The following is a 43,292-nucleotide window of genomic DNA, read 5'->3' on the forward strand; positions in this document are numbered from 1 at the left end:
AATCCGGTGGTGATAGCTAAGGGGATCCACCTGTTCCCATGCCGAACACAGCAGTTAAGCCCTTATACGCCGAAAGTACTCGAGTGGAAACGCTCCGGGAGGATAGGGAGCTGCCGGTTAAGCCAGGAAGAGCATCGCATTTGCGGTGCTCTTCCTTTTTGCGTCTCTGGCCTTCCTTTTTTTGCTTCCTGCCGGTATACTGTAAGCGAATAAATATGGAATAGATATAGGAGGTACGATTGCATCATGTTACCAACAAATCAGAAAACCGTCATTGACGGCATCGTAAAAGAATTTGCCGGACTGGCGGCCCACCCCCGGAAATCCGGTCATGAAAGGGCGGTCAGCGATTATCTGGTGAAACGATTGCAGGAACTGGGTGCTGTGGTCTGCCAGGATGCAGTGAACAATGTGATTGCCGATGTGCCGGCTGCAGAGGGCTGTGAGAACGTGCCTCTGACTCTGCTCCAGGGCCATATGGATATGGTCTGTGTGGCCAGGCCTGGTGTGAAGTATGATCCCTTGAGAGATCCCATCAGGCTGGTACGGGAAGGGAATGTGCTCCATGCGGATGGCACCAGCCTGGGAGCTGACGATGGTATGGCGGCTGCCATTTTTTTCTATCTGCTGCAGCAGGATTTTTCCCATGGTCCTTTGCGTCTGATTTTTACAGTGGATGAGGAAGTGAATACTACTGGCGCTGCGAATCTGGATCCCAAATGGCTGCAAGATGCTGCGTATCTGATCAACTGCGACAGCGAAGCCCTGGATACCATCGTGGTGGCTTCTGCCGGCAGCCTCCACACGGATTTCAGCCGCAAAGTGACTGTTGAAGCCAATCCTTATGACGGTGCGCTCCAGATTTCTGCCAAAGGGTTCCTGGGAGGCCATTCCGGTGAGACCATCAACAGAGGCAAGAGCAATGCCCTGAAGGCCCTGACCCAGGCTCTGGAACGGCTGAACCGGGCAGGGATTCCCTATCGGCTGGTAGAAGCAGCCGGCGGGGCAGCTGCCAATGCCATCCCCAGCGAAGCCCATGCTCTGATTGTTCTGCCGAAGGCCCAGATCGCCAATGCTGAAAAACTGGTGGCTGAGGAAGAAAAAAGCCAGAAAGTCATTTACGGAATGGTGGAAACCACATTGCAGGTTATGGCTGAGGAAGCAGCTGCTCCGGCACAGGTCTGGTCCCGGGCTGATACGGAAGCTCTGATCAATCTGCTGCTGCTGCTCCATACGGGCGTCTTTGCCATGAACCAGAACCTTTCCACCCTGCCGGACCTGTCCGCCAACCTGGCTACCCTGCAGCTGGAAAAGGATACGGTGCGGGTGGAGTATTTCCCCCGTTCTTCCTCCAATGAACGAATGGAGGAGTTTGCCCGGAACCTTCCGGTGTTCGCCCGTGTGACTGGGTTCCAGCTGCATCTGGGAGCGCCGTTCTCTGCCTGGAAGGAAAATCCGGAAAGCCATCTGCTGCCGGTGATCCGTAGGATCGATGAACAGGTACTGGGTACTTCACCCAAAGTGGAAGCCATCCATGGAGGTCTGGAAACGGGCCTTTTTTACGCTGTGGCTCCGCATCTGGATATTGTCAGCGTGGGACCGGATACCCACAACATCCACAGTGCCGACGAAAGTGTGGAGCTGGACAGCTGCGCCCGGCTGGCTGCCATCATCGCCGGGACCCTGACGGAATTGACGAAGCTTTGATACATGAAAAATTGAATGAAAAATTTTTCAAAGGGAGTGCTGTCCAGGCAGTATTCCCTTTTTCTTATACCCGTTATCACAAAAAAGCAGTTTACATTTTTGAAAAATAGCGTATACTATTACGTGATAACAGGCCAAATTTTGAATTTTCATTCTTTGAGAGGGGATGTGGAACACATGACAGGTTTACCTTTGATTTTTGCTTTTATTATTGCTATCATTGTCATGATTGTCGCAATTTCGAAATTCCGTATCCATCCTTTCCTGGCTATCCTGGCGGTTTCCGTGATTTTTGGCCTGCTCGGCGGAATCCCTCTGGTGAAGCATGGAAAGGTCCTGGGTATTGCTGATGTGGTCAGCGCCGGATTTGCCGGCACCTTTACCAGCATCGGCATCGTCATCATCATGGGGGCTTTGATCGGCACCCTGCTGGAAAAGACCGGTGCGGCCCTGAAAATGGCCGACTGCGTGGTCCGGCTGGTGGGGAAGAACAATACCAGCCTGGCAGTACTCATCATGGGCTGGATCGTTTCCATCCCCGTGTTCTGTGACAGCGGGTTCGTTATCCTGAACCCCATCCGGAAAGCATTGGTACGGCGGACCCATTGCTCGGCAGTAGCCACTGCAGTAACGATGTCCATGGGCCTGTACATTGCCCACTGCTTCATTCCGCCGACCCCCGGCCCTATTGCAGCAGCCAACACCATTTATGAAGGGATGGGCCTGGAACCCAACCTGATCCTGGTCATCGGTCTGGGCGCCGCTTCTTCCATCCTGCCCATGATTGCCGCCTACTTCTATGCCAACTACATCGGCACCAAAGTGCAATCCAAGGAAGAAAAAGCAGAAGCCACGGAACCGGCTGGAACCCAGCAGACCTATGAAGATCTGATCAAGAGCTACGGTCAGCTGCCCAGTGCGTTCATGAGCTTCGCTCCCATTGTGGTCCCCATCATCCTCATGGGCCTGTCCAGTGCCATGGCCATGGCCGGGAACCAGAGTGACATCATCAAATTCCTGGGGACTCCTATCATCGCCATCAGCGTGGGCGTCATCCTGGGCATCCTGGTATTGATGCAGAGCAATGTGGAAGACAAGATGAAGGCGTTCTACCAGATTACCGATGATACCCTGAAAGTGGTTGGCCCCATCCTGTTCATCACTGCTGCTGGCGGCGTACTGGGCAAGGTCATCGCTTCCACCAGCATGGTAGCCTTCATCAAGGCCAATTCCAACACCCTGGCCAGCCTGGGCATCTTCTTCCCGTTCCTGCTGTCGGCCATCCTGAAGACTGCACAGGGGTCTTCCACGGTGGCCATTACCACCACAGCCGGGATCATGGCACCTTTGATGGGCACTCTGGGACTGGGTACCCCCATGCTGGCAGCCATTACCGTCATTGCCATCGGCGCCGGTGCCATGACGGTATCCCATGCCAACGACTCCTATTTCTGGGTTGTCACCAACTTCGGGGATATGGAAGTACAGGATGGGTACAAGGCACAGACCCTGGGGACTCTGGTCACCGGTATCGCTGCTATGATCAATGTGTACATCCTGTATCTGATCTTTGGCTGATTCCATCCAAAGGATCAAGGGGTTGTGAAAAGCATTTTTTCACAGCCCCTTTTTGTATGGTATGAAACAATAAAACCGAAAAAAATATCCCCCATCGGTGCTATGATATATTGCCGAATGGGGGAAAATCGTTTATAATAGGGAAAGACTGCAGGTGAATATTTTTTGGTTACAGTAGTCACCTGGAATGACACCCTATTTCTTATTTTCCCACGATCCGTTTTCCCTGCGCAGGGGACCGGATACGGAGCGGTAAGATACAAGAGCAATATGCTTAGATTAAATACACGGGCATTGAGGGGCCTGTGGGTAGGAGAGGTTACGATGAGTGAATTATTACGCGTGGAAGGATTAAAAGTTGCCGTCGAAGGTAAAGAAATCCTGAAAGGCCTGGATCTGGTCATCAACAAAGGGGAGACCCATGTGATCATGGGCTCCAATGGGGCCGGCAAATCCACCCTGTTCAATACCATTATGGGCAACCCCAAATATGTAGTGACCGAAGGCCATATTTATTTTGAGGGAAAAGACATCACCCATGCACCGGTGAACGAAAGGGCCAAAGCAGGAATCTTCATGGCCTTCCAGGCTCCTATCTCCGTCCAGGGTATCTCGGTAGAAAACTTCATCCGCAATGCCAAGGGCACCATTACCGGTGAAAAACAGCGGATCATGCCCTTCCGGAGAGCCCTGCACAAGGAAATGGATGCACTGTCCATGGACAGAAGCTATGCGGAACGGTATGTCAATGACGGGTTTTCCGGCGGCGAACGGAAAAAGAACGAAATCCTGCAAATGTGCATGCTGGAACCGAAACTGACCATGCTGGATGAAATCGACTCCGGCCTGGATGTGGATGCGGTACGGATCGTATCTGAAGCCGTGAACCAGTACCATGATGAAAACAACTCCCTGCTGATCATCACCCATCACAGTGAGATCCTGCAAAAGCTGCATCCGGATGTGGTCCATGTGCTGATCAACGGCCGGATCGTGAAGACCGGGGAAGCTTCCCTGATCCAGGAAATCGAAGCCAACGGCTACGACGCTTATAAGAAATAACAGGGCGGTGAGCGATATGACGGAAGAAAAGAAAGCAGAATTCGCCCGGGAAACCCAAGCGGACGAAAAAAAGCTGCAGAGTGAACGGCAGAAGATCGACGCCCTGACCGACTTCAACAATATGTACGACTTCAAGAAGGATTCCAACCACGAATTCAAGACGAATGCCGGGCTGACTCCGGACGTGGTACGGGAGATCTCTGCCAAGAAAAATGAACCGAAATGGATGCTGGATGCCCGTCTGAAGGCCCTGGACATCTATTATCAGATGCCGTACCCGGTATGGGGGCCGGACATCAGCGGCCTGGACATGGACAACATCGTTACGTACGTACGGCCCAATGCCCGCATGAGTGCCAGCTGGGACGATCTGCCGGACGACATCAAAGATACCTTTGACCGTCTGGGGATCCCTGAAGCAGAAAAGACTTCTCTGGCCGGTGTGGGTGCCCAGTATGACTCCGAAGTGGTGTATCACAGCATCCAGGACGAACTGACCAAACAGGGTGTCATCTATACGGATTTTGATACTGCTGTAAAGAAATATGAAGACATCGTGCGGGAGCATTTCATGAAACTGATCCCGCCCACAGACCACAAATTTGCGGCCCTGCACGGGGCTGTATGGTCCGGCGGTTCTTTCGTATACGTACCGGAAGGGGTGGATGTGTCCATTCCTCTGCAGAGCTATTTCCGGCTGAATGCTCCGGGTGCCGGGCAATTTGAACATACCATGATCATCGTGGAAAAAGGAGCCAAGGTGCACTTCATCGAAGGCTGTTCCGCTCCGAAATACAACGTGGCCAACCTGCACGCCGGTGCCGTGGAACTGTTTATCGGAGACGATGCAACCCTGACCTATTCCACCATTGAAAACTGGTCCAAGAACATGTACAACATGAACACCAAACGGGCCATCGTAGGCAAGAACGGCACCATCAACTGGGTGACCGGTTCCTTCGGGTCCCATACTTCCTGCCTGTATCCCATGAGCATCCTGAACGGGGAAGGGGCCCACTGCGAATTCACGGGTGTCACCTTCGCCGGTAAGGGTCAATACCTGGATACCGGGTCCAAAGTGGTGCACAATGCTCCCCATACCACCAGCAACATCAACTCCAAGTCCATTTCCAAGGACGGCGGTGTGTGCATTTACCGGGGCAGTGTGGTGATCAACGAATGTGCCGAAGGGTCTAAATCCAATGTAAGCTGTGAATCTCTGATGCTGGATGAACAGTCCCAGTCGGATACAATCCCGGCCATCGTGATCAAGAATGACAACGTGGACCTGGGCCATGAAGCCAAAATCGGCCGGATTTCCGATGAAGCCATCTTCTATCTGATGAGCCGCGGGCTCAGTGAGGACGAGGCACGGGCCATGCTGGTCCGCGGATTCGTGGATCCTGTTTCCAAGGCCCTGCCGCTGGAATATGCCGTAGAAATGAACAATCTGATCAATCTGGAACTGAAAGGTTCCATGTAAGAGGGAGGCGGAGAACATGAGCAAAGAACAATTCAACGAACTGCCGCGTCCCACCTTCCGCTGGATGAAAGTGAACCATCTGGAGCTGGACCAGGAACCGGTACAGGAATTGAAGCCGGTGGAACTGGTCATCCGCAAAGAAGGCCAGGTGGAAGCTGAACCGTATCAAGGAAATGCCCTGCCTGATCTGGGTGATTTTCAGGGAGCCAGCAAAGAATCCCTGGAACTGGCCCTGAAGGGCGGCAATGCAAGCTGCGCCGTAACGGTTCCGGAAGGGGCAGAAGCCTCTGTCTGGATTACCTATACGGTGAGTGAAACCGTTCCCAAGCTGGTGGGTCAATTGAAAGTGACCGCCGGCAAGGGCAGCAAAGTACAGGTGTACGAGTTGTTCGACGGGGATGCGGAAAACGGCCTGGTGGATCTGCTGCAGTACGTGGACGCCGGGGAAGGCGCTCAGGTGCAGATCAGCAAGGTGCAGGTCCATGGCGACCGGGTGCGGCACATCGATGCCCGGCTCGTCCGGGAAGGAAAAGAAGCCAGTGTGAAATTCGTCAGCGCTGAAGTGGGCGGCCGACAGAATGTGGTGAATGTGGTGGCCAAACTGGATCACGATGAAGCCGAATTCGACAGTGCTTCCATGTACCTGGGCGATAAGGACCAGCTGTTCGATTATTCCTACCTGGTTCCCACCAGGGGCTGCAAGACCGGGACTAATATTCTGACCACCGGGGCTCTGATGGGCACCAGCAAGAAGTACTTCCGGGGTACGATCGACTTTCTCCGGGGCGGCAAGAAGGCCGTGGGGGATGAATCCGATGTGTGCCTGCTGTTGAATAAAGGTGTACACTCCATTTCTGTTCCGCTGCTGTTGTGCAAGGAAGATGATGTGGTGGGGAACCATGCTTCCAGTTCCGGTCAGATCGACAAGGATATGCTGTTTTATCTGATGAGCCGTGGCTTCGATGAAGCGGGTGCACAGCTGATCATCGTGGAAAGCAACATCCGGCCGGTCATCGACCGGCTGGGTGACAGTGAATTAGAAGACAAGGCCCTCCAGGCTGTACGCAGCAAGATGCAGCAGGGAAGCCGGAAAGGAAACTGATGGCTATGTTGAAGGATATTCGCAGTGATTTTCCGATTTTGAAAAAAGTCCATAATGGGCATCCGCTGGTGTATTTCGACAACGCTGCCACTACCCAGAAGCCTTATCAGGTCATCGCTGCCATGGTGGACTTCCTGGAACATCATAACGGCAATCCCCATCGGGGGGCCCATGTGCTGTCCATCGAAGCCGGCCAGGTATACGATGAGGCACGGGAAGCTGTCCGGAAATTCATCAACGCCAAACACTTCGAAGAAGTGATCTTTGTACGGAACTCCACAGAAGGCCTGAACCTGATCGCCCGCAGCTATGGGGAGACCCATCTGCATAAGGGCGACAAAGTGGTGATCCCCATTTCGGAACACCATTCCAACCTGGTGCCCTGGCAGAGAGCCTGCCAGAAGACTGGGGCTGAACTGGTCTATATGTATCTGGACGCAACCGGTCACTTTACGGACGAAGATCTGGCCAAGATCGATGAGCGGACCAAAATTGTTTCTTTTGCTGCTGTCAGCAATGTACTGGGCATGAAACGGCCGGTACGGGAAATCGTGGACCGGGCTCACAAAGTGGGAGCCATTGCCATCGTGGATGGGGCTCAGTCCGTCCCTCATATGAAAACGGATGTGCAGGCACTGGACTGCGACTTTTTCGTATTCTCCGGACACAAGATGATGGGCTCCACCGGCACCGGTGTGGTGTACGGCAAAAAGGCACTGCTGGAGGAAATGGAACCGTTCCTGCTGGGCGGCGATATGATCGAATACGTCCAGGAACAGACCACCACCTTCAACGAACTGCCCTATAAGTTTGAAGCCGGTTCCCAGAATGTGGAAGGAGCTGTGGCCCTGCATGCAGCAATCGATTATCTGGAAGCCATCGGTATGGATCATGTGGAAAAGCATGAGGAAGAGCTGACGAAGCGCTGCCTGGAAGGCATGCTGAAACTGCCTCATATCCATATCCTGGGATCTACGGATGTAACGGAAAAGACTGGGGTCATCTCCTTTACCATCGACGGGGTCCATCCCCATGATGCAGCCACCATCCTGGACAGCTACGGCATCGCCATCCGCAGCGGCCATCACTGTGCCCAGCCTCTGGGAGCTCATCTCCAGGTGGAAGCTTCCAACCGGGCCAGCTTCTATATCTACAACACCTTGGAAGAAGTGGATTACTTCCTGTCCAAGCTGCCGGAAGTCCGGAAAGTCATGGGCTTCAAAGACTGATGCAAAAGGGGAGTTTTTGATGGAAGATATGAATCAGCTGTATTCGGATATTATCCTGGAGCACAACCAGGATCAGGCCAATAAGCACGAACTGGAACCCCACAATCTGCAGGAACATGGCCACAACCCCAGCTGCGGGGATGATATCACCCTGCAGGCGGATATCCAGGGCGGCATGATCAAGGATGCGGCCTATACAGGCCATGGCTGTGCCATCAGCCAGGCTTCCACGGATATCATGATCGACCTGATCAAGGGCAAGAGCGTGAAGGAAGCCCTGCGTCTGGTGAACCTGTTCCTGGCCATGATCAAGAGGGAAGAAACCGATGACAGCAAATTGGAAGAACTGGACGACGCCATCGCTTTGAAGAACATCTCCAATATGCCGGCCCGGGTAAAATGTGCGGTCCTGGCCTGGCATACCCTGAAAGATGCCCTGGAAGAACAGGAAAAAGAATAAATTGACTGCTGAAAAGCGACTGCTACCTGGAGTGGCAGCCGCTTTTTTCTAGCTTTTTCCCGCGTCGTGTAGTATAATCTACCCATAATGTCAAGAGAGAAATATAAGGAGGATGCAGAGGAATGCATAGTTTTAGTACGGAATTTGGAGGCCGGACCCTTACCATCGAGACCGGTAAGATTGCCAAACAGGCAAATGGTGCTGTTCTGGTCCGCTACGGTGAAACCGCTGTAGTGGTTGCGGTGACGGGTACCGATACCCCCAGAGAAGGAGTGGATTTCTTCCCGCTGACCGTGGATTTTGAAGAGAAGATGTATGCAGTGGGTAAGATCCCCGGAGGGTTCCTGCGCAGAGAAGGCAGACCGGCTGAAACGGCCATTTTGACTTCCCGTCTGATCGACCGTCCCATCCGCCCCATGTTCCCGGAAGGGTATCACAACGATGTGCAGATTGTGGCTACGGCCGTGTCTGTGGATCCTGACAACGCTCCGGATATTCCGGCTATGATCGGTGCTTCCTGCGCCCTGTCCATTTCCGATATCCCCTTCGAAGGGCCCATCGCCGGTGTGCGGGTAGGCCTGATCGACGGGCAGTTCATCGTGGAACCTAGGGTGGAACAGGCCAAGGTCAGCGAACTGAACCTGGTTGTGGCCGGTACCAAGGACGCCATCCTGATGGTGGAAGCCGGCGCCAAGGAAGTTTCTGAGGATGTGATGCTGGATGCCATCTGGTTCGCCCATGGGGAAATCAAGAAACTGGTAGAATTCCAGGAAAAGATCCAGGCGGAAGTGGGCAAACCCAAAATGGAAGTCCCTCTGTATACTCCGCCTGCGGAACTGGTGGCTGAAATCAAGGAATACGGCGAAGAAAAGCTGCGGGCTGCCCTGATGGATGCGGACAAACTGCATCGGGACAAGAACGTACAGCTGGTGAAGGAAGACATTGCCGCTCATTTTGCTGAAAAATATCCTGACAATGAAGTGGATGTAGCTTATATCACCCAAAAGCTGATCAAGGCTGTGGTACGGCATACCATTTCCGTGGATAAGATCCGTCCGGACGGCCGTGCCCTGGACGAAGTTCGGCCGATCAGCTGCGAAGTGGGCATGCTGGCCCGGCCCCATGGCTGCAGCCTGTTTACCCGTGGCCAGACTCAGGTGCTGAACTGCCTGGCCCTGGCTCCCCTGCGGGAAGCCCAGACTCTGGACGGTCTGGTGGAACAGACCAAACGCTACATCCATCATTATAACTTCCCGCCTTACTGCGTGGGCGAGACAAAGCCTCTGCGCAGCCCGGGCCGCCGGGAAATCGGCCATGGCGCCCTGGCTGAACGGGCTCTGCTGCCGGTGATCCCCAGCGAAGAAGAATTCCCGTATACCATCCGTCTGGTTTCCGAAGTCCTGGAATCCAATGGTTCTTCTTCCATGGCCAGCACCTGTGCCAGCACCCTGTCCCTGATGGATGCCGGTGTGCCCATCAAGGCTCCGGTTTCCGGCGTGGCCATGGGCCTGGTGAAAGAAGGGGAACACTATACTATCCTGACCGATATCCAGGGGCTGGAAGACGCACTGGGTGATATGGACTTCAAGGTAGCTGGTACTGCCAAGGGCATCACTGCCATGCAGATGGATATCAAAGTGGACGGGCTGACCAAGGACATCCTGCATGATGCCCTGCAGCAGGCTAAGAAGGGCCGTGCCTTCATCCTGGGCAAGATGCTGGAATGCATCCCTGAACCCCGGAAGCAGCTGAAGAAGTACGCTCCCAAGATCACCACCATCAAAGTGAACCCGGACAAGATCAAAGACATCATCGGACCTGGGGGCAAGGTGATCAAGAAAATCGTGGAAGATACCGGTGCCCAGATCGATATCAATGATGATGGCACTGTTTACATCGCTGCCGCCAACAGTGAATCTGCCGATGCAGCAATCAAGACCATCAAGGATATTACTGCGGAACCGGAAGTAGGCAAGATCTACACAGGCAAGGTGACCCGGATCATGAACTTCGGGGCTTTCGTAGAATTCATGCCTGGCCGGGAAGGCCTGGTCCATATTTCTCAACTGGCCAAGGAACGGGTGGCCAAAGTGGAAGACGTGGTCAATGTGGGCGATGAAATCGTGGTCAAACTGGTGGAAATCGACTCCAAAGGCCGTTTGAACCTGTCCCGGAAGGCATGCCTGAAATAACATATGTCAGTGGCTGGAGAAATCCGGCACTGCTGGTTCTCATGGAAAGGAGCTGTGAAAGATGTGTTTCACAGCTCCTTTTTCATGCTACAATAAAGACAATATCAGATAAAGTGAGGTACTTCCCGATGGGATTCTTTTTTAGAAAAACGAAAGTACAACTGATGGCACCGGTAACTGGAAGCCTGATTCCGCTGGAACAGGTAAAGGACCAAGCCTTTGCCCAGAAAATGCTGGGGGATGGAGTGGCCTTCCTGCCGGAAAAGGGGGAACTGGTGGCTCCCTGTGACGGGGTGGTCAGTTATGTGCCGGATACGGCCCATGCCATTGCGCTGACAGAAGGGCATGGACTGGAAATCCTGCTCCACATCGGCCTCAATACGGTGGAACAGCAGGGACGGGGTTTCCAGGCCCGGGTGAAGACCGGGGACAGGGTGAAAGCCGGGCAGGTGCTGCTGAATTTCGATCTGGAAGCCTTGAAAGCCAGGGGCTGTGACCTTTCTACGCCTTTGGTCATCACCAACGGAGACAAGGTAGCTAAGCTGGAAAAAGGTGCCCAGGGGCCGGTTGCTGCCGGCAAGGATATGGGTCTTACAGTGACTCTGAACTGACGTCAGGAGGGAAAATCATGCACGTGAATGGCAGTGGCGGCAGCTTCATCGAGAACAATTACAACCTGGCGCCGGCGGTGGCCTGGGAACTGGGACTGCAGGTGTGCCGGGAGATGAAAGTGGATGTGGAAAAGCAGGATGATGCCGGGATGCTGCTGAACGGGTCCCTGCTTACGGGAGAAAAAAGTTTCCTGTTCGGCAGGCCCAAGCGGAAGGAAATCGTCTTTGCGGTACAGCCTCTGAAGGATGGCTGCACGGTGATCGTGGACATCCACAAGAAACGGATCGAAGTGTATAGCCTGAAACCCCAGAATCGGGAAACGGATCAGTTCGTGGCTCTGTTCGAGGAAAAAGTCCAGGCGTACCTGGAGCAGCGGAATTGTCCCAAGTGCAGGGCCGTGCTGCCGAAAAATGCGGTATTCTGTCCATTCTGCGGGGCGAAGGTGTAAAAAAAAGCTGTAAAGGAATGGAAATCCATTTCTTCACAGCTTTTTCTATCCGTAACCTATAAGCTTAGATGGCGCGGGTTACCTTGCCGGAACGTAAGCAGCGAGTGCACACGTTGATGCTCTTCACTTCACCGTCTACCACCGCTTTAACCTTTTGAACGTTAGGTTTCCAAGAACGTTTTACATGTCTATTGGAATGGCTGACGTTGTTACCGGACAGCTCACCTTTGTTGCAGATTTCACAGATGCATGCCATGGTCCCACCTCCTTCAAGTTATAAGGCAATGCTAATTTTTTAAAACCAATATAGCTATTTTAACACAAAAGAGTTTATAATTGCAAGTGGAAAACTACGAGAAAAGGAGAAATTCAACATGTGGTGGCAGGAACCAGTTACCAAACTCAAGGGCATCGGGCCTAAAAAGGCCCTGGAATTCGAAAACATCAACGTTGTGACCATCGGCGATCTGCTGAACCATTTTCCCCGGCAGGGATGCTATCTGGATTATTCCCATGTGAAGACCATTGCAGAACTGGCTACAGATGGTTCCATGCAGCTGTTCAAGGGATCCATCGTACGGCTGAACAACCGGCGGAGCATGCGGAACATGAAGTATGCCACCATCACGGTGGGGGACGGCACCGGTTTTGCGGAAATCGTCCTGTTCGGGGCCCAGACCTACATGACCAGGGTGTACCATACCGGGGATGAGGTGTTCGTCATCGGCAAGGTGAATCTGGGACGCACGGCCAAAAGCGTGACAGCGGCCAGCCTGTCCCATGTGAAGGATGAAAAGGCGGAAGCGCCTGGCATACTGCCCACCTATGCCCTGTCCGGCAGCCTGACCCAGAACAATGTGCGAAGCGCCGTGCGGCAGGCCCTGGGGCTGGCCCGGAAGGAACTGCCGGAATGTCTGCCGGAACCTCTCCTGCGTGCCAGGCATTTCCTGCCGCGTCTGGAAGCTCTGGAGAACATCCACTTCCCCAAAAGTCCGGAGCTTTTGGAAAAAGCACGGCAGCGGTTCATTTTTGAGGAACTGTTTTTCCTGCAGTGTGGTCTGCTCCACCACCGGGTGGAGATCAAAAGGGACAGCCGGGGCATCAAGATGGCCCGCAGCGGGAAGCTGGTGGACAGGGTGCGGAAGCAGCTGGGCTTTGCACTGACGGACAGTCAGAAAAAGGCCTGGCAGGAGATCGACGACGATATGCAGAACCCGGAACCCATGAACCGGCTGGTGCAGGGGGACGTGGGAAGCGGCAAGACGGCCCTGGCCATGCTGGCTCTGGCCAAGGCCGTGGAAAACGGATACCAGGGTTGTTTGATGGCGCCTACAGAAATCCTGGCAGAGCAGCATTATCAGGAAATGCAGAAAGTACTGGAACCGGCAGGTATCCGCACGGCACTTCTCACCGGCGGGCTTACGGTTAAACGGCGGCGGGAGGTGCTGGAAGGCCTGGCAGATGGTTCCATCCAGGCGGTAGTGGGAACCTATGCCCTGATCCAGGACGCGGTGGTGTTCCACTCCCTGGCTCTCGCCATCACCGATGAGCAGCACCGGTTCGGGGTGGCACAGCGGGCGAAACTGCAGGCCAAGAGCCAGTATGCTCCTCATGTGCTCATCATGACGGCTACGCCCATTCCCCGGACTCTGGCCCTGACTGTGTACGGGGATCTGGATGTGTCGCTGATGAAAGGCATGCCCCCGGGACGGAAGCCGGTGCAGACCCTGTGTTATACGGAAGATAAGCGGCCTGCTGTGTACAAAGGACTGATCCATCAGGTCCAGGAGGGACACCAGGCTTATGTGGTATGTCCCCTCATCGAAGAAAGCGAGGGGATGGATGCCAGGGCGGCATCCGATCTGTACGACGAACTGACCCACGGCTATCTGAAAGACATTCCCTGCGGGCTGCTCCACGGCCGGATGAAACCGGAAGAAAAGGATGCGGTGATGGAAAGCTTTGCCAAAAACGAGACAAAGGTGCTGATTACTACTACGGTGGTAGAAGTGGGTGTGAATGTGCCCAACGCCACGCTGATGATCATCGAAGGAGCGGACCGGTTCGGCTTGGCCCAGATGCACCAGCTGCGGGGCCGTGTAGGCCGGGGCAGCGCTCAGTCCTACTGTGTGCTGCTTACTTCTTCTACCAATCCGGTGACACTGGAAAGGCTGCAGATCATGCGCAGCTGCAGCGACGGGTTCCTGCTGGCGGAAAAAGATCTAGAGCTGCGGGGCGCCGGCCAGTTTTTCGGGCTGCGGCAGCATGGGCTGTCGGATCTGTACATCGCAGATATCCTGCGGGATACGGATACCCTGGTGGAAGCCCGGAAGGCGGCCCAATGGGCCATGAGCGATCCGCAGACTGCCAGAGAGGTGGAGCAGGCGGCAGCTACTACGCAGTTTGACGGCCGGTTTGAAAGAATCTTTCATGCGTAATTTTACAAAGGAATGTGTATCTATCGTTACACATTCCTTTTTGCTTTGCGAGAAAAGAGAAAATTTTCTGGCAAAAGCAGGAAAACAGGAGCTCTTTCCCGAAAAAGAGTACCATCGGATAAGAAAGGGCCGCTCCCTTTGCGGGGCATGCCTGAACAAAGAATACAGATCAAAGGGGGCTGTACGGTGAAAGAGTATACAGGCGATAAAATCAGAAACGTGGCAATCGTAGGGCACGGCGGTGCAGGGACCACTTCTCTGACAGAGGCTCTGCTGTATCGCAGTGGCGCCATCAGCCGGATGTGCAAAGTGGAAGACGGACAGACTACGACGGACTTTGAACCGGAAGAAATCAAACGGGGTGTCTCTGTGAGCGCTACCCTGGCTCCTGTAGAATGGCGGGATGTCAAGATCAACTTTATCGATACCCCGGGCTTTGCTGATTTTGTGGCGGAAGTGAAGGGTGCATTCCGTGCTGTGGACAGCGTGCTGATCGTAGTCAGCGCCACCAGCGGTGTGCAGATCGGGACGGAACAGTGCTGGAAACTGGCTGAAGAAGCTGGTCTGCCCCGTTTGATCTTCGTGAACAAGATGGACCGGGAAAATGCCGATTACGACAATATCCTGGATAACCTCCGGGCCAAGATCGGCAAACGGATCCTGCCCCTGGAACTGCCCCTGGGCAAGGAAGAAAGTTTCTGCGGCGTCATCGATGTCTTCAACCAGAAGGCCTATAAGGGCAACGGCAATGGTGCGGACGAGATCGAAGTGCCCGATGAGCTGAAGGATTGGGTGCAGGATGCCCATGACAAGATGGTGGAAGCTGCGGTAGAAGCCGACGATGACATCATGGAAAAATACCTGGAGGGAGAAAACATTTCTGACGAAGAAGTGATGAGCTGCCTGGTCAAAGGCATCCGGCAGGGGATCATCTTCCCGGTGCTGTGCGGCAGCGCCTTTAAGAACATCGGCCTGGGCCGGACTTTGTCCGCCATTGTGGACTATACCTTCCCGGCCGTACTGAACGAATACCATGTCAAGGATCTGAAGACCGGCGAAGTGGTGCGGCATGACTCCAACGCTCCCATGGCGGCTCTGGTGTTCAAGACCACATCCGATCCTTTTGTGGGCCGGATGAGCTTTGTGCGGGTGTTCTCCGGCATCATCAAGGCGGACAGCACCGTGTACAACTCCAGCCGGGATGAAGTGGAAAAAGTGGGTACCATCTGTACCCTGCGGGGCAAGAAGCAGATTCCCATGAAGGCCATTGTGGCCGGGGATATCGGGGTGGTTTCCCGTCTGCAGTTCACCATGACCGGCGATACCCTGAGCGACAAGAATGCACCGGTGCAGTTCGCACCCATCGAATATCCGCTGCCCATGTACAGCCGGGCCATCTCTCCCAGGAAGAAGGGGGACGAAGACAAGATCGCTTCGGCTCTGGGCAAACTGATGGACGAAGATCCCACCTTCATCGTCAGCCGGAACCCGGTGACCAAGGAAACCCTGATCAGCGGCATGGGGGATCAGCATCTGGAAATCCTCATGGAACGGATGAAACGGAAATTCGGTGTGGAAGCGGTATTGAGACCGCCCATGGTGGAATACCGGGAAACCATCCGGGGCTCTGCGGAAGTGGAAGGCAAGTACAAGAAACAGACAGGCGGCCATGGCCAGTACGGTGATGTGGTCATCCGGATGGAACCGCTGCCTCCGGGTTCCGGGTTCGTATTCGAAGACAAGATCTTCGGCGGCGCTGTGCCCCGGCAGTACATCCCGGCGGTGGAAAAGGGCATGAAGGAATCCATGGAACATGGTATTCTGGCCGGGTATCCGGTGGTAGACCTGAAAATTACCCTGCTGGATGGCTCCTACCATACGGTGGATTCCTCGGAAATGGCCTTCAAAGTGGCTTCCCACATGGCTTTCCAGAAAGCCGCTGAACAATCCAAGCCGGTATTGATGGAACCGTATTACAACCTGGATGTGTACTGCGATGACCGGACTACTGGGGACATCATCTCCGATCTGAACAGCAAACGGGGCCGGATCCTGGGCATGCAGACGGAAGATGACGGCCGGGCCTGCGTAAAGGCCCAGATCCCTTATGCGGAAATCCTGGATTATGCTGTGGATCTGCGGGCCCTGACCCAGGGCACCGGGTCCTTTGAAATGAAGTTCGACCACTACGAAGATATACCGCCCAAACTGGCGGAAAAGATCATTGCCGAAGCCAACGCCAAAAAGGAAGAAGCGAAGAAATAGGAAAAAGGGAGCTGTGATTTTTCATAGCTCCCTTTTTGTCATCAGACACTAACCACTAATCATTTAGCCACCAGCCACTGATATGCTATAATAGAACCAATTTCTGCGTACTGGGAGGCTTCCATGGGATTATCGACTACCACCAAAGGCATCCTGGCTTCCATCCTGGCGGCCCTGTTCTTTACCACTATGGATGTGGGGGCCAAGGTGCTGATCCATATGGGCACCGGAGAAATTACGTTTTTCCGGGGCCTGCTGGGGCTTCTCTTCCTGCCTTTTATGGCCCGGCGGGAAGGGGTACCTGTGTTTTCAGGCAGGGACCGGCTGCTGCTCCACCTGCGGGGAATTTTCGGCTGCGCCTGTCTGCTGTTCTTTTTTTACTGCCTGCAGGGACTGAAACTGGGGGATGCGGAAATCCTGACCCAGCTGTCGGCTTTTTTCATGTGCCTGCTGTCGCCCCTGTTTCTGAAGGCGAAGCTGGGGCGGAATGTGGTCCCCTGGCTGGTAATGATTGCGGCCGGGGCGGCCATCGTGCTCCAGGTCTGGAATTTCAGTTCCTTCAATGGATTTGCTGTCTTCGGCATCCTGTCGGCCCTGTTTGCGGCCTGCGCCTATGTGTGCATCGGCCGTCTGACAGAGCGTGGCGGTCATTCCCAGACAGAACTGGTATACTACTTCCAGGTGTACAGCATGCTGGGCGGGCTGGTACTCATGGCCCAGGGGCAGGCAGTCTGGCCCCAGGGAGCGGAGTGGCTCTGGATCCTGGAACTGGCAGCTTCGGCCCTGCTGGGACAGGTCTCCCTGACCTGGAGCTGTACCCATATCCATCCCGCCATCATGAACTTCGTAATGTACACGGGCATCCTGTTCCACATCCTGTCAGGATACCTGCTGTGGGGCGAACGGCTGAGCCTGTATTCCTGGATCGGCGGAGCATTGATCGTACTGGGCAGTGTATTGCTGATCGCGCGGAAATAAGGCTGGTTCGAATGGAGAAACAAGAGAGGACGGTTTCCTGCCAATCCAAATGGGGTACTGCGTGGACAGTGCCCCATTTTTCCTTGCTTTACCCAATCAAATGGCCTATAATCAAAATGAATGATTGTGCACACTATTTTTCGAGCGTTATGGAGGGAAATTTTTTCATGAAAAATATTGATACGGAAAGCATCAACACCCTGCGTTTTTTATCCATCGATGAGGTGCAGGCGGCCAACTCCGGGCACCCTGGCCTGCCGCTGGGTACGGCACCTCTGATGTATACCCTGTGGGACCGGTTCATGAAATACAATCCCGAAAATCCCAGCTGGTTCAACCGGGACCGGTTCATCTTGTCTCCGGGCCATGGCAGTGCCCTGCTGTATGCCATGCTCCACGTGGCCAGATACGACCTGAGCCTGGACGACCTGAAAAACTTCCGGCAATGGGGCAGCAAGACCCCGGGCCATCCGGAATATGGCGTGACCCCCGGTGTGGATGTTTCCACCGGTCCTCTGGGCCATGGTTTTGCCATGGCAGTGGGCATGGCCATGGCCGAACGGATGCTGGCCGCCCGCTATAACAAGGAAGGGTATGACATCGTCGATCACTATACCTACGGCATCACGTCCGACGGAGACCAGATGGAAGGCGTCGCTTCCGAAGCCGCTTCTCTGGCCGGGACCCTGGGCCTGGGCAAATTGATTTTCCTGTACGATGACAACAAGATTACCATCGAAGGCAGCACGGACATTGCCTTCCGGGAAGATGTAGGTGCACGGTTCAAAGCGTATGGCTGGCAGGTGTTGCGGGTAGGTTCCTCCGAAGATGTGGAAGCTCTGACGGAAGCTGTAAAAGCTGCCAGGAAGGAAACGAAAAAACCGTCCCTGATCATCGTGAAGACCCATATCGGATTTGGCAGCCCCCGTCAGGATATGGCCAGCGCCCACGGCGAACCGCTGGGCGTGGAAAATGTGGCCAGGACAAAGGAAGCAGCCGGCTGGGATGGCGGCAAGTCCTTTGTGGTGCCGGATGAAGTGAAGAAACATTTTGCTGACAAACTGCCTCAGTGCCAGAAGGACGAAGATGACTGGAACAACCTGGTGGAAGACTATGGCAAGGCCTATCCGGAACTGGCCCGGGAATTCACCGACCGTCTGGAAGGCAAACTGGATCTGGATCTGCAGGAATTGCTGAAGGCTTTCCAGGATACGGATGCCGTGGCCACCCGTGCCGCTTCCGGTACCCTGCTGCAGTTGCTGGCGGACAAGGTACCTGCCCTGATCGGCGGCAGTGCCGACCTGGGTCCCTCCAACAAAACGGAAATGAAAGGCAAAGGTTTCTTCTCTGCGGAAGACCATGCTGGCCGGAACATCCATTTCGGGATCCGGGAACATGCCATGGGCTGCATTGTGAACGGCCTGTGCCTCCATGGCGGCATCATCCCCTTCGGAGCTACGTTCCTGGTGTTCGCCGACTTCATGCGTCCGGCTGTGCGGATGGCTGCCTTGATGGGCATCGGCAGTGTCTTCGTCTATACCCACGACAGTATCTTCGTTGGAGAAGACGGCCCGACCCACGAACCCATCGAGCAGGCCATGAGCCTGCGGCTGATTCCCAACGTTTCCGTATTCCGTCCGGCGGATGCCCTGGAAACGGCTGTGGCCTGGAAGGCTGCCTGCGAAAATCGCAAACAGCCCACCTGTCTGCTGCTGACCCGGCAGGGCATGCCCGTGCTGCATGACTACGAAAAAACCATCGCTGAGGGCGCTGTGAAGGGTGCCTATGTGCTGAGCCCGTCTCCCAGAGACGAGGTGAAGGCCACCATCATCGCCACCGGCAGCGAAGTGCATCTGGCTCTGGCTGCCCAGAAAGCATTGGACGAAAAAGGAATCGGTGTCCAGGTGGTTTCCATGCCCAGCTGGGATGTGTTCGAAAAACAGAGCGAGTCTTACAAGACGGAAGTCCTGCCGAAGGATGTACCGGCCATCGCCCTGGAAGCCGGCGTGACTACGGGATGGGCTCGCTATACCGGCAGCGAGGACAGAGTGCTGGGCATCAACCGGTTCGGGGCCTCTGCTCCTGGTAAGATCGTTTATGAAAAATTCGGGTTTACCGTGGATCATGTAGTGGAAATGGTGGAAAACTTGAAATAAGTTGCGTGGCTGGTGGTTCGTGATTGGTGGCTGACCGCCAGTGACCAGTGAATGCAGGAAAGGAGCTGTGGAAATTTTGCACAGCTCCTTTTCCAAAAAGAAAGGAATAGATATGCTCCATTTATTGACCATTGCCGGCTCGGATTCTTCTGGTGGGGCGGGAGTCCAGGCTGACTTGAAGACGTTTGCGGCTCATGGATGCTATGGTATGAGCGTGATTACGGCCGTGACGGCCCAGAATACCACTGGTGTTACGGCCATCCAGAATATCAATCCGGAAGTAGTGGAAGCACAGATCGATGCGGTATTTTCCGACATCCGGGTGGATGCTGTAAAAGTGGGGATGGTTTCCACTTCGCCGGTAATCCGGGCCATTGCCCGGAAAATGCGCCAGTACAAACCCAAAGTGCTGGTGGTGGATCCGGTAATGGTGGCCACCTCCGGGGCCTATCTGCTGGAAAAGGATGCCCGGAAGGATCTGCAGGAACAGTTGCTGCCCCTGGCCACGCTAATCACTCCCAATATGCAGGAGGGGGAAGTGCTGTCCGGACTGTCCATCCAGAGCCAGAAGGATATGGAACAGGCGGCGGCCGTCATCTGCCAGCAGGGGGCCCGGGCGGTGCTCCTGAAGGGCGGGCATCTGACCAAAACGGCAGATGATTATCTGCTGTACCCGGGAGAAGGCAGCTGGCTCCATGGCAAATGGTTCACCGGAGAACGGAGCAGCAATCCCAATACCCATGGTACGGGCTGCAGCCTGTCTTCAGCTCTGGCCTGTGAACTGGCAGCGGGACTTTCCCTGCCGGAAGCGGTGGAAAAGGCCAAAGCCTACGTGGCTCTGGGTATCCAGAACGGTTTGGCGGTAGGTCATGGACATGGTCCCATCCACCATTTCGTGGAACTGTATCGGAAAGCTAACTGGGAGTGAAGCTATGAAAGATTTTGACTTGAGTGTGTATCTGGTGACGGACCGGCACTGCCTCCGGGGGCGGGATTTCTATGCCGCTGTAGAGGAGGCACTGAAGGCTGGCGTGACCCTGCTGCAGCTGCGGGAAAAGAAGGCATCCTTTTCAGAGCTCCTGGAGGAGGGACGAAAGGTGAAGGCCCTGTGCCGGAAGTATCAGGTACCGTTCCTGATCGATGACAATGTGGATGTGACCAAAGCCCTGGATGCTGATGGGGTCCATCTGGGCCAGGAGGATGAAGCCATCGAGAAGGCCCAGGCAGTCCTGGGCCGGGACAAGATCATCGGGATTTCCGCCCACAATGTGGAAGAAGCTGTAGAAGCCCAGCGCAAGGGAGCTGATTATCTGGGCGTGGGGGCGCTGTATCCTACCGGCAGCAAGAAGGATGCTTCCGTACTGGCGCCCGGCGTGTTCCGCCAGGTGGTGGAAGCTGTCCGGATTCCCGTGGTGGGGATCGGCGGCATCCATGAAGCCCAGTACAGTGAAGTGCTGGACCAGGGCGCAGCAGGCTGTGCCATGATCAGCGGCATCCTGGGAGCGGACGACATTACTGCTGCCGTAAGGCGGCTGAAGGCCCTGGCGGCTGAACACAAGCAGAAAGGGTGAGGAGCGTGGCCAGCGATTTGAAAGCCGAGCAGCTGGGAAAGAAGGTGCTGACCCGATTCACCCGGCGGATTGTGGATCAGGTATTCCTGTTCATCCAGAACGATCCGGAACTGTTCCAGGAATACCAGGATGCGGTTCGGGAAAGCACTTCCAACGGAGTCAACTCCGTGCTGGGCCGGATGATCACCGAAGCCTACGATCTAATCAACCTGAACAAGGAAAAGCGTCCGGAATCCCGGCTGCTGAAAAAGTATACCCGGCACGCTGTGCGCTGGGAAAAAGAGGATTTGCAGCTCCAGAAGAAGGTCATGTATGGAGACCAGGATCTGTTTTCCCTGAAACCGGTACCGGACAAGCCGGAGAAGAAGGGAAAAAAGGAAAAGAAACTCCGGAAACGGGGCCCGGAGCAAGAAAGCCTGTTCCAGGAATAAAAAATTACCCTGTCAAGGAAAAATCCTTGACAGGGTTTCGCGTTTATAGTACAATAACACCCGGTGATATTCATGCAGGATGATGGATTTGAAAAACGGATCCGGTTCGGCCAGCTCTTTGCCATCTACGGCGGGCTGCTGACGGAGAAACAGCAGAACATCATGGAACAGTATTTCTACGATGACCTTTCACTGGGGGAAATCGCAGAGAACAACCAGACCAGCCGTCAAGCGGTGTACGATCTGCTGCGCAGGGTGGAACAGACCCTGGAAAAATACGAAGACAAACTCCACCTGCTGCACCAGGACCAGGAAAGGCAGTTCAAACTGCGGGGAGCCATCAAGCTCCTGGAAGTCTGCCGTACCAGTGACAGCACCGATCCCCGGCTGGGAAAGGTGGAAGAGATCCTGAGAAGCATCATTGACGAAAGCAGGTAATTATGGCTTTTGAAATCCTAACTGATAAACTGACGGCCGCCATCCAGAAACTGCGGGGCCAGAAGACCGTATCCGAGCAGGACTTGAAAGAGACCTTGCGGGAAGTCCGGCTGGCATTGCTGGAAGCGGATGTGAACTTTAAGGTCGTCAAGGAATTTACCGCAAAGATCAAGGAGCGGGCCATGGGCCAGCAAGTGGACCCCAACCTGACTCCTGGCCAATATATCGTGAAAATCGTCCACGAAGAACTGATCGAACTTCTGGGCGGGACCCAAAGCAAACTGAACACGGCAGCCAATCCGCCCACGGTGATCATGCTGGTGGGTCTGCAGGGGGCAGGTAAGACGACTACGGTGGGCAAGCTGGCCAACTACCTGCGGAAGAACAGCAAAAAGCCGCTGATGGTGGCAGGGGATGTGTACCGGCCCGCCGCTATCACCCAGCTGGAAGTCCTTGGCAAGCAGCTGGATATGCCGGTGTTCACCATGGGAGATCAGGTTTCTCCTGTGGAAATCGCCAGGGAGTCTCTGAAACGGGCCAACGCCCTGCTGTGTGACACGGTGCTCATCGATACTGCCGGCCGCCTGCATGTGGATGAGACGCTGATGAATGAACTGAAAGACATGAAAGCAGCGGTTCATCCGGACGAAATCCTGCTGGTGGTGGATGCCATGACTGGTCAGGATGCCGTTACGGTAGCCGATTCCTTTAACAAAGCCCTGGGCATTACGGGGCTGGTGGTCACCAAACTGGATGGCGACGCCCGTGGCGGTGCCGTCCTCAGCGTAAAGGCTGTCACCAGCTGCCCGGTGAAGTTCGTGGGGATGGGTGAAAAATTGGATGCCCTGCAGCCTTTCTACCCGGATCGAATGGCTTCCCGGATCCTGGGTATGGGGGATGTGCTCTCCCTGATCGAAAAAGCACAGGAAGCCATCGATATGGATTCTGCCAGGAAAATGGCCGAGTCCATGAAAAAGAATGAATTCACCCTGGATATGTTCCTGGATCAGATGAAACAGGTCAAGAAGCTGGGGTCACTGGAATCCATTCTCAGCATGATTCCCGGCATGGGAAAATTTGCCAAACAGCTGGAAGGTGTGGATCTGGACGGCAAGGAAGTCCGCCGGCTGGAAGCCATCATCTACTCTATGACACCGCAGGAGCGTCAGAATCCCCGGATCATCAACGGATCCCGGCGGAAACGGATCGCGGCCGGCTGTGGCCAGCGGGTACAGGATGTAAACCGGTTGCTGAAGCAGTTCGAAGAGAGCAAAAAGCTCATGAAGACCATGCAGGGTATGAACAAGTATGCACGGAAGGGCAGATTCAAACTGCCTTTCATGCAATAAATCATTCCATTTGAAGGAGGTGAATGTTGTGGCAGTTAAAATCCGTCTGAAACGTATGGGTGCTAAAAAGAGCCCTTTCTATCGTATCGTTGTTGCTGACGAACGCTCTCCGCGTGACGGCCGTTTCATCGAAACCGTAGGGACTTACGATTCTACCGTTGACCCCGCTGTGGTTACCATCGATGAAGAAAAAGCTCTGTCCTGGATGAAGAAGGGGGCACAACCGACTGATACGGTTCGCTCCATGTTCAGCAAGCAGGGCCTGATGGCTAAACTGGCTGGCGATAAGGCAGCAAAATAAGGAGGACGACTATGAAAGAGATAGTTGAAGTGATTGCTAAGGCTATCGTGAATAATCCCTCCGAGGTGCAGGTGGAGGAGGAGAAGAACGGTTCTTCCGTGATTCTCAGACTCCACGTGGCGCCTGAAGATATGGGTAAAGTGATCGGCAAACAAGGCCGCATTGCCAAGGCCATCCGTCTGGTGATGAAAGCAGCTGCTACCCGCGAAAACGTAAAAGTCATCGTAGATATCGATTAAAGGTGGTTACCATGGATAAAATGATCGTTCGGGTGCCTGTAGTCATCAAGGCCAAGGTCACTGATGACCTGAAAGCCAAGATCATTGCAGATATGAAACGTCAAGTCCAGGCTGCTGAATTGGATTTCGAACAATTTCAATTCAATGCCAAACGGGCTCTGAATGAACAGGCCGCCGCAGGTCCTGACGCAACTCGGGCTCTCCAGGAGCAGATCGAGTACGAAAAAGCGCAGCGCGGCCGTGCTCTCCAGGAGTTGAAAGACAAACTGGAACGGGCTGAGAACCTGGAAATTGGCAGTGAAGTCGGTCATGGTACACTGGAACGTTCCGTAGAGATTACTGTCGGCAGCGACCTGGAATCTCTCATGGGTGCCGAAATCGTCGTAGAGGACGGCAAAGTGATTGGTTTCAGAGCGTAAGCCTATGGAACAGAATATCGTGATTGGCAAAATTGTCGCCCCGCATGGCGTGCGGGGCGAATTTCGCATTATGCCGCAAACAGACCATCCGGAGCGGTACGCCAAATTGAAAAAAATCACCCTGGACAACGGCCGGGAATTCACGGTGGTGAGCCTGCGCCAGCATAAGAATGTGTACCTGATGAAGGTGGAGGGCATCAATACCATGAACGATGCGGAAACCCTCCGGGGGCGGACCATCGTCCTGCGTCCCGAAGAGCTTCCCCCTTTGCCTGAAGGCCAGTTCTATGTCCGGGATATCCTGGGTTTTGCTGCTGTAACGCCGGAAGGAGAACCTGTGGGAATCCTGAAGGACGTGTACAGTCCCGGTCCTACAGATGTATTCGTCATTGCCTCGCCCCAGGGAGAAGAGATCCTGGTGGCGGCCATCGCTGACAACATCCGGAAGATTGACTGGGAAAAGAAAGAAATCGTCGTTGTGCTGCCGGAGTGGATCTGAGTCATGGAATTCGTATTTATTACTCTGTTTCCGGAAATGATCCAGAACGCCTGCAGCGTCAGTATCCTGGGCCGGGCGGCTCAGGAAGGGCTCATCAGCGTCCGGTGCGTCAATCCCCGGGATTACGCCACGGACCGGCACCGCAGTGTGGACGATACTACCTGCGGCGGCGGGGCCGGTATGGTGCTGAAACCCCAGACTTATCTGGCGGCCCTGGACCGGGCACGGGAGCTGGTTCCCGGTGCTCTGGTGGCTGCCATGACCCCGGTGGGGGAACAGCTGCAGCAGGAGCGGGTCTGTGGACTGGCCAAAAGCGGCCGGGACCTGATCTTCCTGTGCGGGCATTATGAAGGTTTCGATGAACGGATCCTGATGGAGGCTGATCTCCGGCTTTCCATCGGAGATTTCGTGCTCACAGGAGGGGAATTGCCGGCTCTGTGCGTCATGGACGCAGTTGCCCGGTTCATCCCCGGTGTGTTGGGCAAACAGGTCAGTGCAGAGGAAGATTCGTTCCATTACAGCCTGCTGGAGTACCCCCAATATACTCGTCCTGTAGAGTATCACGGCAAGACCGTGCCGGAGGTCCTGCTCTCCGGAGACCACGCAAAGATTGGCCAGTGGCGGCGGAAGGAAGCCCTGCGGGCAACCCTCCGCCATCGCCCGGAGCTGCTGCGGCAGATGCAGTGGCAGAAAGGGGATGGCAGGCTGTTCCTGGCCCTGAAAGAAGAAAAAAAAGAGAACTCTCAGGCAGAAAAAGATTGAGGGAAAATCCCTGGCTTTTTGGTTGCACTGAGAACCGGCTGTATGGTATAATACAGCGTATGCATTAACGGGCGGTCCGCTGTTAGCACGTGGCTAGACATGAACGTCTTGGATTCTGAGGAGGAAATTATAAATGAACGTAATTGAAGCAATTGAAAAGGAACAGCTGCGTTCCGACATTCCTGAATTCCGTCCTGGCGATACCCTGAAGGTTTATGTAAAGGTTGTCGAAGGTTCTCGTGAACGTGTTCAGCTGTTTGAAGGCGTCTGCATTGCACGGAGTGGTGCTGGTGCACGGGAAATGTTCACCGTTCGCCGTGTTGCTTCCGGCGTTGGCGTAGAACGGATGTTCCCTGTACATTCCCCGCGTCTGGAAAAAATCGTTGTATCTCACAGAGGTGTGGTGCGCAGAGCCAAACTGTACTATCTGCGTAAACTGACCGGTAAAGCTGCTCGTATCAAAGAACGCCGCTAATCCGGATGAATCAGGCAGTTGCTCCGGCAACTGCCTTTTTTATGCGAAGGAGAAAACTATGAGTGAAAACAAGAAGTCGGATTCCTGGCAGGATACCGTCAGCGACTGGCTGATTTCCATCATCGTGGCTGTTGTCCTGGCCTTCGGAATCCGGACTTTCCTGGTGGAACCTTATATGGTGTCCGGACCTTCCATGATGAATACCCTGCAGGACCAGGAACGTCTGCTGGTCAACAAACTGGTGTACTATACCCGCCAGCCCAAACGGGGCGAGATCATCGTCTTCAAATATCCCAGCGACACCCGGCGTGATTTCATCAAGCGGGTCATTGCCGTGGGCGGAGATACCATCGAAATCAAAAATGGCAAGACCATCGTGAACGGGGAACCTGTCGATGAAAGCTACATCCGGGAACCTTTCCACACGAACATGCCCAAGGTGACAGTACCCCAGGGACATATCTTCGTCATGGGCGACAACCGGAACAATTCGGAAGACAGCCGCTTCCAGGATGTGGGTTTCGTGGATTTGAGCCTGGTCAAGGGCAAAGCCAGTGTCATCTTCTGGCCTTTGGGTCAGATGCGCTCGCTGCCGTAATTTTACATCTGGGCTGTCGCTGCCGCGGCAGCCTTCTTTTTTATGCCAACAAGGGTGGAAAGTCTCTTTTATTGCGCTGAATTGCAGATAATGGACGGGATTTTGCACCATTCGCATCCCATTTGTTTTCATGATATAATGAGGCCTATGCGAATCGGGCGGCATGGCCGCTGTCTATAGAGAAAGGACAATCAACAATGGAAAATACTTTTGGAGGGAAAAAACTGCACATCCAGTGGTTCCCGGGCCATATGACCAAGGCCAAGCGGATGATGGAAGCCAATCTGAAGCTGGTGGATGTGGTGGTGGAGCTGCTGGATGCTCGGATTCCCAGGTCCAGTGCCAATCCCATGCTGCAGCAGCTGATCGGCAGCAAGCAGAAGATCGTGGTGCTGAACAAGACCGATATGGCGGATCCGGATCAGACCCGGTCCTGGCTGGCCTGTCTGAAGAAAAAGAACTTTACAGCCCTGGAAGTGGACTGCCAGAAAGGCAGGGGCGTCAAGGCTCTGGTAGCAGCTATCCAGAAGGCAGGGGCACCCACCCTGGAAAAATGGCGGAAAAAAGGTGTACGCAACCGTTCTATCAGGGTCATGATCGTGGGCATCCCCAATGTGGGCAAATCTACCCTGATCAACCGGCTGCTGGGCAGGAACAAGACTGTGACCCAGAATAAACCCGGCGTGACCCGGGGACCCCAGTGGGTGATCCTGGGCAAGGGACTGGAACTGCTGGATACTCCGGGGGTTTTGTGGCCCAAGTTCGACAATCCGGAAACCGGATTCTGCCTGGCTGTGACTGGAGCCATCCGGGAAGAAGTGTTCGACCAGGAAATTGCCGTGCACATCCTGATACAGCGGTTGCTGAAGCTGTATCCCCAGGAACTGTGTGCCAGCTACAGAATCGAACTGACGCCGGAGGATACGGTAGAGACTGTGGAGAGGAAAATTGCTCTGGCCCGGGGATGGCTGCAGGCCGGCGGGGTTGCGGACAAAAACAAGACCATCCAGATGGTGCTGCGGGATTTCAAGACCGGAAAGCTGGGGGCATTTACCCTGGAAACAGCACCCAGGGAAGGGGGAGAACAGTGACACAGAATACGGTCAGCTACATCAAAGAACGTCTGGAACAGGGGCCTGCTGCTGAAGAACTGGCCCTGTGGGCGGAGGATTCCCGGGTGGGTGTGCAGCGCCTCCTGGCTTCCTATGAGAAAAAACAGAAGAAGAAAATCCAGGAAAAGCATCGGCTGGAACAGCTCCAGGCAATGGAGCGGCAGTACTGGGACAAGGGTGCGGAATATGTGGCCGGCTGCGATGAAGCAGGCAGAGGTCCTCTGGCTGGGCCACTGGTGACGGCGGCGGTGATCCTGCCCCACACTATCTGGCTGCCCGGGCTGAACGATTCCAAAAAAGTGAGTGCCGTGCACCGGGAAAAACTGTATGACGAAATCCTGGACCAGGCAGTGGCTGTGACGGTGAGCATCCTGGGTCCCCGGGAAATCGATACCCTGAACATCTACCAGGCAGCCAAACAGGCCATGACCCTGTGCCTGACCCATTTAAAGGTACAGCCCCTGGCGGCCATCACCGATGCTATGCCTCTGACCATTCCGAACCTGCCTGTGCAGGATGTGGTCAAGGGGGACAGCAAGAGTGCGGCGGTGGCGGCGGCTTCCATCATTGCCAAGGTGACTCGTGACCGGATCATGGAACAGCTGGACCGGCAATATCCCCAGTACGGTTTTGCTGCCCACAAGGGCTATGGCACGGCCAGACACATGCATGCAGTGCTGGATTGCGGTCCCACCCCCTGGCACCGGAGAAGCTATGAACCTCTGAAAAGTATGGCTGATATGGGGGAGGCCATCAGCGAGAACAAGCTGCTGCAGCTGAAATGACCAGTGGCTGGTCGCTGGCTGATGGAAGCCGGCTGACACTGGTTACCGATGAACAACGAAAGGATGGCGTTTTCTATGGTCCATGCCCGGCGGAAATTCGGCAACTGGGGCGAAGATGCCGCAGTGAGCTACCTGGAAAGGCAGGGCTATGAAATCCTGGATCGGAATTTTAACTGCCGCTGGGGCGAGATTGACATCATCGCCCGGCGGCAGGGCATCCTGGCCTTTGTGGAGGTGAAGAGCCGCCACAGCCTTACTTACGGACGGCCGGCGGAAGCAGTGACCCGCACCAAACAGGGGCGGCTGCGCAAATCCGCTTATCAGTACCTGAAGAACCATCAGGTGACACGGCTCCGATACCAGTTCGATATCATTGAAGTCCTGGATTTATATGGACAGATTTATCTGAATCATTTGAAGAATTGCTTTTAATAGAAAGACAGAACCGTTTATCGGGAATGTCTTGACCTGTTTACAATACCAGAAGGAGCTGATCCCATGTATGCACGCACTTGGGGGGAAACTACCCGGGGCATCAATGGAGAAATGGTTACTGTAGAAGTGGACGTGACCAACGGAATGCCGGCTTTCGAAATGGTGGGCCTGCCGGATGTGGCTGTGAAAGAGGCACGGGAACGGGTGAAGGCGGCCATTAAGAATTCCGGCTTCCATTTTCCCGATACCCACATCACTGTCAACCTGGCCCCGGCAGATTTGAAAAAGGACGGAGCCGGTCTGGACCTGCCCATTGCTCTGGGGGTGCTGGCGGCCAAACAGTATGTGAAGCTGCCGGAACCCATGCCAGTGTTCGCCGGAGAACTGGCTTTGGACGGCACCTTGCGCCCGGTGAACGGCATCCTGCCCATGATTCTCCGGGCACGGGACGAAGGGCTCCCTGCCATTTTCATCCCTGCAGGGAATGCTACGGAAGGGGAGCTGGTGGAGGGCATCCAGGTCTACACGGTGAGCAGCCTGGGAGAAATCATTGATCATTTTGAAGGAACCCATCCCCTGGAGCCTCTGGCCAAGAAGGTACTGGATCTGGAAAGCCCGCCGGAGGACCTGGTGGATTTTGCGGATGTGCAGGGACAGAGGGTGGCCAAACGGGCCTTGGAAATCGCGGCGGCGGGCGGCCATAATGTACTCATGGTGGGAGCACCCGGTGCGGGCAAGACCATGCTGGCCCGACGGCTGCCCAGTATTCTGCCGCCTATGACGGAAGAGGAGGCTCTGGAAGTGACCAAGATTTACAGCATCTCCGGCCTCCTGAAGAGCCGCCATGGCATCATGGTTGAAAGGCCTTTCCGCAGTCCTCACCATACTGTTTCCCAGAGTGCCCTGATTGGGGGTGGCAGCATTCCCAGACCGGGAGAGGTGACCCTGAGCCATCACGGGGTCCTTTTTCTGGACGAACTGCCGGAATTTTCCCGCAGCGCGCTGGAAGTCCTGCGCCAGCCGCTGGAGGACGGTATGGTGACCATCAGCCGGGTGCAGGCATCTCTGACCTATCCGGCAAGGTTCATCCTGGTGGCGGCTCAGAATCCCTGCCCCTGCGGCTTCTGGGGAGAGGAGGATTCCATCCACCAGTGCACCTGCCGGCCTGGAGATATTGCTCGGTACCGGAAGAAGATTTCCGGTCCTCTGCTGGATCGGATCGATATCCAGATCCATGTTCCCCGGCTCCAGTACCAGGAGATGAAGAGTACCCGGAAGGAAGAAAGTTCGGCAGCAATCCGGCAGCGGGTGGTGGCAGCCCGGCAGCTCCAGCGAGAGCGGCTGAAAGGGACCCATCTGTTCTGCAACGCCAGCATGGGCCGGCGGGAAGTGAAGGCTTTCTGTCCTATGACAAAGGAAGCAGAAATCCTGCTGGAAAAATATTTCATCAGCCTGGGTCTCAGCGCCCGCAGCCATGACCGGATCATCAAAGTGGCACGGACCATTGCCGACCTGGGCGGCAGCCGGGAAATCACGGCCCTTCACCTGGGGGAGGCCATCCAGCTGCGGACCAGCATCCAGGGCTGACGGAGGTGCATTATGCTGATCTGTGTCATTTACGGAATTCTTTGTCTTGTCACCGGCTGCTGCCTGGGCAGTTTCCTGGGACTGTGTGCCGTACGGATGCAGCGGGAGGAGAGCCTGTGGAGCCCCCGTTCCCACTGTGATCATTGCGGTCATGGGCTGAGGCCGTGGGAACTGGTACCTCTGGCCGGGTACTTCCTGAATGATGGCCATTGCCGTTACTGCGGGGCCCCCATCTCTGCCAGATACTTCTGGCAGGAGGTGCTGACAGGGCTGCTGTTTCTGCTGGCAGGGCTCCAGACGCCGCCCGGTCTGATGCTCCTGGTACGCTGGAGCATCATTTCCCTGCTGCTGCTCATTTCCTTCCTGGATATGACAGAGCTGCAGCTGTATGAGGAACTGTTCTATCCTCTGGGCCTGTTCTTTTTGGTCTATCGGTATCTGGCCGGGTTTTCTCTGAGTCAGGGAGCCACAGGGGCTCTGGTGCTGGGCGGGGGCATGGAAATGCTGCACCGCTGGAAACCCCGGAGCCTGGGAGCGGGGGATCCGAAGCTGGTGGGCCTTTTGGGGTTCTGGCTGGGGACCATGAGGGGCGGAGAGAGCCTGCTGTGGGCTGTGGCTGCTTCGTTCCTGTTCGTGCTCTGGCGGGGATCCCAGGTGCCCAAAGAACGGCGGATGCAGGTCTGGCACGCACCCATCCCTTTTGGACCTTTCCTTTGCGGAGCAGCTTTCTTGATGGATTGTCGGCAGTGGGGCCTTCCTTTTGGAACGGCTTCTGCCGGCAGCCTGCCTCTAGTACTGGGGGCGTTAGAAGTTTCCGGGATTTCCGGAATGGAGCAGGTAAAGGGGCGGTTTCAGGGACTGCTGCGGCAGCTGAAACCCTGGCCACGGACAGTGCTCAGTGTGGTGCTGGGGCCTCAGAAGCTGGTCCTGCTCCAGGGAGAACGCCGAGGCAGCCAGTGGGAAGCCCAGCGCTATCTGGAAATGGTCTGGCCGGAGCGGCTTCTGCCGGCTTTGGAACGCAGCCAGGCAGAACCGGTGGCCCAGTGGCTGCTGGCAGTCTGTGCCAAGAGGGGATTTACAGCCAGGCAGGTAAATCTGGCTCTGGCTCCTGAATGGACGGAGCTGCGGGAACTGACCCTTTCCGGTCTTTCTTGGAAAGAGCAGAAAGAGGAGGCATCCTGGGAAATCCTCCAGCAGGTGACCTATCCGGCGGGCAGCTTTTCCCTGGCACTGCAGCCCTATCCGGGACATCCGGGACAGGTACTCGCTGAACTGCTGCTGGAACGGCGGAGGGAATTCCTAGACCAGCTGGCCGGGTTCCTGGGCTGGAAAATCTTGCGGGTGGAACCGCTGGCCCAGAGCTGGAGACGGTTGTTCCGGGGAGACGCTCTGACCCTGCTGCAGCTGCGGGAACCAGGCGGAATCGCCTATGGCTGGTATGAAAAGGGCTGTTTACTGGAAAACGGTCTGTTCCCTCCGGAGGAAGGGATTCCCCAGGTGGACCAGCTGCCGGAGCAGGTCCTGCTGGGAGGAGCCAGCCCGGAAGAACAGGAAATCTGGAAATCTGGACTGGAACAGGAATGGGGCTGCCAGGTACAGCCATTGGAAACCGCTTCCTGGTTCCGTTGGGCGCCCTGTTACGAGGAACGGGAAAAGCGGCCCTGGTCAGGCAGTCTGTACGGAGCTCTGGGCGGCCTGCGGCCGGATGCCGGACTGCCGGGCTTTGGTTTCTCCCTGCAGCCGGAGCTGGAACAGCGGGGAGGGAAATATCTGCCATTTCTGGCCAAAGGTACCCTGCTGATGGCCTGCAGCCTGCTGGTTATCGGGGTGGGGCTGTACTGCTGCTGGAGCGGGCAGAGAAAACGGCAGCAGGAACGGCTGCAGGCAGCGGCCGGCTGGGAAATCCTCTGGCAGGAGGATCGGACGCGCCAGATGGCGAAAAAACAGCAGCAGGAGCGTCTGAAGCAGCTGGAACAGAAACAGTTGCCCTGGACTTCTTTCCTGACGCTGCTGGGCAATACCCTGCCTGCGGATTGTCAGGTAACCAGGCTGCATCAGGAAAACGGGAAGGGATACCCCGGTTTTTCCCTGGAGGGCCGCAGCCTGAACCGGCAGGCGGTGCTTCAGTTCATCAGACGGCTCCAGAAACAGCCGGGACTTACCGGTATCCGGCTGGAACGGCTGGAAGAACAGCCGGACGAGCGCCCTTCCGTACGGTTTGCTCTCCACGGCTGCTGGAAGAGAGAAAGCCATGAAAGCTGAAAGCAGAGCAAGTTGGGAAAGACTGCGCCGGGGGAAGGGATTCTGGCTGGGGATATTGCTGCTGGGCCTGGGCATCCTGCTCCAGGGAGTACGGCCTCTGTGGCACAGTGCCCTGGCACAGCGGGAACAGGTCCTGCTGCTGGAACGCCGGGTAAAGCGGCTGCAGCAGTTCGCCGCCCATTGGAATGGGGATGTGGTACAGGAAGAAAAAAGGCAGCTGGCAGAAAATGACCGGAAGCTGGAGTCTCCCCGGTCCCAGGAAGCATGGCTGGAAGAACTGGAACGGACGGCAGAACAGTGCCAGGTGCAGTGCCTCCAGCTGGCACCGGTGACAGGAAAAGCCCGGAAGCAAGAGGAAAAGGAGTATCTGGAAGTTACTTTGGAGGGAAACTATTTCCAGCTGCTCACCTTTTTCCGCCAGTGGGAAAAAAGGCATCCCGGCTGCTGGACGGAAGACGGTACCCTGGAAGCCAATGGCACCGGGCAAAAAATCCACTATAATGGGAAATTCCATTTGGTCATAAAGAAAAGTTCCAAATCACGATAAATTTCCCAGAGTTATTGACCGATTTCGTCAATAATGCGATAATGTAATGTACAACGATTCTGGTACGTTGTGAAACGTTCGCTTTTGTTACTGAGGGGAGGACCTATTATCATGATTAACAGCTGTGTTGCACCGCATGCTTTGAAAAAGGGGAAGCCGTCCAAGGATCGTATCTTTGGTGCCAGTGAAGCCGCACAGAAACGGATCAGTGAAATCGGAAAAGAAAATGTCATCAATGCCACCATCGGCTGCATCCTGGATAACGATGAAAAATTTGTGGTGCTGCCTACTGTAAGCAAAATCTATCGGGGCCTGAAAGACGACGAATATTTCCGGTATGCTCCCATCATGGGTCTGCCCGAATATCTGGAATTGGTACAAAACGCCTGCTTCAGCCAGTCCCGCCCGGAAGCCTTTACAGCTGCCATTGCCACGGCAGGCGGTACCGGAGCCATCCATCATGCCGTCTGGAACTATGCGGAAGTGGGAGATACCATCCTGACTTCTGAATGGTACTGGGGCGCTTACAAGAATATCTGTGAAGATATGAACCGCCATCTGGATACCTATCCCATGGTGACGGAAGACAACAAATTCAACCTGGCAGGATGTGAAAAGAAAGTACGGGAAATCCTGGCCAAACAGGATCGGATCCTTCTGATCATCAATACGCCGGCTCATAACCCTACCGGGTTCAGCCTGACTCCGGATGATATCGAAAACGTACTGAAAATGCTGGAAAGCTGCATCGAAGGGACGGAAAAGAAAGCAGTACTGTGCCTGGATGTAGCTTACATCGACTATGCCGGCGATCGGGAGGAAGTCCGGAAAATCTTCCGCAAACTGTCCAATCTGCCGAAGAACATCTTTGGTCTGATCGCCTACAGCTTGTCCAAGAGCTTCACCATGTATGGCCAGCGCTGCGGTGCCCTGATCGGGGTGACCAGTGATGAAAAGCAGATCCTGGAATTCATCAACGTGAACAAAGTCACCAGTCGTGCCTGCTGGTCCAACTGTAACCGGGGCGCTATGGATACTCTGGATACCATTTACAGCGATGAACATCTGTTGGACCAGATCCAGCAGGAACGGGCCCATTACTATACCATGATCCAGGAACGGGGCGATATTTTCACGGAAGAAGCCGAAGCCTGCGGTCTGAAGATGCTGCCGTACATTTCCGGATTCTTCCTGTCCATCCCAGCCAAAGATCCGGAAGCTGTATGTAACAAACTGCATGAAGACAATATCTTCTGTGTACCCCTGGCAGCCGGCGTACGGGTAGCTGTCTGCGGCGTACCCAAGAAAAAGATCTACGGTATGGCCGCCAAGATCAAGGCAGCTATGGACGCTCTGGGAGAAGACTAAACCCTGGAAAAGAAACAGGTTGTGTAGAGAGGAAGAGGACGCATCCTGGGATGTGTCCTCTTTTTTGCGGATTGCAAAAGGAGACAGAGAACCATGGAGATTACAGGACCTGATGGCAAACTGAAAACGGTGGAGAAAGGGACACCTTTGATGACTCTGGCCAGGGAGTATCAGTCCCGCTACATGGCCCCCATCGCCATGGCGGCCGTGGACGGACGGGCCACACCGCTGCAGCTGTGTCCGGAGGACGGGAACCATGTAACGTTCTATGACCTTTCTACGGAGGCCGGATACCGGGCATACATTGCCACCTTTCAGTTCGCACTGATTGCTGCCATGGCCAAAGAACGGCCCGAAGTGCGCCTGGAGGTGGAAAATACCTTTGGGGACGGACTGTACTGCGCTGTGAAGAATAAGATCTTCCTGAGCAAGTATGATCTGGAGGATATCACCCGCTGCATGGAAGAAATGATCCGCAGCCAGGAACCCATCCAGGTGCAGACCATTGCCAAAGATGACGCCTGGCCCTATGTGAATCCCCGTTTTTACGATGACCAGGCACCACTTTTGGCAACAGTGCCTGAGGATTATCGGATCAATATCTATCAGCTGGCCGGAGAAAGCGCCTTCTTCGTAAGTCCGCTGCTGCCCAATCTGGGGTATCTGCAGAAATTTGAGCTGGTATGGGTGGGACACGGTATCCTGCTCCGGTTCGGGGGCAAGGGACACCTGGATGTCCTGGAGCCTTACAGGGAACGGAGAAAACTGGGCGAAGTCTATGCCCAGGCCGAAAAACTGGGGCAGATTCTCCATTGTCCTACGGTGGCAGCTCTGAACAGGTTCATCAAAGAAGGGAACAGCCGGGGTATCATCCAGATGTGCGAGGCTTACCATGAAAAGAGCATTGCACGGATTGCCGATGAAATCGCAGCCGATGGCCGGAGGGTGAAACTGGTGCTCATTGCCGGCCCCTCTTCTTCGGGCAAGACTACTTTCTCCCAGCGGCTGTCGGTACAGATGCGGGTGAACGGCCTGCGGCCCATCCCCATTTCTCTGGACAACTATTTCAAGGAACGGGAACAGACGCCCCGGCTGCCGGATGGCAGTTATGACTTCGAATCCATCGATGCCCTGGATACAGAGCTGTTCAACGAACACATGGAACAGCTGATTGATGGGAAGACGGTGGACATTCCCTATTTCAACTTTAAGAGCGGGCATCGGGAATACCGTGGTCAGCAGGCATACCTGGGGGACGATGGGGTCCTGGTGGTGGAAGGTATCCACGGGATGAATGAGAAACTGTCTGCACGGGTCCGCCGCCGGAACAAGTTGAAAATTTATATCAGTGCCCTGACCCCGCTTTCTTTTGATGACTACAATCGGATCCCCACCACAGATATGCGGCTGCTGCGCCGCATGGTGCGGGATTCCCAGTTCCGGTCCGATGACGCCCGGCAGACCATCCAGAACTGGCCCAAGGTGCGCCGGGGTGAAGGACGGAACATTTTTCCCTTCAGTGAAGAAGCGGATATCATGTTCAACACTACATTGATCTACGAACTGGCTGTTTTCAAGAAATATGCCTGTCCCCTGCTGGAACAGATTTCCAAAGAGGCACCGGAATATCCGGTGGCCCGGAATTTTCTGGATATGCTCCAGATCGTAGAACCTATAGACGATAAGGCCATTCCCAACAATTCCATCATTCGGGAATTCATCGGCCATTCCATTTTTGGAGATTTGCTGTAACAAAAGGAGCGTACCATATGCATATTTCTCAACGGACCTTACACATCCCTACTTCTCCCATCCGGAAGCTGGCTCCCATTGCCAACCGGGTGGAGAAAACCAAGAAAATCTATCATCTGAACATCGGGCAGCCGGATATCCCCACGCCGGAAAGCTTCTTTGAAGGAGTAGCCTCCTACCATCCCAAGGTGGTGGCCTATGGCAAATCCCAGGGAGATGCCAAGCTGCTGGACGGTATCCAGAAATATTATGCCAGCTGGGGCATGGACTATACCACTGATGACATTTTTATTACCAACGGGGGCAGTGAAGCCCTTTCCTTCGCAGTGATGACCACCTGCGATCCTGGGGACAACATCCTTATGTTCGAACCATTCTATGCCAACTACAAGAGCTTTACTGGCGCTTACAACGTGGAAATCCAGGGGGTTCCCACTTCTCCCGATACGGGCTATCATCTGCCGGATCAGCAGACCGTGGAAAGCTATATCACCGACAGGACTCGTGCCATGCTGATCACCAATCCGGGGAATCCCACCGGCGTGATTTATACCAGGGAAGAAATGGAAATGCTGGCCGGGATTGCCCTGAAATATGACATGACCCTGATTGCCGATGAAGTATACCGGGAATTTGTCTATGATGGCCAGTTCACCAGCTTCGGCACGATGCACGAACTGGATGACAACCTGGTACTGATCGATTCCGTTTCCAAACGGTACAGTGCCTGCGGTGCCCGCAGTGGCTGTGTCATCACCAAGAACAAGGTACTGCAGCAGGAACTGTTGAAATGCTGCCAGGCACGGCTGTCCTGCCCCAACATCGAACAGGCAGGGGCTGCGGCTCTGTATACCACTCCCAAATCTTACTGGGAAGGAGTCAAGAAGGAATATACCAAACGGCGGGATACCATCAAGGCCTGTCTGGCTGCTATGCCCGGCGTGATTTCTTCCGATCCCAAAGGGGCTTTTTATGTGATGGTGAAAATGCCCATCGATGATACGGAAAAATTTGCAAAGTGGCTGCTGGAAGACTTCGATATCGACGGGGAAACGGTGATGATCACCCCGGGCAACGGGTTCTACGCCTCTGACGTGAACCGGGGCCAGGACGAAGCCAGACTGGCCTATGTGCTGAATACCGATGACTTGAAGAAGGCCATGCGCATCTTGGCCGAAGGGCTGAAGGTCTATCCGGGAAGAAAATAAGTGCCTTTACGGTAGCCTCATCTCCTGTGGCTCGGCGGGCTGTCGTGTTGCGGCAGTCCGTCTTTTACGTTATAATAAAAGGTACGATTTCAGTAGATAACGAGAGGAGATGATCGGATGGCGGCAGGTTTCGCCCAATTGAAGGTCAAGGAAGCTATGGTGGAGAAACTCCACCGCACGGGGAAGGATATTCCCACCCCCGTCCAGGAACGTGCCATTCCGGCACTTCAGGCCGGGCGGGATGTAATTGCCCGGGCTCAGACCGGGGTGGGGAAGACACTGTCCTTTGTGATCCCTCTGTTCGATAAGGTGGACCCCAAAAAGGAATACGCCCAGGCACTGATCCTGTCTCCCACCCGGGAACTGGCGCAGCAGACGGCGGGAGAAATCCGGAAACTGGATGGAGATACGGGAATCCATACTCTGACCGTCAGCGGCGGCCGGGATTTCGAGGAAGAGAAACGGAAAATCGGCCACAAGGCCCAGGTGCTGGTAGGCACTCCGGGCCGGCTGCTGGATCATCTGCGCAAGGGCAACACCAGCCTGGGCGGGGTGAAATACCTGGTACTGGACGAAGTGGATGAAATGCTGCGCCAGGGCTTCGGGGATGATATCGAGACCCTGCTCAGCCTGATGCCCCAGGCTCATCAGACCATGGTGTGCTCCGCCACCCTGGACGAGGAGGTGCGGAAGCTGTCCAGGACCATCACCACGAATCCCATGGTCATTGATATCGCACCCAAACAGGCCACCGCGTCCACCATCGAACAGATCTGCATCAAGGTAAACGAGGATCACAAACGGGAGGCACTGGCTTCCCTGATCCGCCGGTACAATCCTTATCTGATGCTGGTGTTCTGCTGCAGCAAGGAGCGGGCCATCGAGCTCTGTGACTGGCTGCAGGGCGAGGACTTCAACGTGGATGTGCTCCATGGGGATATGTCTCAGAACAAGCGGCGCCAGGTGATGGAGAACTTCCGCAAGGCCAAGCTCCAGATTTTGGTAGCCAGCGATATTGCCGCCCGGGGCCTGGATGTGGAAGGCATTACCCAGGTAGTGAATTATGATATTCCCCACGATCCGGACTGGTATGTGCATCGGATCGGCCGGACAGGGCGTGCCGGCAACGAGGGGATGGCAATCACCTTCTATACGGCCGATGAAACCCGCTGGCTCCAGAATCTGGAGAAGAAGCTGGACATCACCCTGGAACGGCAGAATCTGGCCGGCGAGAAGGTGCGCCGGACGGTAAAGCCCATCAGCCGGCCCAAGAAGAAACGGATCCCCAAACGGGGCAAGAGCGCGGTGGGACCCAACAAACGGGGCACCAAGTACGCCGAAGCGTCCCGGAAACAGAAACGCAAATAAATGAATGGAAAATACGAATGGAGAGGTGCTTAGCATGAGTGAAGTACGTGTACGGTTTGCCCCCAGCCCGACTGGGTATCTGCATATCGGCGGGGCACGGACGGCCCTGTTCAACTGGCTGTTTGCACGCAGCCAGGGCGGCAAGATGATCCTGCGGATCGAAGATACCGATCGGGATCGGTTGAAGGAAGATTCTGTTTCCCAGATTATCACCAGCTTGAAATGGCTGGGCCTGGATTGGGACGAAGGTCCGGAAGTAGGCGGGGAACATGGTCCCTACTACCAGTTCGAACGGCTGGAACTGTATAAGAAATACTGCCAGCAGCTGGTGGACGAGGGCAAAGCCTACTACTGCTTCTGCACTGCGGCTGATCTGGAAGCCCAGCGGGAAGAACAGCGGAAACGGAAGCAGCCCTTCCATTATGCCGGTACCTGCCGCGACCTGGATCCGGCAGAAGCCAGGAAACGGGTGGAAGCCGGGGAACCACATTCCGTCCGAATCAAGCTGCCTAAAGAAGGAACTGTCACCGTCCATGACATGATCCACGGGGATGTGACCTTCAACTGGAATCAGTTCGATGATTTCGTCATCATGAAGACCAACGGCATCCCTACCTACAACTTCGCTGTGGTGGTGGACGACCATTTCATGGGCATGACCCATGTGCTGCGGGCTGAAGAACACCTGACCAATACCCCGAAACAGCTGGTGATCTACGATGCCTTCGGCTGGAAAGCACCTCATTTCGGCCATATGCCCATGATCCTGGCTCCGGACCGGAGCAAGCTGAGCAAACGCCATGGAGCTACTTCTGTGGAAGAATTCCGGGAAAAAGGGTATCTGCACCAGGCCATCATCAACTACCTGACCCTGCTGGGCTGGGCTCCGGGCAACGATGAAGAAATCTTTACCCTGGAAGATACGGTGAAACAGTTCGACTTCAGCAAGATGTCCCGCAAAGCGGCTGTATACGATGTGAAGAAACTGACCTGGCTGAACGGACAATACCTGTCCAGCCTGCCCCTGCGGGAAATCGCCGATGCAGCGGTACCCTTCTTCAAGAAGGCCGGACTTATCGATGACGACTACCTGCCGGCCCATCAGGAATACTTCGATCATCTGGTGGACGTGGTCCGGGTGCGGGTAAAGACCCTGGTGGAACTGGCTGACGGTTCCAGCTACTTCTTCAAGGACTTCGACGGATATGATCCCAAAGGCGTGAAGAAATCCTTCAAGCCGGAAGCTGCCGATCTGCTGCAGAAGGCCCATGACGCCCTGGCTGCGCTGCCGGAATTCAATCTGGAGACCACGGAAGCCTGTTACAATAAATTGGCCGAAGAGCTGGGCACCACCCTGGGCAAAGTCATCCATCCCACCCGTCTGGCCCTGACCGGCCGGACCTTCAGCCCCGGCATGTTCGATGTGATGGTGCTGCTGGGCCGGGAAAAGACCCTGGAACGGCTGGACAAAGCCATCGCATTCATCAAAGCACAGGGCTGAGCCGGCGTGGATAAATACATTTGCCTGGATATCGGCGGCACCGCCATCAAATATGGCCTGGCGGACAGCCGGGGCCGGCTGTTCAACAAGGACAGTATCCCCAACGTAATCGCCAGAGATGGAGTGGATGCCTTCCTGGAGCAAGTACTGGGCCTGGTGGGTTCTTACCAGAAATACTTCAAGATCCAGGGGGCTGCCATTTCCATGGCAGGGATGGTGAATCCCCAGACCGGGGAAATGATGCATGCAGCGCCTCATTTCCCGGGGCTGACCGGAACCAATCTGATGCAGCTGGTGACCAGCCGGCTGCATTTGCCCTGTTGGGTGGAAAATGACGTGAATTGTGCCGCCCTGGGGGAATACTGGCTGGGAAATGGCAAAGGAGCCAAAAGCCTGTTCTGCCTCGCTATGGGTACAGGTATCGGTGGTGCCTTTGTACTGAACGGGAAACTGTGGCCGGGCAGCTGTTTTACTGCCGGTGAAGTGGGGCAGGTCAAGCTGGGCAGCCGGACCCGCTGGGAAGAAGCTGCTTCAGTGACCACCCTGGTGGAAAAAGCCGCCAGACTGAAGGGCGTGGATCCTTCCACCCTGAACGGCAAGATCATCTGCGAGCAGGTGCGCCACGGGGATAAGCCCCTGCACCGGCTGCTACGGGAAACAGTCCACCAGTGGGCTACCGGGATTGCCTGCATCTGCTACATCCTGAATCCCCAGCGGGTGATCCTGGGCGGAGGTATCATGGCCCAGAAGGACCTGCTGGAACCCATGCTGAAAGACAGCCTGAAGAAGGAACTGATCCCCCTGATCCTGGACCGGACCACAGTGACTTTTGCCGGACTGGGCAATGATGCTGGGCTTATCGGCGCACTGTATCATTTCCTGGCCCGGGAGAAAAAAAGATAAAGGATTTTTCCTTGACAGAAGCTGTAATATACTATACAATATTACGGTATCACTTTGAGACCGTGTCGTTAGCCCCGGCCGTATCCCAAAGACTCATCACTGGATACAGAATGATTATGAGTTTTTATTAGGAGGAATAAGGATGAAAACATACATGGCCACCCCGTCTACCATTGAACGCAAATGGTATGTAGTGGATGCTGCCGATAAGACTCTGGGCCGTCTGGCTGCAGAAGTTGCTAAGGTGCTCCGCGGCAAGAACAAACCGACTTTTACCCCGCATATGGATACCGGTGACAACGTAATCATCATCAACGCTGCCAAAGTGAAACTGACCGGCAAGAAACTGGTTCAAAAAATTTACTTCCGTCATTCCGGTTATCTGGGCGGCGACAAATATACCAAAGCTGGCGAAATGCTGGAAAAGAACCCTGTAAGAATGGTTGAACTGGCTGTTCGTGGGATGATCCCGAAAAACCGTCTGGGCAATCAGATCATCAAAAAACTGCATGTATACGCTGGTTCTGAACATCCTCATGCTGCACAAAAGCCTGAAGTTCTGACCATCGATATTCGCTAAGAGGAGAGGAGAACTAGAAAATGGCAAAAGTTACGTATGATGCAACCGGCAGCCGCAAAAGCTCCGTTGCCCGTGTTCGCCTTGTTCCGGGCGAAGGCAAAATCGTAGTAAACGGCCGTGAACTGAGTGAATACTTCGGCCTGAAGACCCTGGAACTGGTGGTTCGTCAACCGCTGGATACCACTGAAACCCTGGGTAAATATGATGTGATCGCCAACGTTGTTGGTGGCGGTATTTCCGGCCAGGCTGGTGCAATCCGTCATGGTATTGCCCGTGCCCTGCTGAAAGTGGACGCTGACTATCGTCCTCTGCTGAAGAAAGCTGGTCTGCTGACCCGCGATCCTCGGGAAAAAGAACGCCGCAAATACGGCTTGAAGAAAGCAAGAAAGGCTTCCCAGTTCTCCAAGAGATAACTTCCCTTTGGGGCTATGGAAAGTCTTTGGAAGCGCACTCCTGTTGGGGGTGCGCTTTTTTTTACTTTCCTGGGAGAAAAGCAAAAAAAATAAAGAAATGGGTTGACAAAATCTACTTTTCTATGCTAGAATAACAAAGTCGTCGGATGACGATGACAAAATGGTGGATATGGTGAAGCGGTTAACACACCGGATTGTGGCTCCGGCACGCGTGGGTTCGATCCCCACTATCCACCCCACTTTTTTTATTTTGGGGCATAGCCAAGTCGGTAAGGCACGGGACTTTGACTCCCGCATGCGTTGGTTCGAGTCCAGCTGCCCCAGCCAAGTGATTCACTAGCTCAGTTGGTAGAGCACCTGACTTTTAATCAGGGTGTCCCGGGTTCGAATCCCGGGTGGATCACCAATTTTTTTTACCTAAAATGCGGCTGTGGCGGAATTGGCAGACGCGCCAGACTTAGGATCTGGTGTCTTCGACGTGCAGGTTCGATTCCTGTCAGCCGCACCACATATATGAAGAGAAGGCGCTGTGGAGCATCACAGTGCTTTTTTTGTCGGGTTTGAAAACCCCACGCTATGCGTGGGGTTCTGGAAAGCTTTTAGCTATACCAAAAAATCCTCCTTTGGTAAAATGAAGATGGCTACCAACCACTTCATTTTGAAAGGAGGATATCCTGAA

General features: G+C 54.9%; 41 protein-coding genes, 4 tRNA genes and 1 rRNA gene. 45 read left to right on the forward strand and 1 reads right to left on the reverse strand.

Going from position 1 to position 43,292, the window contains the following annotated elements:
* Nucleotides 1–2: 2 nt before the first annotated feature.
* From rrf to ACR0QW_RS03665, 11 genes are all read left to right on the forward strand, one after another.
* Nucleotides 3–119, forward strand: a 5S ribosomal RNA gene (rrf, locus tag ACR0QW_RS03615).
* Nucleotides 120–246: 127 nt separating this feature from the next.
* Nucleotides 247–1,707, forward strand: a complete 1,461-nt coding sequence (gene pepD, locus ACR0QW_RS03620) for a beta-Ala-His dipeptidase (RefSeq protein ID WP_432642360.1) — start codon at nt 247–249, stop codon at nt 1,705–1,707.
* Nucleotides 1,708–1,884: 177 nt separating this feature from the next.
* Nucleotides 1,885–3,285, forward strand: coding sequence for a GntP family permease (locus ACR0QW_RS03625; protein WP_432642361.1), 1,401 nt, complete (start codon nt 1,885–1,887; stop codon nt 3,283–3,285).
* Between the two features lie 324 nt (nt 3,286–3,609).
* Nucleotides 3,610–4,347 (forward strand): Fe-S cluster assembly ATPase SufC, encoded by a 738-nt coding sequence (gene sufC / locus ACR0QW_RS03630; protein ID WP_432642362.1) that lies wholly within the window; start codon nt 3,610–3,612, stop codon nt 4,345–4,347.
* A gap of 121 nt (nt 4,348–4,468) precedes the next feature.
* Entirely contained in the window at nt 4,469–5,830 is a 1,362-nt protein-coding gene (gene sufB / locus ACR0QW_RS03635) for a Fe-S cluster assembly protein SufB (RefSeq protein WP_432642396.1), read from the forward strand.
* A gap of 16 nt (nt 5,831–5,846) precedes the next feature.
* Nucleotides 5,847–6,932, forward strand: a complete 1,086-nt coding sequence (locus tag ACR0QW_RS03640; RefSeq protein WP_432642363.1) for a SufB/SufD family protein — start codon at nt 5,847–5,849, stop codon at nt 6,930–6,932.
* Nucleotides 6,932–8,161, forward strand: a complete 1,230-nt coding sequence (locus tag ACR0QW_RS03645; RefSeq protein WP_432642364.1) for an aminotransferase class V-fold PLP-dependent enzyme — start codon at nt 6,932–6,934, stop codon at nt 8,159–8,161. The genes ACR0QW_RS03640 and ACR0QW_RS03645 overlap by 1 nt, the downstream gene beginning before the upstream one ends.
* Nucleotides 8,162–8,180: 19 nt before the next feature.
* Nucleotides 8,181–8,621, forward strand: coding sequence for a Fe-S cluster assembly sulfur transfer protein SufU (gene sufU / locus ACR0QW_RS03650; RefSeq protein ID WP_432642365.1), 441 nt, complete (start codon nt 8,181–8,183; stop codon nt 8,619–8,621).
* 122 nt (nt 8,622–8,743) lie between these two features.
* Complete coding sequence (pnp, locus tag ACR0QW_RS03655) at nt 8,744–10,813, forward strand: polyribonucleotide nucleotidyltransferase (RefSeq protein WP_432642366.1); 2,070 nt, start codon at nt 8,744–8,746, stop codon at nt 10,811–10,813.
* A gap of 164 nt (nt 10,814–10,977) precedes the next feature.
* Nucleotides 10,978–11,424 carry a PTS sugar transporter subunit IIA gene (locus ACR0QW_RS03660; RefSeq protein WP_432642367.1) on the forward strand — a complete coding sequence of 149 codons (447 nt, stop codon included), beginning with the start codon at nt 10,978–10,980 and terminating at the stop codon, nt 11,422–11,424.
* 17 nt (nt 11,425–11,441) lie between these two features.
* The gene (locus ACR0QW_RS03665) at nt 11,442–11,873 is read left to right on the forward strand and encodes a zinc-ribbon domain-containing protein (RefSeq protein ID WP_432642368.1); all 432 of its coding nucleotides are present in this window, start codon (nt 11,442–11,444) and stop codon (nt 11,871–11,873) included.
* Between the two features lie 64 nt (nt 11,874–11,937).
* Here the strand turns inward: ACR0QW_RS03665 and rpmB are convergent, their stop codons facing one another.
* Entirely contained in the window at nt 11,938–12,129 is a 192-nt protein-coding gene (gene rpmB / locus ACR0QW_RS03670; RefSeq protein ID WP_012937850.1) for a 50S ribosomal protein L28, read from the reverse strand.
* A gap of 118 nt (nt 12,130–12,247) precedes the next feature.
* Between rpmB and recG the strand changes: the two genes are divergently transcribed.
* The 34 genes from recG (at nt 12,248) to ACR0QW_RS03840 (ending at nt 43,121) form a co-directional block, all read left to right on the forward strand.
* Nucleotides 12,248–14,311 (forward strand): ATP-dependent DNA helicase RecG, encoded by a 2,064-nt coding sequence (gene recG / locus ACR0QW_RS03675; protein ID WP_432642369.1) that lies wholly within the window; start codon nt 12,248–12,250, stop codon nt 14,309–14,311.
* 186 nt (nt 14,312–14,497) lie between these two features.
* Nucleotides 14,498–16,576 carry an elongation factor G gene (fusA, locus tag ACR0QW_RS03680; protein WP_432642370.1) on the forward strand — a complete coding sequence of 693 codons (2,079 nt, stop codon included), beginning with the start codon at nt 14,498–14,500 and terminating at the stop codon, nt 16,574–16,576.
* 123 nt (nt 16,577–16,699) lie between these two features.
* Nucleotides 16,700–17,554, forward strand: a complete 855-nt coding sequence (locus tag ACR0QW_RS03685) for a DMT family transporter (RefSeq protein WP_432642371.1) — start codon at nt 16,700–16,702, stop codon at nt 17,552–17,554.
* A 167-nt stretch (nt 17,555–17,721) separates the two neighbouring features.
* A complete protein-coding gene (gene tkt / locus ACR0QW_RS03690) occupies nt 17,722–19,710 on the forward strand; it encodes a transketolase (protein WP_432642372.1) in 1,989 nt (662 codons plus the stop codon).
* Between the two features lie 112 nt (nt 19,711–19,822).
* On the forward strand, nt 19,823–20,638 hold the full coding sequence (gene thiD / locus ACR0QW_RS03695) for a bifunctional hydroxymethylpyrimidine kinase/phosphomethylpyrimidine kinase (RefSeq protein WP_432642373.1): 816 nt from the start codon (nt 19,823–19,825) through the stop codon (nt 20,636–20,638).
* Between the two features lie 4 nt (nt 20,639–20,642).
* The gene (gene thiE / locus ACR0QW_RS03700; RefSeq protein ID WP_432642374.1) at nt 20,643–21,281 is read left to right on the forward strand and encodes a thiamine phosphate synthase; all 639 of its coding nucleotides are present in this window, start codon (nt 20,643–20,645) and stop codon (nt 21,279–21,281) included.
* Nucleotides 21,282–21,286: 5 nt separating this feature from the next.
* The gene (locus ACR0QW_RS03705; protein ID WP_432642375.1) at nt 21,287–21,712 is read left to right on the forward strand and encodes a hypothetical protein; all 426 of its coding nucleotides are present in this window, start codon (nt 21,287–21,289) and stop codon (nt 21,710–21,712) included.
* Nucleotides 21,713–21,784: 72 nt separating this feature from the next.
* Nucleotides 21,785–22,150, forward strand: coding sequence for a YlxM family DNA-binding protein (ylxM, locus tag ACR0QW_RS03710; RefSeq protein ID WP_432642376.1), 366 nt, complete (start codon nt 21,785–21,787; stop codon nt 22,148–22,150).
* A gap of 2 nt (nt 22,151–22,152) precedes the next feature.
* Nucleotides 22,153–23,499 carry a signal recognition particle protein gene (ffh, locus tag ACR0QW_RS03715; RefSeq protein ID WP_432642377.1) on the forward strand — a complete coding sequence of 449 codons (1,347 nt, stop codon included), beginning with the start codon at nt 22,153–22,155 and terminating at the stop codon, nt 23,497–23,499.
* Between the two features lie 28 nt (nt 23,500–23,527).
* The gene (gene rpsP / locus ACR0QW_RS03720; protein WP_432642378.1) at nt 23,528–23,800 is read left to right on the forward strand and encodes a 30S ribosomal protein S16; all 273 of its coding nucleotides are present in this window, start codon (nt 23,528–23,530) and stop codon (nt 23,798–23,800) included.
* A gap of 11 nt (nt 23,801–23,811) precedes the next feature.
* On the forward strand, nt 23,812–24,039 hold the full coding sequence (locus ACR0QW_RS03725) for a KH domain-containing protein (protein ID WP_432642379.1): 228 nt from the start codon (nt 23,812–23,814) through the stop codon (nt 24,037–24,039).
* Between the two features lie 11 nt (nt 24,040–24,050).
* Nucleotides 24,051–24,458 carry a YlqD family protein gene (locus ACR0QW_RS03730; protein WP_071142293.1) on the forward strand — a complete coding sequence of 136 codons (408 nt, stop codon included), beginning with the start codon at nt 24,051–24,053 and terminating at the stop codon, nt 24,456–24,458.
* 4 nt (nt 24,459–24,462) lie between these two features.
* A complete protein-coding gene (rimM, locus tag ACR0QW_RS03735) occupies nt 24,463–24,957 on the forward strand; it encodes a ribosome maturation factor RimM (protein WP_432642380.1) in 495 nt (164 codons plus the stop codon).
* Between the two features lie 3 nt (nt 24,958–24,960).
* The gene (gene trmD / locus ACR0QW_RS03740; RefSeq protein ID WP_432642381.1) at nt 24,961–25,719 is read left to right on the forward strand and encodes a tRNA (guanosine(37)-N1)-methyltransferase TrmD; all 759 of its coding nucleotides are present in this window, start codon (nt 24,961–24,963) and stop codon (nt 25,717–25,719) included.
* 133 nt (nt 25,720–25,852) lie between these two features.
* Entirely contained in the window at nt 25,853–26,194 is a 342-nt protein-coding gene (gene rplS / locus ACR0QW_RS03745; RefSeq protein ID WP_296399608.1) for a 50S ribosomal protein L19, read from the forward strand.
* Nucleotides 26,195–26,252: 58 nt separating this feature from the next.
* Entirely contained in the window at nt 26,253–26,792 is a 540-nt protein-coding gene (lepB, locus tag ACR0QW_RS03750; protein ID WP_432642382.1) for a signal peptidase I, read from the forward strand.
* Nucleotides 26,793–26,989: 197 nt separating this feature from the next.
* Entirely contained in the window at nt 26,990–27,883 is an 894-nt protein-coding gene (gene ylqF, locus ACR0QW_RS03755; protein WP_432642383.1) for a ribosome biogenesis GTPase YlqF, read from the forward strand.
* Nucleotides 27,880–28,689 carry a ribonuclease HII gene (locus ACR0QW_RS03760; protein ID WP_432642384.1) on the forward strand — a complete coding sequence of 270 codons (810 nt, stop codon included), beginning with the start codon at nt 27,880–27,882 and terminating at the stop codon, nt 28,687–28,689. Before ylqF ends, ACR0QW_RS03760 begins: the two co-directional genes overlap by 4 nt.
* Before the next feature lie 75 nt (nt 28,690–28,764).
* Entirely contained in the window at nt 28,765–29,121 is a 357-nt protein-coding gene (locus ACR0QW_RS03765) for a YraN family protein (protein ID WP_432642385.1), read from the forward strand.
* A 66-nt stretch (nt 29,122–29,187) separates the two neighbouring features.
* Nucleotides 29,188–30,711: a YifB family Mg chelatase-like AAA ATPase gene (locus ACR0QW_RS03770; RefSeq protein ID WP_432642386.1), complete on the forward strand. Its 1,524-nt coding sequence runs from the start codon at nt 29,188–29,190 to the stop codon at nt 30,709–30,711.
* A 12-nt stretch (nt 30,712–30,723) separates the two neighbouring features.
* On the forward strand, nt 30,724–32,973 hold the full coding sequence (locus ACR0QW_RS03775) for a prepilin peptidase (protein ID WP_432642387.1): 2,250 nt from the start codon (nt 30,724–30,726) through the stop codon (nt 32,971–32,973).
* Nucleotides 32,963–33,520: a hypothetical protein gene (locus ACR0QW_RS03780; RefSeq protein ID WP_432642388.1), complete on the forward strand. Its 558-nt coding sequence runs from the start codon at nt 32,963–32,965 to the stop codon at nt 33,518–33,520. Before ACR0QW_RS03775 ends, ACR0QW_RS03780 begins: the two co-directional genes overlap by 11 nt.
* A gap of 111 nt (nt 33,521–33,631) precedes the next feature.
* The gene (locus ACR0QW_RS03785) at nt 33,632–34,888 is read left to right on the forward strand and encodes a pyridoxal phosphate-dependent aminotransferase (RefSeq protein WP_432642389.1); all 1,257 of its coding nucleotides are present in this window, start codon (nt 33,632–33,634) and stop codon (nt 34,886–34,888) included.
* Nucleotides 34,889–34,981: 93 nt separating this feature from the next.
* Nucleotides 34,982–36,640 (forward strand): nucleoside kinase, encoded by a 1,659-nt coding sequence (locus ACR0QW_RS03790; protein ID WP_432642390.1) that lies wholly within the window; start codon nt 34,982–34,984, stop codon nt 36,638–36,640.
* 17 nt (nt 36,641–36,657) lie between these two features.
* On the forward strand, nt 36,658–37,848 hold the full coding sequence (locus tag ACR0QW_RS03795) for a pyridoxal phosphate-dependent aminotransferase (protein WP_432642391.1): 1,191 nt from the start codon (nt 36,658–36,660) through the stop codon (nt 37,846–37,848).
* Nucleotides 37,849–37,965: 117 nt separating this feature from the next.
* A complete protein-coding gene (locus tag ACR0QW_RS03800; protein WP_432642392.1) occupies nt 37,966–39,216 on the forward strand; it encodes a DEAD/DEAH box helicase in 1,251 nt (416 codons plus the stop codon).
* Nucleotides 39,217–39,250: 34 nt separating this feature from the next.
* Nucleotides 39,251–40,717: a glutamate--tRNA ligase gene (gene gltX / locus ACR0QW_RS03805; protein ID WP_432642393.1), complete on the forward strand. Its 1,467-nt coding sequence runs from the start codon at nt 39,251–39,253 to the stop codon at nt 40,715–40,717.
* Nucleotides 40,718–40,723: 6 nt separating this feature from the next.
* Nucleotides 40,724–41,620: an ROK family protein gene (locus ACR0QW_RS03810; RefSeq protein WP_432642394.1), complete on the forward strand. Its 897-nt coding sequence runs from the start codon at nt 40,724–40,726 to the stop codon at nt 41,618–41,620.
* 142 nt (nt 41,621–41,762) lie between these two features.
* On the forward strand, nt 41,763–42,200 hold the full coding sequence (gene rplM, locus ACR0QW_RS03815) for a 50S ribosomal protein L13 (protein ID WP_432642395.1): 438 nt from the start codon (nt 41,763–41,765) through the stop codon (nt 42,198–42,200).
* A 20-nt stretch (nt 42,201–42,220) separates the two neighbouring features.
* Nucleotides 42,221–42,613 carry a 30S ribosomal protein S9 gene (gene rpsI, locus ACR0QW_RS03820; protein WP_071142312.1) on the forward strand — a complete coding sequence of 131 codons (393 nt, stop codon included), beginning with the start codon at nt 42,221–42,223 and terminating at the stop codon, nt 42,611–42,613.
* 163 nt (nt 42,614–42,776) lie between these two features.
* A tRNA-His gene (locus tag ACR0QW_RS03825) sits at nt 42,777–42,852 on the forward strand.
* Between the two features lie 12 nt (nt 42,853–42,864).
* Nucleotides 42,865–42,940: transfer RNA gene (locus ACR0QW_RS03830), tRNA-Gln, on the forward strand.
* A gap of 3 nt (nt 42,941–42,943) precedes the next feature.
* Nucleotides 42,944–43,019, forward strand: a tRNA-Lys gene (locus ACR0QW_RS03835).
* Between the two features lie 18 nt (nt 43,020–43,037).
* A tRNA-Leu gene (locus ACR0QW_RS03840) sits at nt 43,038–43,121 on the forward strand.
* Nucleotides 43,122–43,292 lie beyond the last annotated feature (171 nt).

It is taken from the genome of Acidaminococcus sp., from assembly GCF_050873445.1.
Lineage (GTDB): Bacteria > Bacillota > Negativicutes > Acidaminococcales > Acidaminococcaceae > Acidaminococcus.

Coding starts and splice junctions, on each gene's coding strand:
- pepD (WP_432642360.1), top strand. CDS start 247: ATGTTACCAACAAATCAGAAAACCGTCATTGACGGCATCGTAAAAGAA.
- ACR0QW_RS03625 (WP_432642361.1), top strand. CDS start 1,885: ATGACAGGTTTACCTTTGATTTTTGCTTTTATTATTGCTATCATTGTC.
- sufC (WP_432642362.1), top strand. CDS start 3,610: ATGAGTGAATTATTACGCGTGGAAGGATTAAAAGTTGCCGTCGAAGGT.
- sufB (WP_432642396.1), top strand. CDS start 4,469: ATGTACGACTTCAAGAAGGATTCCAACCACGAATTCAAGACGAATGCC.
- ACR0QW_RS03640 (WP_432642363.1), top strand. CDS start 5,847: ATGAGCAAAGAACAATTCAACGAACTGCCGCGTCCCACCTTCCGCTGG.
- ACR0QW_RS03645 (WP_432642364.1), top strand. CDS start 6,932: ATGGCTATGTTGAAGGATATTCGCAGTGATTTTCCGATTTTGAAAAAA.
- sufU (WP_432642365.1), top strand. CDS start 8,181: ATGGAAGATATGAATCAGCTGTATTCGGATATTATCCTGGAGCACAAC.
- pnp (WP_432642366.1), top strand. CDS start 8,744: ATGCATAGTTTTAGTACGGAATTTGGAGGCCGGACCCTTACCATCGAG.
- ACR0QW_RS03660 (WP_432642367.1), top strand. CDS start 10,978: ATGGCACCGGTAACTGGAAGCCTGATTCCGCTGGAACAGGTAAAGGAC.
- ACR0QW_RS03665 (WP_432642368.1), top strand. CDS start 11,442: ATGCACGTGAATGGCAGTGGCGGCAGCTTCATCGAGAACAATTACAAC.
- rpmB (WP_012937850.1), bottom strand. CDS start 12,129: ATGGCATGCATCTGTGAAATCTGCAACAAAGGTGAGCTGTCCGGTAAC.
- recG (WP_432642369.1), top strand. CDS start 12,248: ATGTGGTGGCAGGAACCAGTTACCAAACTCAAGGGCATCGGGCCTAAA.
- ACR0QW_RS03685 (WP_432642371.1), top strand. CDS start 16,700: ATGGGATTATCGACTACCACCAAAGGCATCCTGGCTTCCATCCTGGCG.
- tkt (WP_432642372.1), top strand. CDS start 17,722: ATGAAAAATATTGATACGGAAAGCATCAACACCCTGCGTTTTTTATCC.
- thiD (WP_432642373.1), top strand. CDS start 19,823: ATGCTCCATTTATTGACCATTGCCGGCTCGGATTCTTCTGGTGGGGCG.
- thiE (WP_432642374.1), top strand. CDS start 20,643: ATGAAAGATTTTGACTTGAGTGTGTATCTGGTGACGGACCGGCACTGC.
- ylxM (WP_432642376.1), top strand. CDS start 21,785: ATGCAGGATGATGGATTTGAAAAACGGATCCGGTTCGGCCAGCTCTTT.
- ffh (WP_432642377.1), top strand. CDS start 22,153: ATGGCTTTTGAAATCCTAACTGATAAACTGACGGCCGCCATCCAGAAA.
- ACR0QW_RS03725 (WP_432642379.1), top strand. CDS start 23,812: ATGAAAGAGATAGTTGAAGTGATTGCTAAGGCTATCGTGAATAATCCC.
- ACR0QW_RS03730 (WP_071142293.1), top strand. CDS start 24,051: ATGGATAAAATGATCGTTCGGGTGCCTGTAGTCATCAAGGCCAAGGTC.
- rimM (WP_432642380.1), top strand. CDS start 24,463: ATGGAACAGAATATCGTGATTGGCAAAATTGTCGCCCCGCATGGCGTG.
- trmD (WP_432642381.1), top strand. CDS start 24,961: ATGGAATTCGTATTTATTACTCTGTTTCCGGAAATGATCCAGAACGCC.
- rplS (WP_296399608.1), top strand. CDS start 25,853: ATGAACGTAATTGAAGCAATTGAAAAGGAACAGCTGCGTTCCGACATT.
- lepB (WP_432642382.1), top strand. CDS start 26,253: ATGAGTGAAAACAAGAAGTCGGATTCCTGGCAGGATACCGTCAGCGAC.
- ylqF (WP_432642383.1), top strand. CDS start 26,990: ATGGAAAATACTTTTGGAGGGAAAAAACTGCACATCCAGTGGTTCCCG.
- ACR0QW_RS03765 (WP_432642385.1), top strand. CDS start 28,765: ATGGTCCATGCCCGGCGGAAATTCGGCAACTGGGGCGAAGATGCCGCA.
- ACR0QW_RS03770 (WP_432642386.1), top strand. CDS start 29,188: ATGTATGCACGCACTTGGGGGGAAACTACCCGGGGCATCAATGGAGAA.
- ACR0QW_RS03775 (WP_432642387.1), top strand. CDS start 30,724: ATGCTGATCTGTGTCATTTACGGAATTCTTTGTCTTGTCACCGGCTGC.
- ACR0QW_RS03780 (WP_432642388.1), top strand. CDS start 32,963: ATGAAAGCTGAAAGCAGAGCAAGTTGGGAAAGACTGCGCCGGGGGAAG.
- ACR0QW_RS03785 (WP_432642389.1), top strand. CDS start 33,632: ATGATTAACAGCTGTGTTGCACCGCATGCTTTGAAAAAGGGGAAGCCG.
- ACR0QW_RS03790 (WP_432642390.1), top strand. CDS start 34,982: ATGGAGATTACAGGACCTGATGGCAAACTGAAAACGGTGGAGAAAGGG.
- ACR0QW_RS03795 (WP_432642391.1), top strand. CDS start 36,658: ATGCATATTTCTCAACGGACCTTACACATCCCTACTTCTCCCATCCGG.
- ACR0QW_RS03800 (WP_432642392.1), top strand. CDS start 37,966: ATGGCGGCAGGTTTCGCCCAATTGAAGGTCAAGGAAGCTATGGTGGAG.
- gltX (WP_432642393.1), top strand. CDS start 39,251: ATGAGTGAAGTACGTGTACGGTTTGCCCCCAGCCCGACTGGGTATCTG.
- rplM (WP_432642395.1), top strand. CDS start 41,763: ATGAAAACATACATGGCCACCCCGTCTACCATTGAACGCAAATGGTAT.
- rpsI (WP_071142312.1), top strand. CDS start 42,221: ATGGCAAAAGTTACGTATGATGCAACCGGCAGCCGCAAAAGCTCCGTT.